The organism is Cupriavidus gilardii (assembly GCF_017598945.1).
In the GTDB taxonomy this organism is placed as follows: Bacteria; Pseudomonadota; Gammaproteobacteria; order Burkholderiales; family Burkholderiaceae; genus Cupriavidus; species Cupriavidus gilardii_E.
The window spans coordinates 56,351-113,159 of the sequence record NZ_JAGFTW010000019.1; the positions used below are offsets into that span (position 1 = coordinate 56,351).

51 protein-coding genes (2 of these 51 cut by a window edge) are annotated in these 56,809 nt (G+C 67.3%); 12 read left to right on the plus strand and 39 right to left on the minus strand.

What is annotated here, in order from left to right; all coding sequences use genetic code 11:
- The 3 genes from J5T34_RS08140 to mltG all read right to left on the minus strand — a co-directional run.
- A protein-coding gene (locus tag J5T34_RS08140; RefSeq protein WP_208579362.1) for a DNA polymerase III subunit delta' crosses the window boundary here: on the minus strand, window positions 1-260 show its 5' end (the start). 772 nt of this gene lie to the left of the window's left edge; only the first 260 of its 1,032 coding nucleotides appear in the window; its start codon is at window positions 258-260; its stop codon lies off the left edge, out of view.
- Window positions 261-377: 117 nt separating this feature from the next.
- A complete protein-coding gene (gene tmk, locus J5T34_RS08145) occupies window positions 378-992 on the minus strand; it encodes a dTMP kinase (RefSeq protein ID WP_208579298.1) in 615 nt (204 codons plus the stop codon).
- 18 nt (window positions 993-1,010) lie between these two features.
- Entirely contained in the window at window positions 1,011-2,006 is a 996-nt protein-coding gene (gene mltG, locus J5T34_RS08150; RefSeq protein ID WP_208579299.1) for an endolytic transglycosylase MltG, read from the minus strand.
- Between the two features lie 292 nt (window positions 2,007-2,298).
- On the opposite strand from mltG, the gene J5T34_RS08155 reads away from it, so the two are divergent.
- The 3 genes from J5T34_RS08155 to J5T34_RS08165 are packed head-to-tail and all read left to right on the plus strand — an operon-like array spanning window position 2,299 to window position 4,525.
- Window positions 2,299-3,306, plus strand: coding sequence for a YgfZ/GcvT domain-containing protein (locus tag J5T34_RS08155; protein ID WP_208579300.1), 1,008 nt, complete (start codon window positions 2,299-2,301; stop codon window positions 3,304-3,306).
- Between the two features lie 37 nt (window positions 3,307-3,343).
- Window positions 3,344-3,634, plus strand: a complete 291-nt coding sequence (locus tag J5T34_RS08160; protein ID WP_208579301.1) for a DUF4936 family protein — start codon at window positions 3,344-3,346, stop codon at window positions 3,632-3,634.
- A 48-nt stretch (window positions 3,635-3,682) separates the two neighbouring features.
- Complete coding sequence (locus tag J5T34_RS08165; protein ID WP_208579302.1) at window positions 3,683-4,525, plus strand: NRDE family protein; 843 nt, start codon at window positions 3,683-3,685, stop codon at window positions 4,523-4,525.
- An 8-nt stretch (window positions 4,526-4,533) separates the two neighbouring features.
- On the opposite strand, the gene J5T34_RS08170 is transcribed toward J5T34_RS08165, so the two are convergent.
- From J5T34_RS08170 to J5T34_RS08190, 5 genes are all read right to left on the minus strand, one after another.
- Window positions 4,534-5,646, minus strand: coding sequence for an MFS transporter (locus tag J5T34_RS08170; RefSeq protein WP_244258771.1), 1,113 nt, complete (start codon window positions 5,644-5,646; stop codon window positions 4,534-4,536).
- A gap of 304 nt (window positions 5,647-5,950) precedes the next feature.
- A complete protein-coding gene (locus tag J5T34_RS08175; protein WP_208579304.1) occupies window positions 5,951-6,391 on the minus strand; it encodes a GNAT family N-acetyltransferase in 441 nt (146 codons plus the stop codon).
- Window positions 6,392-6,488: 97 nt separating this feature from the next.
- Entirely contained in the window at window positions 6,489-6,926 is a 438-nt protein-coding gene (locus tag J5T34_RS08180; protein WP_208579305.1) for a YbgC/FadM family acyl-CoA thioesterase, read from the minus strand.
- A gap of 83 nt (window positions 6,927-7,009) precedes the next feature.
- Window positions 7,010-7,996 (minus strand): tripartite tricarboxylate transporter substrate binding protein, encoded by a 987-nt coding sequence (locus J5T34_RS08185; protein WP_208579306.1) that lies wholly within the window; start codon window positions 7,994-7,996, stop codon window positions 7,010-7,012.
- Window positions 7,997-8,098: 102 nt separating this feature from the next.
- Entirely contained in the window at window positions 8,099-9,076 is a 978-nt protein-coding gene (locus J5T34_RS08190; protein ID WP_208579307.1) for an alpha/beta hydrolase, read from the minus strand.
- Between the two features lie 358 nt (window positions 9,077-9,434).
- Between J5T34_RS08190 and J5T34_RS08195 the strand changes: the two genes are divergently transcribed.
- Window positions 9,435-10,583 (plus strand): iron-containing alcohol dehydrogenase, encoded by a 1,149-nt coding sequence (locus J5T34_RS08195; protein ID WP_208579308.1) that lies wholly within the window; start codon window positions 9,435-9,437, stop codon window positions 10,581-10,583.
- Window positions 10,584-10,698: 115 nt separating this feature from the next.
- Window positions 10,699-11,235 carry an O-acetyl-ADP-ribose deacetylase gene (locus J5T34_RS08200; RefSeq protein ID WP_208579309.1) on the plus strand — a complete coding sequence of 179 codons (537 nt, stop codon included), beginning with the start codon at window positions 10,699-10,701 and terminating at the stop codon, window positions 11,233-11,235.
- A gap of 195 nt (window positions 11,236-11,430) precedes the next feature.
- Here J5T34_RS08200 and J5T34_RS08205 read toward each other — a convergent pair whose 3' ends face one another.
- The 18 genes from J5T34_RS08205 to J5T34_RS08290 all read right to left on the minus strand — a co-directional run bounded on the left by J5T34_RS08205 (window position 11,431) and on the right by J5T34_RS08290 (window position 32,344).
- Complete coding sequence (locus tag J5T34_RS08205) at window positions 11,431-12,348, minus strand: alpha/beta fold hydrolase (RefSeq protein WP_208579310.1); 918 nt, start codon at window positions 12,346-12,348, stop codon at window positions 11,431-11,433.
- Between the two features lie 94 nt (window positions 12,349-12,442).
- Complete coding sequence (locus J5T34_RS08210; protein ID WP_208579311.1) at window positions 12,443-13,345, minus strand: SDR family oxidoreductase; 903 nt, start codon at window positions 13,343-13,345, stop codon at window positions 12,443-12,445.
- Window positions 13,346-13,364: 19 nt separating this feature from the next.
- Window positions 13,365-14,219 carry a class II aldolase/adducin family protein gene (locus tag J5T34_RS08215; protein ID WP_208579312.1) on the minus strand — a complete coding sequence of 285 codons (855 nt, stop codon included), beginning with the start codon at window positions 14,217-14,219 and terminating at the stop codon, window positions 13,365-13,367.
- A gap of 29 nt (window positions 14,220-14,248) precedes the next feature.
- Window positions 14,249-15,259 (minus strand): NADP-dependent oxidoreductase, encoded by a 1,011-nt coding sequence (locus J5T34_RS08220; protein WP_208579313.1) that lies wholly within the window; start codon window positions 15,257-15,259, stop codon window positions 14,249-14,251.
- A 76-nt stretch (window positions 15,260-15,335) separates the two neighbouring features.
- Window positions 15,336-16,595 (minus strand): serine hydrolase domain-containing protein, encoded by a 1,260-nt coding sequence (locus tag J5T34_RS08225; protein ID WP_432207641.1) that lies wholly within the window; start codon window positions 16,593-16,595, stop codon window positions 15,336-15,338.
- Between the two features lie 164 nt (window positions 16,596-16,759).
- Window positions 16,760-17,206 (minus strand): PaaI family thioesterase, encoded by a 447-nt coding sequence (locus tag J5T34_RS08230; protein ID WP_208579314.1) that lies wholly within the window; start codon window positions 17,204-17,206, stop codon window positions 16,760-16,762.
- A 181-nt stretch (window positions 17,207-17,387) separates the two neighbouring features.
- Complete coding sequence (locus tag J5T34_RS08235) at window positions 17,388-18,170, minus strand: SDR family oxidoreductase (RefSeq protein ID WP_208579315.1); 783 nt, start codon at window positions 18,168-18,170, stop codon at window positions 17,388-17,390.
- A gap of 42 nt (window positions 18,171-18,212) precedes the next feature.
- Window positions 18,213-20,078, minus strand: a complete 1,866-nt coding sequence (locus J5T34_RS08240; RefSeq protein WP_208579316.1) for an acyl-CoA dehydrogenase — start codon at window positions 20,076-20,078, stop codon at window positions 18,213-18,215.
- Window positions 20,079-20,394: 316 nt separating this feature from the next.
- The gene (locus J5T34_RS08245) at window positions 20,395-20,802 is read right to left on the minus strand and encodes a PaaI family thioesterase (protein WP_208579364.1); all 408 of its coding nucleotides are present in this window, start codon (window positions 20,800-20,802) and stop codon (window positions 20,395-20,397) included.
- Between the two features lie 93 nt (window positions 20,803-20,895).
- The gene (locus J5T34_RS08250; RefSeq protein ID WP_208579317.1) at window positions 20,896-22,074 is read right to left on the minus strand and encodes an acetyl-CoA C-acyltransferase; all 1,179 of its coding nucleotides are present in this window, start codon (window positions 22,072-22,074) and stop codon (window positions 20,896-20,898) included.
- Window positions 22,075-22,152: 78 nt separating this feature from the next.
- The gene (gene pncA, locus J5T34_RS08255; RefSeq protein WP_208579318.1) at window positions 22,153-22,800 is read right to left on the minus strand and encodes a bifunctional nicotinamidase/pyrazinamidase; all 648 of its coding nucleotides are present in this window, start codon (window positions 22,798-22,800) and stop codon (window positions 22,153-22,155) included.
- A 46-nt stretch (window positions 22,801-22,846) separates the two neighbouring features.
- Window positions 22,847-24,928 carry a 3-hydroxyacyl-CoA dehydrogenase NAD-binding domain-containing protein gene (locus J5T34_RS08260; protein ID WP_208579319.1) on the minus strand — a complete coding sequence of 694 codons (2,082 nt, stop codon included), beginning with the start codon at window positions 24,926-24,928 and terminating at the stop codon, window positions 22,847-22,849.
- A 456-nt stretch (window positions 24,929-25,384) separates the two neighbouring features.
- On the minus strand, window positions 25,385-26,098 hold the full coding sequence (locus tag J5T34_RS08265) for an ABC transporter ATP-binding protein (RefSeq protein ID WP_174106967.1): 714 nt from the start codon (window positions 26,096-26,098) through the stop codon (window positions 25,385-25,387).
- A complete protein-coding gene (locus J5T34_RS08270; protein ID WP_208579320.1) occupies window positions 26,098-26,877 on the minus strand; it encodes an ABC transporter ATP-binding protein in 780 nt (259 codons plus the stop codon). The genes J5T34_RS08265 and J5T34_RS08270 overlap by 1 nt, the downstream gene beginning before the upstream one ends.
- Entirely contained in the window at window positions 26,874-28,187 is a 1,314-nt protein-coding gene (locus tag J5T34_RS08275) for a branched-chain amino acid ABC transporter permease (protein ID WP_208579321.1), read from the minus strand. Before J5T34_RS08275 ends, J5T34_RS08270 begins: the two co-directional genes overlap by 4 nt.
- A gap of 4 nt (window positions 28,188-28,191) precedes the next feature.
- Window positions 28,192-29,139 carry a branched-chain amino acid ABC transporter permease gene (locus J5T34_RS08280; protein ID WP_174107001.1) on the minus strand — a complete coding sequence of 316 codons (948 nt, stop codon included), beginning with the start codon at window positions 29,137-29,139 and terminating at the stop codon, window positions 28,192-28,194.
- 168 nt (window positions 29,140-29,307) lie between these two features.
- On the minus strand, window positions 29,308-30,546 hold the full coding sequence (locus J5T34_RS08285; RefSeq protein WP_208579322.1) for a branched-chain amino acid ABC transporter substrate-binding protein: 1,239 nt from the start codon (window positions 30,544-30,546) through the stop codon (window positions 29,308-29,310).
- A gap of 172 nt (window positions 30,547-30,718) precedes the next feature.
- Window positions 30,719-32,344: a 3-(methylthio)propionyl-CoA ligase gene (locus tag J5T34_RS08290; RefSeq protein ID WP_208579323.1), complete on the minus strand. Its 1,626-nt coding sequence runs from the start codon at window positions 32,342-32,344 to the stop codon at window positions 30,719-30,721.
- Between the two features lie 458 nt (window positions 32,345-32,802).
- On the opposite strand from J5T34_RS08290, the gene J5T34_RS08295 reads away from it, so the two are divergent.
- From J5T34_RS08295 to J5T34_RS08315, 5 genes are all read left to right on the plus strand, one after another.
- Window positions 32,803-34,404 carry a protein adenylyltransferase SelO gene (locus J5T34_RS08295; RefSeq protein WP_244258766.1) on the plus strand — a complete coding sequence of 534 codons (1,602 nt, stop codon included), beginning with the start codon at window positions 32,803-32,805 and terminating at the stop codon, window positions 34,402-34,404.
- Between the two features lie 94 nt (window positions 34,405-34,498).
- Window positions 34,499-34,939, plus strand: a complete 441-nt coding sequence (msrB, locus tag J5T34_RS08300; RefSeq protein WP_208579324.1) for a peptide-methionine (R)-S-oxide reductase MsrB — start codon at window positions 34,499-34,501, stop codon at window positions 34,937-34,939.
- A 101-nt stretch (window positions 34,940-35,040) separates the two neighbouring features.
- Window positions 35,041-35,604 (plus strand): septation protein A, encoded by a 564-nt coding sequence (locus J5T34_RS08305; RefSeq protein WP_208579325.1) that lies wholly within the window; start codon window positions 35,041-35,043, stop codon window positions 35,602-35,604.
- Window positions 35,605-35,620: 16 nt separating this feature from the next.
- Window positions 35,621-35,938 (plus strand): BolA family protein, encoded by a 318-nt coding sequence (locus tag J5T34_RS08310; protein ID WP_208579326.1) that lies wholly within the window; start codon window positions 35,621-35,623, stop codon window positions 35,936-35,938.
- 90 nt (window positions 35,939-36,028) lie between these two features.
- A complete protein-coding gene (locus J5T34_RS08315) occupies window positions 36,029-36,823 on the plus strand; it encodes a peptidylprolyl isomerase (protein WP_208579327.1) in 795 nt (264 codons plus the stop codon).
- A gap of 99 nt (window positions 36,824-36,922) precedes the next feature.
- On the opposite strand, the gene J5T34_RS08320 is transcribed toward J5T34_RS08315, so the two are convergent.
- Together J5T34_RS08320 and J5T34_RS08325 are read right to left on the minus strand one after the other, a co-directional pair.
- Entirely contained in the window at window positions 36,923-37,528 is a 606-nt protein-coding gene (locus J5T34_RS08320; RefSeq protein ID WP_208579328.1) for a DUF1439 domain-containing protein, read from the minus strand.
- Window positions 37,529-37,601: 73 nt separating this feature from the next.
- A complete protein-coding gene (locus J5T34_RS08325) occupies window positions 37,602-37,805 on the minus strand; it encodes a SlyX family protein (protein ID WP_208579329.1) in 204 nt (67 codons plus the stop codon).
- A 659-nt stretch (window positions 37,806-38,464) separates the two neighbouring features.
- On the opposite strand from J5T34_RS08325, the gene J5T34_RS08330 reads away from it, so the two are divergent.
- On the plus strand, window positions 38,465-39,418 hold the full coding sequence (locus tag J5T34_RS08330) for a DMT family transporter (RefSeq protein ID WP_244258767.1): 954 nt from the start codon (window positions 38,465-38,467) through the stop codon (window positions 39,416-39,418).
- Between the two features lie 27 nt (window positions 39,419-39,445).
- Here J5T34_RS08330 and J5T34_RS08335 read toward each other — a convergent pair whose 3' ends face one another.
- From J5T34_RS08335 to J5T34_RS08345, 3 genes are all read right to left on the minus strand, one after another.
- Window positions 39,446-39,820: a hypothetical protein gene (locus tag J5T34_RS08335; protein ID WP_208579330.1), complete on the minus strand. Its 375-nt coding sequence runs from the start codon at window positions 39,818-39,820 to the stop codon at window positions 39,446-39,448.
- A gap of 57 nt (window positions 39,821-39,877) precedes the next feature.
- Window positions 39,878-40,396 carry a nucleoside deaminase gene (locus tag J5T34_RS08340; protein WP_208579331.1) on the minus strand — a complete coding sequence of 173 codons (519 nt, stop codon included), beginning with the start codon at window positions 40,394-40,396 and terminating at the stop codon, window positions 39,878-39,880.
- Window positions 40,397-40,465: 69 nt separating this feature from the next.
- Entirely contained in the window at window positions 40,466-41,881 is a 1,416-nt protein-coding gene (locus J5T34_RS08345; protein ID WP_244258769.1) for a nucleobase:cation symporter-2 family protein, read from the minus strand.
- Window positions 41,882-42,039: 158 nt separating this feature from the next.
- Here J5T34_RS08345 and J5T34_RS08350 point away from each other — a divergent pair, with 158 nt between their 5' ends.
- Window positions 42,040-42,954 (plus strand): LysR family transcriptional regulator, encoded by a 915-nt coding sequence (locus J5T34_RS08350; RefSeq protein ID WP_208579332.1) that lies wholly within the window; start codon window positions 42,040-42,042, stop codon window positions 42,952-42,954.
- Window positions 42,955-42,977: 23 nt separating this feature from the next.
- On the opposite strand, the gene J5T34_RS08355 is transcribed toward J5T34_RS08350, so the two are convergent.
- The 8 genes in view from J5T34_RS08355 to tssF are tightly spaced (at most 46 nt apart) and all read right to left on the minus strand, a layout consistent with a single transcriptional unit that may run on beyond the window.
- Window positions 42,978-43,847, minus strand: coding sequence for an energy transducer TonB (locus J5T34_RS08355; RefSeq protein WP_208579333.1), 870 nt, complete (start codon window positions 43,845-43,847; stop codon window positions 42,978-42,980).
- Window positions 43,848-43,854: 7 nt separating this feature from the next.
- Entirely contained in the window at window positions 43,855-44,787 is a 933-nt protein-coding gene (locus tag J5T34_RS08360) for a DUF6708 domain-containing protein (protein ID WP_208579334.1), read from the minus strand.
- A gap of 1 nt (window position 44,788) precedes the next feature.
- Window positions 44,789-47,518, minus strand: a complete 2,730-nt coding sequence (locus J5T34_RS08365) for a T6SS effector BTH_I2691 family protein (RefSeq protein ID WP_208579335.1) — start codon at window positions 47,516-47,518, stop codon at window positions 44,789-44,791.
- Complete coding sequence (locus tag J5T34_RS08370; protein WP_208579336.1) at window positions 47,515-48,390, minus strand: DUF4123 domain-containing protein; 876 nt, start codon at window positions 48,388-48,390, stop codon at window positions 47,515-47,517. Before J5T34_RS08370 ends, J5T34_RS08365 begins: the two co-directional genes overlap by 4 nt.
- Window positions 48,390-51,182: a type VI secretion system Vgr family protein gene (locus J5T34_RS08375; RefSeq protein ID WP_208579337.1), complete on the minus strand. Its 2,793-nt coding sequence runs from the start codon at window positions 51,180-51,182 to the stop codon at window positions 48,390-48,392. Before J5T34_RS08375 ends, J5T34_RS08370 begins: the two co-directional genes overlap by 1 nt.
- A gap of 46 nt (window positions 51,183-51,228) precedes the next feature.
- Window positions 51,229-53,964 (minus strand): type VI secretion system ATPase TssH, encoded by a 2,736-nt coding sequence (gene tssH, locus J5T34_RS08380; RefSeq protein WP_208579338.1) that lies wholly within the window; start codon window positions 53,962-53,964, stop codon window positions 51,229-51,231.
- A gap of 20 nt (window positions 53,965-53,984) precedes the next feature.
- A complete protein-coding gene (gene tssG, locus J5T34_RS08385) occupies window positions 53,985-55,190 on the minus strand; it encodes a type VI secretion system baseplate subunit TssG (RefSeq protein WP_208579339.1) in 1,206 nt (401 codons plus the stop codon).
- Window positions 55,154-56,809: the 3' portion of a type VI secretion system baseplate subunit TssF gene (gene tssF, locus J5T34_RS08390; protein ID WP_208579340.1), read on the minus strand. The gene runs 198 nt beyond the window's last position; 1,656 of the gene's 1,854 nt are visible here — the last part of the coding sequence; its start codon lies off the right edge, out of view; its stop codon occupies window positions 55,154-55,156. The genes tssG and tssF overlap by 37 nt, the downstream gene beginning before the upstream one ends.

The following is a 56,809-nucleotide window of genomic DNA, read 5'->3' on the forward strand; positions in this document are numbered from 1 at the left end:
GATTCGGCGCCTTCCATCGCTTCGGGCCGCACCACGGTGAAGTCCGGGTGATTGCCCTGGCTGAACCAGTGGCAGGCAGCGCAGGTGCCGCACGGCTGCCCGTCGGCGAGCGGCGTGTCGCACAGCAACGCCTGCGCAAAGTGCATGGCCAGGTCGCGCTTGCCGATGCCTTGCTGCCCATGCAGCAGCAACGCGTGCGGCAGCCGGTCGCGCAGCGCCATCAGTTGCCGCCAGTCTTCGGTTTGCCAGGGATAGAGCATGGAAATCAACGAGTTATCGGCAGAAGTTGATGTAGCTTGAGAGAAATGGGGGTCGTTGCGGATTTCGCAACGCGCGTAGCCTGCCTCATATCACTGCATCTTGATAGAGCTTGAAATTCAAAGACTTGTGATGATCTGCTCAAGCGTTTTCTGAATCTCCGCAATCGGACGCGTGCTGTCGATCAGGCGGAAGCGCGCCGGCGCTTCTTCGGCCCGCCGCAGGTATTCGGCCCGGGTGCGGGCAAAGAACGCGGCCGATTCGGCCTCGAACTTGTCAGGCTCGCGCGCGCCGGCCAGCCGCGCGCTGGCCACCTCAAGGGGCACATCGAACAGCAGCGTCAGGTCCGGCTGCAGATCGCCCTGCACCCAGCGCTCCAGCGTTTCCAGCCGCTCCCGGGCCAGGCCGCGGCCGCCGCCCTGGTAGGCGAAGGTCGCATCGGTAAAGCGGTCGGAAATGACCCAATCGCCGCGTGCCAGCGCCGGTTCGATGACCTCGGCCAGATGCTCTCGACGGGAGGCAAACATCAGCAGCGCCTCGGTCTCCAGATGCATCTTGCGATGCAGCAGCAGCTGGCGCAGGTCCTCGCCCAGCGCGGTGCCGCCCGGCTCGCGCGTGGTGACGACGCGCCTGCCCAGCCCCAGCCGCGCCTGCAGCTGCTCGGCGAACCAGGCCAGGTGGGTGCTCTTGCCGGCGCCGTCGATGCCTTCGAAGGTAATGAATGTTCCGCGCATGGGCGATCGTGCTCGTGATTATTTGCCGCGCTGGTATTGATCGACCGCGCGATTGTGTTCGGGAAGCGTGTTGGAGAACTGGCTGGTGCCGTCGCCGCGCGCCACGAAGTACAGCGCGTCGGTGGGGGCCGGCGTGGTCGCCGCCGCCAGCGAGGCCACGCCCGGCAAGGCGATCGGCGTCGGCGGCAGGCCGGTGCGGGTGTACGTATTGTACGGAGTGTCCGCCTGCAGATCGCGCTTGCGCAGGTTGCCGTCGAACAGCTCGCCGATGCCGTAGATCACGGTCGGATCGGTCTGCAGCATCATGTTCTTGCGCAGCCGGTTGATGAAGACGGCGGCGATCATCGGCCGCTCGGCCGGCTGGCCGGTCTCCTTTTCGACGATCGACGCCATGATCAGCGCCTCGTAGGGCGTCTTGTAAGGCAGGTCCGGCGAGCGCGCATTCCACGCCTCGTTCAGGCGCCGCTGCATCGCCCGGTAGGCGTGCTTGTACAGCTCGACATCGCTGCTGCCGCGGGCGAACAGATAGGTATCCGGGAAGAACAGGCCCTCGGCCGAGGTCTCGGTGGCGCCGATCGCCTTCAGCAGCTCCGGCTCGCTCATGCCCCTGGTGTCGTGGCGCAGCGCCGGATGGGCGTCCACCGCGGCGCGCATCCGGCGAAATTCCCAGCCCTCGATCACGGTCAGCACATGGTGGTTGACCTCGCCCCGCGCGATGCGGCCGATCACCTGCAGCGGCGTGACGCCGCTCTCGAACTGGTAGCCGCCGGCCTTCAGGCTGGCGTGGTTGCCGGTCAGCCGGGCCAGCAGTACGAACAGCCGGGCATCGATCGGCACGCCGCCGTGGGCGACCTGACGGGCGACACTCGGCACGCTGGAATTGGGTTTGATGATGACTTCGAGCGGCGAGGTGCGCAGCGTCAACGGCCGGTTGGCCCACCAGGCGAAGGCGCCGGCGGCGGCCAGCGCAAAGGCCACGGCGGCCAGAACCAGCCGGGAAAGAAAACGTTTCATCGACAAGCTTGGAAAGGTACGGGTCTGCGTGAATCAAGGCCGCCGGGCGGCTGGAAAACAGGCAATGCGGCCAATGTGGCGGGCAACAGGACGGCGCGGCCGTCGCAGCGGTTGATCGGAAGGCGGCCGCTTCGGCTTTGCCGGGCGCCGGCCGCGATGACGGCAGACCCATATAATACCGGGAGCCTTGTCAGGAGCCCCGGTATCCCGCGTCACAAGTTGTGACAGGCTCCGCACAAGCCATCCGCCAACCGTGCCGGCTCCCCCGCCGGCCTCGAATCGAAGTCACTCCATGCACGCCCCCAATCCCGCCCGCGCCGCCCAGTTCGCCGCCCTGCGCCAGGACGGCGTCGTTTGCCGCCCCGCCAATCTGGGGCTGATTCGCGTGGCCGGCGATGACGCCGCCACCTTCCTGCACAGCCAGCTGACCAATGCCGTCGAGGACCTCGCTCCCGGGCAGGCCCGGCTGGCCGGCTATTGCTCCGCCAAGGGCCGTCTGCTGGCGACGCTGCTGATCTGGCGCGATGCCCAGGGCATCGCGATGCAGCTGTCGGCCGATCTGCAGCCGGCGATCCAGAAACGGCTGTCGATGTTCGTGCTGCGCGCAAAGGCCAAGCTGTCCGACCTGGGCGTGGAGTCCGGCATCGTCGGCGTGGCCGGCGCCAAGGGCGGCAGCGCGCTGTCCGCCGCTGGCCTGCCGGCTCCGTCCGCGCCGTGGACCACGGCCGGCGCCGGCGAGGCGACCGTGATCCGCCTGCCCGACGCCGACGGCGTGCCGCGCTGGCAGGTGGTGGCGCCCGCCGCGCAGGCCGAGGCGCTGCGCGAGACTCTCGCGACCACGCTGCTGCCGGCCGATGCCGAGCTGTGGGACTGGCTGGAGATCCGCGCCGGCATCCCGCGCATCGTGGTCGCCACGCAGGAACAGTTCGTGCCGCAGATGATCAATTTCGAGCTGATCGGCGGCGTCAATTTCCGCAAGGGCTGCTACCCCGGCCAGGAAGTCGTCGCGCGCAGCCAGTATCGCGGCACGCTCAAGCGCCGCATGTGGCTGCTCGGCGGCGAAGGCGAGACGCCGGACGAAGGCGCCGAAATCTATCGCGCCGACGATCCGGGCCAACCCAGCGGCATGATTGTCAACGCCGCGCCCAAGCCCGATGGCGGCGGCTGGGATGCGCTGGCCGAGCTGAAGATCGATGCGGCCGGCGCCAGCCTGCATCTGGGTCATGCCGAGGGGCCGGCGGTGACGGTCGGCGAGCTGCCCTACCCGGTGCCGCTGCTGGCCACCGATCCGGCCGCCTGAGGCGGGGAACACCAAGGGTCTGCAAGGAGACGCCGCGATGAGCGAGCACCTGTTCGTCTACTTCCGCGTACGCGAGCCCGAGGCCGCCGAGGCGCTGCCGCACTGGCACCGCTGGATGGCCACGGTGGCCGAGGCCACCGGGATCGGTGGTACGCTGATGCGCAGACCCGAAACCCGCGCCGGCCTGCAGACCTGGATGGAGGCCTATGCCGACGTGCCGCCGGCCTTCGATGCGACGCTCGACGGTCTGTGGCGGCAAAGCGGTTTGCAGCACTGGCTCGAAGGCGAGCGCCAGGTCGAACGTTTCGTCGACCTGGACCTGTTGTAGCGCGGCGCCGTCTGCATCGATGCAGCGGCCCGCAACAAGGAAAGGCTTATGTGTTTGATCCTCGTCGCCTGGCAGGCCCATCCCGACTATGCGCTGGTGGTCGCCGCCAATCGCGATGAATTCTATGTCCGCCCGGCAGCGCCGGCGCACTGGTGGGACGATGCGCCGGAGGTGCTGGCCGGCCGCGACCAGGCGGACGTGATCGGCGAAGCCGGCACCTGGATGGGCGTGACCGCGGGCGGGCGCTTTGCCGCCCTGACCAATTACCGGGCGCCGTCCGAGAAGCGCACCGATGCGCGCTCGCGCGGCGAACTGGTGGCCGGCTTCCTGCGCGGCGAGGCGTCTCCCGAGCAATACGTCGGCGACCTGGCGCGCGGCGCCGGCATCCGCAGCCCCGGCGCCTACAACGGCTTCAACCTGCTCGCCGGCGATCTGGATGCGCTGTGGTGGTACAGCAACCGGTCGCCGGACGGCGCCCCGCAGCGGCTCAGGCCGGGCCTCTACGGCCTGTCCAACGCGCTGCTCGACACGCCCTGGCCCAAGGTCCGCAGCCGGGTCGGCGCGCTGGCCGAGACGCTGGCCGCCGATACCGGCGCGCCCAATGCCAGCGTCGAGCCCTATCTGACGCTGCTGGCCGATAACCGGCAGGCCTGCGATTTCGAGCTGCCGCAGACCGGCGTCGCGCCCGAATGGGAAAAGCTGCTGTCGTCGGCCTTCATCCGCTCGCCGTCGTACGGCACGCGCGCCAGCACGGTGCTGCGCGTCCGCCACGACGGGCGCTTCGATCTGAGCGAGCGCAGCTTCGATGCGGCGGGCCCGATCGGCGAGGTCTCGTACCGCGGCCAGATGAACGTTGCCAGCCGCGCAGGCACGATTCCCGCGCCACGCTGAGCACGCCGTCAGTTCGACAGATACCGCCGCACCGTGCGCGCCCCCGCCAGCGCGATCCAGCCCATCGTCAGCGCCACCAGGCCGAGCCCATAGCGCAGATCGCTGGCGTGTGCGACGCCGCCGATCATCACCGGCCCGAGCATCAGCCCGATATAGCCGAAGCGCGCCACGCGCGAGATGCCCTCGGCTGCCGGCACCCCGGGCAGCCGCGACGCGGCCACGAAGAAGATCGGCACCATATTGGCCGCGCCCAGCCCCATCATCGCGAAGCCCAGCAGGCTCGCCCACGGCGCGGGCCACAGCAGCGCCAGGCTGATGCCGACGAAGGCCAGCCAGGCGCTGGCCGTCAGCGTGCCGGCATCGCTCCAGCGCGCCCGCGCGACGTCGCCGGTGAAGCGGCCGAACGCCATGCCGCCCGAGAAGGCCGCATAGCCGAAGCTGATCCAGCCGGTCGGCGCCTGCGCGATCTCGCGCATATAGACGCTGGTCCAGTCGTACATCGCGCCCTCGCCCACCAACCCCAGAAACGCCATCAGTCCGAGCAGCCACAGCGCGCGGCCGGCATGATCGTGGCCCTTGTCGGCGTGCGGCGCGGTCGGATGGTCAGGCAGCAGCCAGCGTTTCGAGGCCAGCCCGACGCCGGCGGTCAGCAGCGCCATGCCGATCGCATGCGCCAGCGGCGGCACCTGCAGCGACAGCAGCAATCCGCCCACGGCCGCGCCGACCATGCCGCCGAGGCTGAACATGCCGTGCAGGGCCGACATGATGGGCTTGTGGCGATGCGATTCGACCGTGGCGGCCTGCGCGTTCATCGCGACGTCGAACACGGCGCTGGCCATGCCGAAGGCGATCAGCGCCGGCACCAGCGCGTAGAAATGGGGCATCGCCAGGATCGCGATGGTGGCCAGGCCATAGGCGACACCGCCCGACATACAGGCGCGCGTGCTGCCGACCCGCGAGATCCAGCGTCCCACCGGGCCCATCGCGATGATGGCGCCAAAGGCCACCGCCAGCATGGCCATCGACAGCACCGCGTCGGACAGGCCGAAGCGCGCCTTGATGGTCGGGATATGGACGCCCCAGGTGGCGAAGGTCGCGCCATTGACGAAGAACAGCGCCATCGTGGCCCAGGTGGCGGGGCCGGTGCGCAGCGGCGGCGGGGACGGGTTCGGAGGGGCGAGCCGAAGCGACGACGGGGATGTCGCGGGTTGGGGCAGTTCGGTGGAGAGGTCGTTCATGCAATACGGCTCGATGCGGCTCGATACAGCGCAAGCAAAGGCGCTGGCGAGACCTTGCATGGTCTCATACCGTCGGCCAGCCGGCCGTCGGCCGATGGCTGACGCGATGCCGGATGCGATGTCGTACGTGTCCCCGACGGGATCTCGAGGCGCCGGTCGCTGCAGGCTGTCAGATGCCTGCCGGCGCTCAGCCCTGCGCCCCGCCCCCCAGCCGCTTGCGCATCTCGATATGGGGAATGCCCGCTTCCTCGAACGGCTCGCCGACCTGCTGGAAGCCGACGCGCGCGTAGAACGGCGCCGCATGCGATTGCGCGTTGAGCACCAGCTCGGAATAGCCAAGTTCCTCCGCCTTGGCCATCAGCGCATCGAGCACGCGTGCGCCGACGCCGGTGCCGCGCGCGCTGGCCAGTACCGCCATGCGGCCGATATGGCCATCGGGCAACAGCCGGCCGGTGGCCACCGCGACGCCGTGCGCGTCATAGGCGATCGCGTGCCAGCTGGGCTCGTCCCATTCGTCCCATTCGAGCGCCACCGGCACGCCCTGCTCTTCGACGAACACGGCATAGCGGATCGCGCGCGCGGTCTCGCGCGCTTCGGACCAGGGCAGCAGACGAACGGTGACGGTCATGATCGGAGGGATGAGGCAACGGTTGGCGAGGATCGGCATGATACTCGCGTCCGGCCGATCCGGCCGGGCCGCGCCAACGTATTGCTGTTGCCCGGACTTACTGATCCGGTGCCACCTGTTCGTACGCGACGATCGCCTCGCGCACCGCGGCCGGCACGGGCGCCGAGCGCTGCGTCGCCGGATCGGCGCAGACGTAGACGATCTCGCCGGTAATCAGGTGCTCGTCGCCGCGATACATCTCGACGCGGAACAGCATGCTCGAGCGGCCGATGCGCGCGATGCGGCCGCGAATGTCGAGCATGTCGTCGAAGCGCGCCGAGCCGTGGTATTCCAGCGTGGATTTGACGACGTACATGTCGACGCCGTGCGCGTGCAGCACGTCCTCGGGATAGCGAATGCCGACCGCGCGCCAGTACTCGGTCACGCAGATGTCGCAATAGGTCAGGTAGTGCGCGTTGAAGACGATCGACTGCGGATCGACCTCGGCCCAGCGCACGCGCAGCGGCATGCTGTGGCGAAACTCTTCCTTGGCCATGCGGGGTCCTCGGGAGGGAAGTCGGGAAGGAAGTTTGTCGCCCCCGCTTTCGCAGGGGCGACAGCCCGGCAAGCGACAGCGCCTTACTGCGGCCGCGCCAGCCCCAGCTTCTCGATGATGGCCTTTTCCTTCTTGACCGTATCGGCGGCGAATTTCGCGTACTGCTCGCTGTTCATGTAGAACGGCTCCATGTCGAACTTGGCCAGCGACTCGCGGTAGTTCGGCATTTCCATCGCCTGCTTGAAGGCGTCATGCAGCTTCTTGACGATCTTCGGGTCGGTGCCCTTGGGCAAGGCCAGGCCGAACGGCGAGGTTTGCACGATGCCCAGGCCCAGTTCCTTCAGCGTCGGCACGTTGGGGAAGCGCGGCGAACGCTTGTCGCCCCATACCGACAGCAGGCGCAGACGGCCCTGCTCGACGTACGGCGCCCAGGCCGGCGTGTCGGCCACCGACATCACGTGGCCGCCCAGCAGCGCCTGCATCGATTCGGAATTGCCCTTGAACGGGATGTGCGAGAACTGGACGTTCTGCTTCATCGCCAGCTCTTCCATCGTCAGATGCAGCGTCGTCATCGAGCCGGGCGTGCCGTAGGTCAGCTTGCCGGGGTTGGCCTTGGCGTAGGCGATGTACTCCTGCATGGTCTTGATCGGCGAATCGGCCGGCACGACCAGGCCGAAGGCATAGCCGGCCAGGTTGATCACATAGGTCAGGTCCTTGACCGGGTCCCAGTTGATCTTGGTGGTGTACGGCAGGCGGAACACCGGCAGCGGGATCTGCGCCAGCGTGTAGCCGTCGGGCGGCGTGGCCTGCATCATCTGCGCCGGCAGCACGCCGCCGGCACCGGGCTTGTTCTCGACGATCACCGGCTGGCCCAGGATCTTCGAGGCATTCTCCGCGAGCACGCGGAACGGGATATCGGTGGAACCGCCCGCCGTATAGCCGATGATGAGGCGGATCGGCTTCTGCGGGAAATTGTCCGCCTGCGCATGGGCCGCGGGCGTGGCTGCCAGGCCGGTTACCGCTGCGGCGGCGATGGCGCCCGCACGGGCGAGGAAGTGGCGGCGTTGCATCTGTAGTCGTCTCCTATTGCTACAAGGTACTGCTCGGGTACTCGTTACTGCCTGAAAAACCGGGGTTTCTGCGACCGCCTTGGCTTGGCTTCGAGTGCCGCCCTAGCCGGGCGGCGCGGTGCCGAAGGCCGTTCGCAACGCGCGCACGGCATCGTCGTGCGCGCGCGCCACCGCCGGGACGAAGCGTCCCAGCTTGAAGAAATCATGGATCATGCCGGGGTAGTCCGCCACTTCTGCCGGCACGCCGGCCGCGCGCAGCTTGTCGGCATACGCGACGCCCTCGTCGTGCAGCGGGTCGTAGCCCGCCACCGCGATCCAGGCCGGACAGCAGCCCTTGACGTCGGCCCCGGTGCCGCCGCCGTCCAGCGGGGCGAAGCGCCAGTCGTCGCGGCTCTGCTCGCGGTCCAGATACTGCGCGAAGAACCACTGGATCATCGACGCGGTCAGCAGATAGCCGTCGGCCAGCGCCCGCTGCGACGGCGTGTCCTGGCGCGCACTGGTACCCGGATACAGCAGCATCTGCAGCACCGGCGCGAGGCCACGGTTGCGCGCTTCCACCGCGCAGGCCGCGGCGAGCGTGCCGCCGGCGCTGTCGCCGCCGAGCGCGATGCGGCCCGGATCGGCACCCAGCCGCGCCCCCTGTTCGAAGACCCACTGCAGCACGTCGAACGCATCGTCGACTGCCGTGGGGAATTTCCATTGCGGCCCGAGGCGGTAGTCGACCGACAGCACCATCGCATCCGCCCGCGCGCACAGCAGCCGGCACAGCGGCTCGTGCGTGGCGATGCTGCCCACGGTGAAGCCGCCGCCATGGAAGTACACCAGCAGCGGCAAGGGCTCGGCCCAGCTCGCCTCGCGCGGCGCATAGAGCCGTACCGGAATCGGGTAACCGTCGCGGGCCGGCACCGTCATGTCTTCGACGCTGTGCACCGGTTCCGGCGCCACGTCCAGGATCAGCGCGCTTTTCTCGTAGGCGGTCTTGGCGTCGGCCGGGTCCAGATGATGCAGCGGCGGCCGCTTCGCGCGCGCCACCATGTCCAGCAGCTGCGCGATCTGCGGATCGAGCGGCTGCGCCGGCATGCCTGGCATGCTGGGCGGGAGCGAGGACGCGGGGAGCGCGGACGGGACGGCGGACATGAATGGCGTGGCGATGGCGCGGCCGGGATTCCGGTGAAGTTCGCGGTGAAGTTGGCGGTGAAGTCCGCGGTGAAGTTCGAATTGTGAACGAGCGTTCGATTTTAGTATGATGCTAGCGCTTTGTGGGAATCCCTGTGCGGAAAATGTCGCAACGCGACACCGCGTTTGCCCCCTCCCCGCCAGACGGAAAACGCTGCGACAATCGTCCGATCCTCGGTTTGCAAGGGGCGCCGGCCTGGCGCCGCGTCATGACGCCGGCGCCGCCGACGCTGCCGATATAACAATCACGGAGACAAGCACGATGGCCTTTATCTATTACCTGACCCATATCCATCTGGATTTCGGCGCGGTCAAGCTGCTGAAGTCCGAATGCGAGCGCATCGGCATCCGGCGGCCGCTGCTGGTGACCGACAAGGGCGTGGTCGCCGCCGGCATCGCGCAGCGCGCCATCGATGCGCTGCAGGGGCTGCCGGTGGCCGTGTTCGACGACACCCCATCCAATCCGACCGAGGCGATGGTGCGCCAGGCCGCGGCGCAATACCGCAGCGAGGGCTGCGACGGCCTGATCGCGGTGGGCGGCGGGTCTTCGATCGATCTTGCCAAGGGGATCGCGATCCTGGCCACGCACGAGGGCGAGCTGACGACCTACGCCACCATCGAGGGCGGCAGCGGCAAGATCACCGAGCGCGCCGCGCCGCTGATTGCCGTGCCGACCACCTCCGGTACCGGCAGCGAGGTCGCGCGCGGCGCGATCATCATCCTCGACGACGGGCGCAAGCTCGGTTTCCACTCCTGGCATCTGCTGCCCAAGTCGGCGATCTGCGATCCCGAGCTGACGCTGGGCCTGCCGCCCGGACTGACCGCGGCGACTGGCATGGACGCGATCGCGCATTGCATCGAGACCTTCCTCGCCCCCGCCTTCAATCCGCCGGCCGACGGCATCGCGCTGGACGGGCTCGAGCGTGCCTGGGCCCATATCGAACGCGCCACGCGCGACGGCAGCGACCGTGAGGCGCGCCTGAACATGATGAGCGCATCGATGCAGGGCGCGATGGCGTTCCAGAAGGGTCTGGGCTGCGTGCACTCGCTGTCGCACCCGCTCGGCGGCCTGAAGATCGACGGCCGCACCGGCCTGCACCACGGCACGTTGAACGCGGTGGTGATGCCCGCGGTGCTGCGCTTCAACGCCGACGCGCCGAGCATCGTGCGCGAGGACCGCTATGGACGGCTGCGTCGTGCCATGCATCTGCCGGCCGATGCCGATGTCGCGCAGGCGGTGTACGACATGACCGCGCGCCTTGGCTTGCCGACCGGGCTGGCGGCGATGGGCGTCACCGAGGCGATGTTCGACAAGGTCGTGGCCGGCGCGCTGGCCGACCATTGTCACAAGACCAATCCGAAGGAAGCGAGCGCCGAGGACTATCGGCGTATGCTGGCGGAATCGATGTAAGGCGCATTCGAAGCAACGCTCATTCGGCTCAATCGATGTAAGGCTCAATCGATGTAAGGCTCGATCGATGTAAGGCTCGATCGGTGCCAGGCGCATCGGACGCAAGGAGGCAGGCATGGCTGGCGAACACTTGCAGGTGGTGCACGGCGATATCACGCGGATGGAGGTCGATGCGATCGTCAACGCGGCCAACAGCGGCCTGCTCGGCGGTGGCGGCGTCGATGGCGCGATCCACGGCGCGGGCGGTCCGGCCATCATGGCCGCCTGCCGCGAGATCCGCGAGCGCCAGGGCGGCTGCCCGACCGGCCAGGCGGTGATCACCACCGGCGGCCTGCTGCCGGCCCCCTACGTGATCCACGCGGTCGGCCCGGTCTGGCGCGGCGGCAACGAGAACGAGGACGAGTTGCTGGCCAGTGCTTATCGCAACAGCATCAAGCTTGCCGCCGAGCATCGGCTGCGCACGCTGGCCTTCCCGAACATCAGCACCGGGGTCTACGGCTTCCCGCGCGAGCACGCGGCCGATATCGCGATCGCCGCGGTGCGCGAGGCGCTGGCCGAAGCCGACACGATCGAACAGGTGACCTTCGTCTGCTTCGACGACGAGAACTACCGGCTGTATCGGGACAGGCTGGGGGCGTTTGGGGGGCTTTGACGTTCGGGGGATGGCGGACGCTGGTTGCCCTCTCCCCCACCCCTCTCCCGCGAGCGGGAGAGGGGAGCAAATCAACAGCTATGCGATAACTCTCGCGAACTGCGCTTGTGCTCGCACACCGGACTCCCCTCTCCCGCCTGCGGGAGAGGGGCTGGGGGAGAGGGCAACAGCGCTCGCGACCTCTCCCCTTGACCCCTACCCCAACGCACTCCGAATCAACAGATTGATCCGCTCCGGCTGCTCGTGCACGACCCAGTGCGTGCCTTCGGGAATCCGCTCCAGCCGCAGCTGCGGCACGAAGCGATCAAGCCCGTCGACCAGCGACTTCGGCAGCGCGCGATCGTTCTCGCCCCAGATCACCAGCGTCGGCACGCGCACGACGAAGGATTCCGGGTCGAGCCGCGACAGGTCGGGCGGCGGCTCCCCCGGCGCCGGCGGATGCAGCGGCGAGGCGCGATAGTAGTTGACGCTGCCGGTCAGCGGATGCGAGCCCGCCTCGCCCGGCTGCGACCAGGCGGCGAGGTACTTGTCGCGGGTCTCGCCGGTAAACCAGTCAGGCGGCGCGTCGCCGCCAGAGAGCAACCCGGCCAGCTTTGCATGATTGTCGGCCGCCAGCACTTGCTCGCAGCCCGGCTTGCGCAGCCAGTTCATATAGGCCGACGCCGCCTGCTGCCGCGGATCCTCCGCCAGCGCGCGGGCGAACAGATACGGGTGCGGCGCGTTGATGATGATCAGCTGCTGCACCAGCGCCGGATACTGGATCGCCAGGTTCCAGCAGACCGCCCCGCCCCAGTCGTGCGCCACCACCACGCAGCGGTCGTAGCCTAGCGCCGCGACGAACTGCACCAGGTCCTCGACCAGATGGCGCGGCTTGTAGGCCTCGACCGCGGCCGGCTTGCTCGACAGATTGAAGCCCCGCAGGTCCGGCGCGACCGCGAAATGGGTCTGGCCGAATTCCGCCAGCTGCGCCTCCCACGCGTACCAGAACTCCGGAAACCCATGGACGAACAGCATCAGCGGCTTGCCGCGCTGCCCAGCGCTGGCGTAGTGCAGCCGCGTACCGTTCGGCAGGGAGGCGTACTGCAGATGATGGATCACGGCCGGTGTGCTCATGGTCTCCTCTCTGTGGTGTCTGTCCGGTCGTCCCCTTGATGGGGAGACGACGGATGCGATGCATGCTCCGTGCCTGCGCCATCCCTGGTTGGGCTCAGCCCCGCAGCGCGGCCACCAACTCCGCCCGTACCTGCGGCTTGCCCGCGAACGGATCGCCGGGGTTGCGCTGGCCCACGATGTCCTCGAAGCGCTGCTGCACCGGCGCCAACGCGTGCGGATGCGAATAGATGTAGAAGCGCTGCTCGCGGATCGCATCGAAGGTCATGCGCGCCACGTCCTCGGCACTGACCTTGCCCGAGGTGACGGCCTTGTCCGACAGCGCCTGCGCCACCAGCTGCGAGCGCGTCGGCGGCGCCTCGTTGCTCAGGTCGGCCGGACGATTGCGGTGCGACTGGTGGATGCCGGTCGGCACGAAATACGGGCACAGCAGCGAGCAATGCACCTGTTCGGTCACCAGCGCCAGGTCCTGGTACAGCGACTCGGACAGCGACACCACCGCATGCTTGGACACGTTGTAGATGCCCATCGCCGGCGGGTTCAGCAAGCCCGCCATCGACGCGGTATTGACGATATGGCCTTCGTACGAGGCATCGCGCGCGGCGGCCTCGAGCATCAGCGGCGTGAAGATGCGCACGCCGTGAATCACGCCATGCAGGTTGACGCCGAGCACCCAGTCCCAGTCCTTCTGCGAGTTCTCCCAGACCAGGCCGCCGGCGCCGACGCCGGCATTGTTGAACAGCAGATTGACCTCGCCGAACGCCTCGATCGCGGCATCGGCCAGCGCCTGCACCTGCTCGGCCTTCGATACATCGACGCGCAACCCGATCACGCGCGCGCCCTGTGCGCGCAGCTCGGCCACCGTGGTGTCGAGCGCGTCCTGCTGGACATCGGCCAGCACCAGCCGCATGCCGAGCGCCGCGCCGAGGCGCGCGAATTCCTTGCCGAATCCCGACGCGCCGCCGGTGATCACGGCCACCCTTTCCTGGAACTGCTTCATGGCGGTCTCCTTCCCTGCGTCAGTCGAGCAGGTCCGGCTGCTCCTTGACGATGCGCGCGTACAGCGGCTGGAACTGGAACCAGCCTGCCTGCGCGGTGCCGACGATCGAGTAAGCCTGGCGCGCGGCGGCGTCCGAGATCGTCTTCGGCGCGCCGCCGGTGCGGGCCGCGGCCGCCTCGGCGAGCAGCTGCACCTGGCAGGAGCGCTCCATCGTGATGAACCACCAGGCCGCCTCGTCGACGGTGCGGCCCACCGTCAGCAGGCCGTGGTTCTGCAGGATCACCGCCTTGTTCGGTCCCAGCGCATTGGCGATGCGCTGGCCCTCGTCGAGTTCGACCACCACGCCGCCGAAGTCGTCGTAGACCGCGTGGTCCTGGTAGAAGGCGCAGACGTCCTGCGTCAGCGGATCGAGCGGCCGGCCCAGCGTCGACCAGGCGCGCCCATAGGTGCTGTGCGAATGCGCGGCCGCTACCGCGTCCTCGCGGGTCTGGTGCACGCGCGAGTGGATCGCGAAGGCGGCCGCATTGACCGGATGATCGCCCTCGACCACGTTGCCGTGGTGATCGCAGCGGATCAGGTTCGACACCTTGACCTGGCTGAAATGCACGCCGAACGGATTGACCCAGAACGTGTCGGGGAACTCGGGGTCGCGCGCGGTGATATGGCCGGCCACGCCCTCGTCGAAGCCGAACTTCGAGAACAGCCGGAAGGCCGCCGCCAGGCGCTGCTTGCGGTGCAGGCGCTCCTCGGCATGGGTCTCGAAGCGCGGCGGGCGCGGCAGCACGCGGTACTTGGCCTTGATTTCCTCGGGCAGATCGGCGCCGATCTCGTCGGCGCGGCTGGCACGCGGCGGTGCCTGGATGGGAGCGTTCATCGCGGTCTCCTGCGGATAACGAAAGCCGATCAGACCAGCTTGACCAGCTGCTTGCCGAAGTTCTTGCCCTTGAGCAAGCCCATGAAGGCCTCCGGCGCGCTTTCCAGCCCCTGCGCGACGCTCTCGCGGAACTTGAGCTTGCCCTGCGCCACCGCGCCGCCGAGCTCGGACAGCGCCTGCGGCCACACGTCCATGTGCTCGGAGACGATGAAGCCCTCGATCTTCAGGCGCGACACCAGGATCAGCTGCGGGTTCTTCATCGGCAGCGGCTCGCCGTCGTAGCCGGCGATCATGCCGCAGACCGCGATGCGGCCGAAGGCATTCATCCGCGACAGCACCGCGTCGAGGATCTCGCCGCCGACGTTTTCGAAGTAGCCGTCGACGCCCTGCGGCGTCGCTTCCTTCAGCATCGCGTACAGCGCCTTCGGGTCGGACGCGGCCTTGTAGTCGACGCAGGCGTCGAAGCCCAGCCCGTTGACCACGTAGTCGCACTTTTCCTTGCCGCCGGCGATGCCGACCGCGCGGCAGCCGGCCATCTTGGCCAGCTGTCCGACCACGCTGCCCACGGCGCCCGAGGCCGCGCTGACGACGACGGTCTCACCGGCCTTCGGCGCGATGATGCGGTTCAGCCCGTACCAGGCGGTGACACCGGGCATGCCGACCGCGCCCAGATAAGCCGACAAAGGGATCTTGCTGGTGTCGACCTTTTGCATGCCGCTGCCGTCGCTGACGCCCATCTCCTGCCAGCCGAACATGCCCAGCACCTTGTCGCCGACCGCGTACTTCGGATTGCGCGAGGCGACCACCTCGCCGACGGTGCCGCCGATCATCACCTCGTTCAGCGGCTGCGGCGTCGCGTAGGACTTGCCTTCGTTCATGCGGCCGCGCATATACGGGTCGAGCGACAGATAGTGGTTGCGGACCAGCACCTGCCCGTCGGCGAGCTCGGGTACCGGCACCTGCTCGAGCCGGAAGTTGTCCGGCGAGACGGCGCCGCTGGGACGGGAGGCGAGGACGATGCGCTTGTAGGTATCGGGCATGGGACGTTCCTTTGTCGAGTGGTCGTAAGACGTTGGACGTAAATGTTGGCGTTGGCGTCAGCGTGGGCCTTGCGGCTTAGCGCTGCATCAGCGCGAGCGCCAGCGCGCGGTAGGCGCGCAGCGTGATCGGGTCGTTGGCGGCATTGCCGGCGATCGGGTGCGAGGCGTAGCGCACGATGGTCATCTCGGCCTTCGGATCGATATGGATGCGCTGGCCGAAGATGCCGCGCGCCTCGAACACGCCGTGATCGTCGTGCGAGACCCACCACATATCGCGATAGCTCCAGCCAGGCAGATGAGCATAGACCGATTTGGCAAACTTCGCGCGGTCGCCGCCGCCGCGCACCTCGGCGACCACCGCGGCGGGAATCACCTGACGGCCGTTGAAGCGGCCGTCGTTGCGCATCGCCTCGCCAAAGCGCGCCAGATCGCGCAGCGTGGTGCTGATCGCGCCGCCGCCACCGGGCGTGCCGATGCTGTCGACGGTGAAGTAGGCGTCCTCCTCGGCGCCCAGCGGCTGCCACAGCTTCTCGGACATCAGCTTGGGCAGCGGCACGCCAGAGGCGCGCTGGACGATCCAGGCCAGCACCTCGGCGTTGACGGTCTTGTAGGCGAAGGCGCGGTCGTGCTCCCCCTCCTTGCGTAGCGTGGCGAGGAACTCGTAGAAGGTGCGCGGGCCCGCATAGTCGGGCGCGCGCGGAATCATGCCGCCGGCGCGCGCATAGTCGTTGACCTCGGCCTTGGGATCGGCGTAGTCCTCGGAGAATTTGACGCCGATGGTCATGTCCATCACCTGGCGCACGGTGGCGTCGCCATAGGCCGTGTCCCCCAGCTCCGGCACATAGCGCGTGACGGGCGCATTCGGATCGAGCTTGCCCTCGGTGGCCAGCATCGCCGCCAGCGTGCCGACGAAACTCTTGGTGATCGAGAACGCCGCGTGCGGCAGTTGCGGCTGCAGCGCGCCGAAGTATTTTTCGTAGACGACCTTGCCCTTGTGCATCACCAGGATGCCGTCGGTATAGGTCAGCGCCAGCATGTCGGCGAAGGTGCGACGGGTGCCGTCGGCGTCGACGAAGGGCACGCCGCCGATATCGTGCTCGGCGCGCGGCAGCGCGGAGACGGGGCCCGGGCCGCGCCACACCGAGACGGTCGGCACCAGTTCGCGCACGTGCGAGAAGGTCCAGCGGTGCCGCGGGAAGCCGTTGCTCTTGCCGCTGAAGCTGATGACCTTGTCCGGCGCGGGCGGAAAGCCCTGCATCCATCCGAGCGCGATCGGATCGGTGGCCGCGGCATCGGCATAGGTGCGCGCCGGCGGCGTTTGCGCTTGCGTGGGCATCGTCATGGCGGTCAGCAGCGCGGCCGCGACGGACAGCGGCGAAGGGACGATTCGACGAACGATCTGGCGAAGGCGCGAACGCCCACGTCGAGTGGCCTGCATGGTGTCTCCATTTGTTTTTTCTCTTTGGATGCGGTTGAGCGGCCGTGCCGGCGTGGCGCTTGTCAGCCGTCGGCGCCGGTGTCCGGTGCGGTTTCCGCGCGCTGCGGCGGCGAGCGGCGGACGTACTTGAAGGTGCCCGAGCTGCGCGCGACCAGCTTGCCGTCCGCGTCGACGATCTCGGCCTCGCAGAACGCCATCGAGGTGGTGCGATGCACGCAATCGCCACGCGCGATCAGCGTGCCGCGGCCCGGCGCCATGAAGCTGGTCTTCATCTCGATGGTCACCACGCCACGGCCGTCCTCGGTATCGGCCGAGCGGCAGGCCACCGCCATCGCGACATCGAGCAGCGTCATCAGCACGCCGCCGTGCGCCATCTCCCAGCCGTTGTGATGGCGTTGCTCGATGTCGAGCTCCAATTCGCTGACGCCGCCGCCCATATGCGTGCAGCGCAGGCCGAGGTTGTCGACAAAAGGAATCGGGATCGGAAAGCCTTTGCGGGGCTCGGTCATGATGTGATGGTCCTTGGCGCGGTGGCGATGGCTGGGGTTGTCGGTCGGGATGCGCTGCTTGCCCTCTCCCTCGGTCCCTCTCCCGCGAGCGGGAGAGGGAAGAAAACCAGTGGCGCATTCAGGCGAGCCAACTGTGTTCTCCCTCTCCCCTCATGGGGAGAGGGCTGGGGAGAGGGGTGGTTCAAACCGCGCTGACGCCCCCATCCACCGCCAGTATCTGCCCCGTGATGTGCTTGCCTGCCTCGGTCGCGAACAGCAGTGCCGCGCCCTTCAGGTCCTCGTCGTCGCCCAGGCGGTGCAGCGGCACGCCCTCGCACATCTTGTCGACACCCAGGCGCGCCAGCGAGCCCTGCGTCATCTTCGACGGGAAGAAGCCCGGCGCCAGCGCGTTGACGGTGATATTGTGCTCGCCCCATTCGGCCGCCAGCGTGCGCGTGAAATTGACCACCGCGCCCTTGGAGGTGTTGTAGGCGATCGTCTCCATCGTGCCCGGCGGATTGCCGGCCAGCCCGGCGATCGAGGCGACATTGATGATGCGGCCGTAGCGGCGCGGAATCATCGACTGCTTGCCGATGCGCTGGGTCAGCAGGAACAACCCGCGCACGTTCAGGTTCATCACCTTGTCCCAGGCCTCGACCGGATGGTCCTCTGCCGGGGCGCCCCAGGTTGCGCCGGCGTTGTTGACGAGGATGTCGACGTGCCCAAGCCGTGCCAGCGCCTCGTCGGCCAGCCGCGCGATCTCGTCGTCGCGCGAGCCGTCGGCGGCGATCCAGTCGGCCTCGATGCCGCGCGCCTTCAGATGTTCCTGCGCGGCCTTCAGCTCGTCGGCCTTGCGTGCCGACAGCACCAGGCGCGCGCCCTGCTCGCCCAGCGCCTCGGCAATCTGCAGGCCGAGCCCGCGCGAGCCGCCGGTGATCAACGCGGTGCGTCCTTTCAAGTCGAACAATTCAGCGATGGTCTTCATGGTGTCTCCTCGTTATACGGTGCTGCCGTGCCGGTGCGCCGGTCAGAACCAGGCGTCCTGCATGTCGAGCGTGGTGCGGTCCAGCGTTGCCAGCAGATCCAGCTGCGGACCGACCTTCGGCAATTCCCAGCGGAAGAAGTAGTCCGCCGCCGCCAGCTTGCCGCGATAGAAGTCCGCGTCCGCATGGCCCGACGGCAGCGCCGCCAGCGCGGTATGCGCCAGCATCGCCTGCTCCAGCCAGATCCACGCGACCGCCACGTGGCCGAACGCCTCCAGATAGACCGAGGCATTGGCCAGCGTCACCGCCGGATCGCCGGCCGCCCACAGTTGGGCCGTGACGTCGGCCAGCCGCGCAACGCGCGCGGCCAGCGCATTGGCATGCGTGCCGAGGGATGCGTCGCCGCTGGCCATCGCGCGTTCGATGCTGGCCTGCACCACCTGCCCCAGCGCCTTGAAGGCGGCGCCGTCCTTCATCACGACCTTGCGCCCCAGCAGGTCCAGCCCCTGGATGCCGTGCGTGCCTTCGTGGATCGGATTGAGGCGGTTGTCGCGGTAGAACTGCTCGACGTTGTATTCGCGGGTATAGCCATAGCCGCCGTGCACCTGGATCGCCAGGCTGTTGGCTTCCAGGCACCATTGCGACGGCCAGCTCTTGGCGATCGGCGTCAGGATATCGAGCAGCAAGGCCAGCCGCTGATGTTCGGCCGTATCGCCGGCCGTGGCGGCGGCACGCTCCTCGTCGACGAGTCGCGCGCAATACAGGTTCAGCGCCAGCCCGCCCTCGACATAGCTCTTCTGCGCCAGCAGCATGCGGCGCACGTCGGCATGCTCGATCAGCTTGACCTGCGGGCTCGACGGGTCCTTGCCGCCGGGGCCGACCGGCCTCCCCTGCGGCCGGTTGCGCGCATAGTCCAGCGCGTGCAGATAGCCGGTGTAGCCGAGCATCACCGCGCCGAGGCCGACGCCGATGCGGGCCTCGTTCATCATGTGGAACATGCAGGCCAGGCCCTGGTGCGGCTGCCCGACCAGATAGCCGATCGCGCCCGGCTTGCCGCCCGGCCGGTAGCGCGTGCCCTCGCCGAAATTCAGCAGGCAGTTGGTGGTGCCGCGATAGCCCATCTTGTGGTTCAGGCCGGCCAGCACGACATCGTTGCGCTCGCCGAGCGAGCCGTCCGGGTTGACCAGGTACTTCGGCACGATGAACAGCGAGATGCCCTTGACGCCGGGAATCAGCTTGCCGTCCGGGCCTGGGATCTTGGCCAGCACCAGATGCACGATGTTGTCCGACAGTTCGTGCTCGCCCGCCGAGATCCACATCTTGTTGCCGCGCAGCCGGTATTGCGCGCCGAGCGGCGACTCGCCCTCGTACTCCGCGCGCGTGGTGATGTCCGACAGCGACGAGCCGGCCTGCGGCTCGGACAGGCACATGGTGCCGAAGAAGCGCCCTTCCAGCTCCGGCTTGACGAAGGTCTCGATCTGCGCCGGCGTGCCGTGCGTCAGCAGCAGATTGGCGTTGCCGATGGTCAGGAAGGGATAGGAGCTGGTGCCGACGTTGGCGCCCTTGAAATACGCGAAGCCGGCCTTCTCGACCACCACCGGCAGCTGCATGCCGCCCAGTTCGTAGTCCTGCCCGGCCGCCATCAGGCCGGCGTCGCAGAACGCCTTCAGCGCGCTCTTGACTTCGGGAATGATGGTGACGGTCTCGCCGTCGAAATGCGGTTCCTGCTGGTCGTTCTTCTTGTTGTGCGGCGCGAACAGATCGGTGGCGATCTTCTCGCAGGTATCGAGCGCGGCATCGAAGGTCTCGCGCGAGTGGTCGGCATAGCGCGGGATGCGCGTCAGCGTTTCGACATCGAGCCACTCGTAGAGCAGAAAATCGAGATCGCGGCGGGAAAGGATCAACGACATGGCGATTGCCGCTCCTTGGGATGGGAATGGATGCGGGATGCGAGCGTGGGTTGCCCTCTCCCCGGCCCTCTCCCGCAAGCGGGAGAGGGAGAACACCGGCGACTCTTGCAAATGCGTCGGTTTGCTCCCTCTCTCCCGCTCGCGGGAGGGAGAACACCGGCGACTCTTGCAAATGCGTCGGTTTGCTCCCTCTCCCGCTCGCGGGAGGGAGAGCACCGGCGACTCTTGCGAATGCGTCGGTTTGCTCCCCTCTCCCGCTTGCGGGAGAGGGGCCGGGGGAGAGGGCAACCCGCCCCCATCCCAAAAAAAGGACCGCTCAGCCCGCCTCGCCCATCCGCGCGATGGTGCCCTGCGCGACCGCGCACAGCTTTTCCTCGCCGTCCTGGACGGCAAAGACATCGCAGCGGACCACGGCCTGCTGGCGCCCGCGGCTGACGCACTCGGCACGCGCGATCAAGCGCTCGCCCAGCGCGGGGCGAACGTAATTGATCTTGTATTCCGACGTCACCACCGGCGCCGCCATCGCGGCGCCGCCGGCATAGGTCAGCGCGTTGTCGGCCAGATAGCTGACCACGCCGCCGTGGGCGAAGCCATGCTGCTGCTTCAACGGCTGGCGCAGCGGCAGCTGCAGCTCGGCGCGCTGCGGCGTCAGCACGGTCAGCTCCGCGCCGAGCAGCACCGAGAACGGCTGCTCGGCGAGAACCGCCCTGCCGTGGGTCAACAGGTCGCCCGACGGACCCAGGTCGCGCGGCTTGCCGCGCTCGCCGGGCTCGCTGGCGGAGCCAGTGGACGGTGCGGTGGACACCGCGGCCTCGGCTTACAGCACCTCGAACAGGCCGGCCGCGCCCTGGCCGCCACCGATACACATGGTGACGACCACGTACTTGACGCCGCGGCGCTTGCCCTCGATCAACGCATGGCCGACCAGACGCGCGCCCGACACGCCGTAGGGGTGGCCCACCGCGATCGCGCCGCCGTTGACGTTCAGGCGGTCCATCGGGATGCCCAGCTTGTCGGCGCAGTACAGCACCTGCACGGCGAAGGCCTCGTTCAGCTCCCACAGGCCGATGTCCTCGACCTTCAGGCCAGTCTTTTTCAGCAGCTTGGGCACCGCGAACACCGGGCCGATCCCCATTTCATCGGGCTCGCAACCGGCGACCGCGAAGCCGCGGAACGCGCCCAGCGGCTTCAGGCCGCGCTGCTCGGCCAGCTTGGCGTTCATCACCACCGCGGCCGAGGCGCCGTCCGAGAACTGCGACGCGTTGCCCGCCGCGATCACGCCGCCCGGCATCGCCGTGCGGATCTTCGACACGCCTTCGTAGGTGGTATCCGGGCGGATGCCTTCGTCGGCCGAGACCGTAACCTCGCGCGTCACCAGCTGCCCGGTGGCCTTGTCGGCCACGCCGGCCAGCACGGTCAGCGGCACGATCTCGTCGTTGAACTTGCCGGCCTCCTGCGCCGCCGCGGCACGCAGCTGGCTCTGCACGCCGTACTCGTCCTGGCGCTCGCGCGGGATGTTGTAGCGCTTGGCGACGTTCTCGGCGGTCTGCAGCATGCTCCAGTAGATCTCGGGCTTGTTCTTGACCAGCCAGCCTTCCTGGATCATGTGGCGGTTCATTTCCTGCTGCACGCAGGAGATGCTCTCCACCCCGCCGGCGACGAAGATGTCGCCCTCGTCCGCGATCACGCGCTGCGCGGCCATCGCGATGGTCTGCAGGCCCGACGAGCAGAAGCGGTTCACCGTGGCACCCGGCACCGTCACCGGGCAGCCGGCGCGCAGCGCGATCTGGCGCGCGATATTGGCGCCGGTCGCGCCTTCGGGGTTGGCGCAGCCCATCAGCACGTCCTCGACCTCGCCCGGTTCGATGTTGGCGCGCGCGATCGCGTGCTGGACCACATGGCCGCCGAGGGTGGCGCCGTGCGTCATGTTGAAGCCGCCCTTCCAGCTCTTGGCCAGACCGGTCCGTGCGGTCGATACGATCACTGCCTCGTTCATTTGTTGCTCCTCAGTATTCTCGGTGTCTGGTGTATCTCGATGTCTCGGTGCCCGCGCGCCTCATCGCGCCGGGCAATGTCAGCTCAGCAGCTCGGCGGCGCGCACCCTGCCGACGCCGGCCTCGGCGAGGCTCGCCCAGGCGGCATCCAGCGATCCGTTCAGGTCGATCGCGCGGCAGGCGTCCTCGACCACCACCGCGTCGAAGCCCGCGGCGCGCGCGTCCAGCGCGCTCCAGGCCACGCAGTAGTCGGTCGCCAGTCCGACGCAGACCACCCGACGCACGCCATGCTCGCGCAGATAGCCGGCCAGCCCGGTCGGGGTCGTGCGATCCGCCTCGACAAAGGCGGAATAGCTGTCGACCTCGCGCTGATGGCCCTTGCGGATCACCAGCCGCGCGTGCGGCACCGCCAATTGCGGATGCAGCTCGGCGCCGGGTTGCCCCTGCACGCAGTGCGCGGGCCAGAGCACCTGCTCGCCATACGGCAGCGTGGTGGTCTGGAACGGCGCCGCGCCGGCATGGTTGGCCGCGAACGACACGTGGTCGGCCGGATGCCAGTCCTGCGTCAGCACGACATGGGAGAACGCGTTGGCCAGCCGGTTGATCACCGGCACGACCTGGTCGCCTTCGGGCACGGCGAGCGCGCCGCCGGGCATGAAGTCGTTCTGCACATCGATCACCAGCAGGCAATCGCTGTTGCCGAAGCGTCTGCGCAGGGTCGTGTCCATCGCGTCGGTTTCCCGTGCCGTTCGCTGCGTTCGCTGTCTATATCGTTCAGCCGTTGAAGCCCTTGCCCTCGGCCGCCAGCTTCTTGAGCAGCGGCGCCGGCTCCCACGCTTCACCGTGGTAGCCCTTGGCATAGCGCTGCATCGACAGCAGCACGTTGTACAGGCCGACCTGGTCCGCATACAGCATCGGGCCGCCGCGGTGCAGCGGGAAGCCGTAGCCGGTCAGGTAGACCATGTCGATGTCCGAGGCCTTCGAGGCAATGCCTTCCTCGAGAATCTTCGCGCCTTCATTGACCAGCGCGTACACCAGACGCTCGACGATCTCCTCGTCCGAGATCTTGCGGCGCGTGATGCCCAGATCCTTGGAATGCTGGACGATCATCTCGTTGACCTGCTGGTTCGGATACGGCTTGCGGTCGCCCGGCTTGTAGTCGTACCAGCCCGCGCCGGTCTTCTGGCCGAAGCGGCCCATCTCGCACAGCAGATCGGCGGTCTTCGAATACTGGATGTCCGGCTTTTCGACCGCGCGGCGCTTGCGGATCGCCCAGCCGATGTCGTTGCCGGCCAGGTCGCCCATGCGGAACGGGCCCATCGCGAAACCGAACTTCTCGATGGCCTTGTCGACCTGCTCGGGCAGCGCGCCCTCGTCCAGCAGATAGCCGGCCTGGCGGCTGTACTGCTCGATCATCCGGTTGCCGATGAAGCCGTCGCAGACGCCCGATACCACCGCGGTCTTCTTGATCTTCTTGGCGACCTGCATGACCGTGGCCAGCACGTCCTTGCCGGTCTTCTCGCCACGCACCACTTCCAGCAGCTTCATCACGTTGGCCGGGCTGAAGAAGTGCATGCCGACCACGTCCTGCGGCCGACTGGTGAACGAGGCGATCTTGTTGACGTCCAGCGTCGAGGTGTTCGAGGCCAGGATCGCGCCGGGCTTGGCGACCTCGTCCAGCTTCTTGAACACGGTTTCCTTGACGCCCATTTCCTCGAATACCGCCTCGATGATCAGGTCGGCGTCCTTGATGTCGTCATAGGACAGCGTGGTCGACAGCAGGCCCATGCGCTGCTCGACCTTCTCCTGGGTCAGCTTGCCCTTCTTGGCGCTGTTCTCGTAGTTGCGGCGGATCGTCGCCACGCCGCGGTCCAGCGCTTCCTGCTTCGTTTCGAGCACCGTGACCGGGATGCCCGCGTTCAGGAAGTTCATCGAGATGCCGCCGCCCATGGTGCCGGCGCCGATCACCGCGACCTTCTCGATCTTCCGGGTCGGCGTGTCCGACGGCACGTCGGGGATCTTGCTGGCAGCGCGCTCGCCGAAGAAGGCATGGCGCAGCGCGCGCGACTCCGGCGTGTTGACCAGGAACATGAAGCCTTCGCGCTCGATGCGCAGGCCCTCGTCGAACGGCTTGAGCGAAGCGGCCACGGCCTCGACGCACTTGCCCGGCGCCGGGAAATTCTTGGCCACGGCCGCGACGGTGTTCTTGGCGAAGGCGATGAAGCCCTCGGCGTTCTCATGGCGCACCTTCAGGTCGCGCACCTTCGGATGCGCGCCGGAGGCTGACGCGACGTTGCGGGCGAACGCGATCGCGGCCGGCAGCACGTCGCCATCGACGATCTCGTCGAACAGCTTGGTGCCGGCAAACTTCTCCGACAGCACCGGGTTGCCGGTGACGATCATGTTGAGCGCGGCTTCCAGGCCGATCACGCGCGGCAGACGCTGCGTGCCGCCGGCGCCCGGCAGGATGCCCAGCTTGACTTCGGGCAGCGCGATCTGCGCCCCCTTCGAAGCGACGCGGTAGTTGCAACCCAGCGCCAGCTCCAGACCGCCGCCCATCGCCACCGAATGCACCGCGGCGACGACCGGCTTGGTCGAATTCTCGATCACCTTGATCACCGAATGCAGCGTCGGCTCCTGCGTCGCCTTCGGCGTATTGAACTCGCGGATATCGGCGCCGCCCGAGAACGCCTTGCCGGCGCCGGTGATGACGACCGCCTTGACCGCGGCATCGTCCAGCGCACGGGTCATGCCTTCGACGACGCCAAGCCGGGTGCTGTGACCCAGGCCGTTGACAGGGGGATTGTCGAGCGTGATGACGGCGATGCCGTCCTGAACCTGATACTGCGCTGTCATGCTGGTTCCTTTGGTGTCTTGGTTGTCTCGGGATTCGAATTCTCGAATATTGTTTTGACTTCGACTGCGCCATCGGTATCCCGGTGCGCCTTGGGAATAGTAGGCGCGAGCCGGCTGGCCGGGGAGGCGAGCGAAACAAGCATACACAAAATAGAACGGTCGTTCAATTTCTATTTTGGAGGAGAAATTCGCCGCTGCAGGCACAAAAAAGGCGCGCCATGCGGGGGCTGCATGTCGCGCCTTCATGGGGTGCATGACGGGGTCGAAGTGATCGTCGTGAAGAGAACCAGAGGTGCCCGGCGAGCGCCTGCTGCCCTCTCCCCCAGCCCCTCTCCCGCAAGCGGGAGAGGGGTGCAAACCGATGGCCTTGATCTGCACCGCGTGTGACCTCCCTCTCCCGCTCGCGGGAGAGGGCCGGGGAGAGGGAAACGGCGCCGAATCGACCGATACGGCCGATCAAACCTCCAACCACTCCTTGCGCACCTGCGCATTGCCCTTGAGCTCCGCCGGCGTCCCTTCAAACACGATATGGCCGTGCCCCATCACATAGACGCGCTGCGAAATGTCGAGGGCGATGGCCAGCTTCTGCTCGATCAGCAGCACCGAAACACCGCGCTCCTTCAGCACCTTCAGATAGTCGGCGACCTGGGCGACGATCATCGGCGCCAGCCCTTCGGTCGGCTCGTCGATCAGCACCAGGTCGGGGTCGCCCATCAGCGTGCGGCACAGCGTCAGCATCTGCTGCTCGCCGCCGGACAGCACGCCGGCCGGCGTGTTCTCGCGCTCCTTGAGCCGCGGGAACAGCGCGAACATGTCGTCGGTGCTCCAGCGCGGGCGGCTCTGCCGCGGGTTCGGCTTCTCGCCGAGCAGCATGTTCTGCCGCACCGTCAGCGTCGGGAAGATGTCGCGGTTCTCCGGCACATAGCCCACGCCCAGATGGGCGATCTCGAAGGTGCGCCGGCCGAGGATCTCGTCGCCGCGGAATCGCACCGAACCCTCGGCCTTGACCATGCCGAGGATGGCCTTCGCCATCGTCGATCGTCCGACCCCGTTGCGCCCCAGCAGCGCGACGATCTCGCCCTCGTCGATATGCAGATCGACGCCATGCAGGATATGGCTCTTGCCGTAGTAGGCGTGCAGCCCCTGCACTTCCAGCATGCGCTTGCCCATCAGTGCACTCCCTCGCCCTCGTCCAGCGTCGTGCCCAGATAGGCCTCCTTGACGCGGCGATCGTTGCGGATGGCCTCTGGCGTGCCGGTGGCGATCACCTCGCCGTAGACCAGCACCGAGATGCGGTCGGCCAGCCCGAATACCACGCTCATATCGTGCTCGACCATCACCAGCGTCTTCCCCACGGTGACCTTGCGGATCAGCTCGACCGCATGGTCCGACTCCGAGCGGCTCATGCCCGCGGTCGGCTCGTCGAGCAGAATCACGTCGGCGCCGCCGGCAATGGTGATGCCGATCTCCAGCGCGCGCTGCTCGGCGTAGGTCAGCAGGCCCGACTGCGTATGGCGCCGATGCTGCAGGCCGATCAGTTCCAGCACCTCCTCGGCCCGCTCGCGCGCATCGCGCAGCTCCGACAGCCGGTGCCAGAACGAGTACTTGTAACCGAGCGACCACAGCACCGCGCAGCGCAGGTTCTCGAACACCGTCAGCCGATGAAAGATGTTGGTGATCTGGAAGCTGCGCGACAAGCCCTTGCGATTGATCACGAAGGGCTGCAGGCCGCCGATCTCTTCGCCATTGAGCCGCACCGAGCCCGAGGTCGGCGCGAACCGGCCCGAGATCAGATTGAAGGTGGTCGACTTGCCCGCGCCGTTGGGGCCGATCAGCGCATGGCGCTCGCCGCGCGTGATGTTCAGCGTCACGCCGCGGATGATTTCGGTCTGGCCAAAGCGCTTGCGCACATCGGTCAGCTCCAGCGCCGCCGTGGTATCCCGCCTCATGCCGCTCCTCCCGCGATTTCCGCCTGCACCTTGTCCCAGCGCGCGCGCGCCAGGCCCACCGTGAACCGCCATGCCGCCAGGCCGGCCAGCCACAGCGCGGCGGCAACACCCCACGGCGCCAGCGTGCCGGCATCGAAGCCGATGCCGAACAGCGTCATCGCGGTGCCGTTGGCGCTGTCGACCTGCACCTTGTAGACGAGCTCGACCGTCAGGATGATCGCCGCCAGCAGCACCACCCCGGCCAGCGCGCACAGGCCGTAGGACGGCAGCATCTGGCGCAGCTTGCCGCGCGCCACCAGCGGCAGCTGCATCATCAGCAGGCTGGCCAGCCCGCCCGGCACGAACATCACCATCAGCACGAAGAACAGGCCCAGGTAGAGCAGCCAGGCCTTGGTCAGATCCGACAGCGCGACCGCGAACAGCACGAACACCACCGCGCCGATCACCGGTCCAAAGAAGAAGCCCGCGCCGCCGATGAAGGCGGCCAGCAGCACGCCGCCCGAGCGCACCGCGCTGACGTTCTCGGCCGACACGATCTCGAAGTTGATCGCCGCCAGCGCGCCCGAGATGCCGGCAAAGAACGCCGACAGGATCAGCACCAGGTAGCGCACGCGCTGCGTGTTGTAGCCGATGAATTCGGCGCGCTCCGGATTGTCGCGCACCGCGTTGGCGATGCGGCCCAGCGGCGTCTGCGTCCACGCATACATCGCCGCCATCGACAGCAGGCACCAGATCGCGATCAGGTAGTAGACCTGGCGGCCCGGGCCGAAGGTGATGCCCAGGAACGGCTCGCCCACCACGCGATTGGTCGAGATGCCGCCCTCGCCGCCGAAGAACTCCGGGAACATCAGCGAGCTGGCGAACACCATCTCGCCGATGCCCAGCGTGATCATCGCGAAGGTCGTGCCGGACTTCCTGGTGGTCACGTAGCCGAAGATGACACCGAAAAACGCGCCGGCCAGGCCTCCGACCAGCGGCAGCAGCGACACCGGCAGCCACACCGTGCCGGCGCCCACCATGTTCAGTACATGCACTGCGATAAAGGCGCCCAGCCCCGAGTAGACCGCGTGGCCGAACGACAGCATGCCGGTCTGCCCGAGCAGCATGTTGTACGACAGCGCGAACACGATCATGATGCCCATCTGCGACATCAGCGTGATGGCAAACCCGCCGGTGAAGATCAGCGGCAGCACCAGCATCAGCAGCGCCGTGGCGCCCCAGATCAGCCAGCGGCCCAGGTTCAACGGCCGATAGCGCATCGTGCGGCCGTTCATCGCAGTATCTTGCGTGCGTTGCATCGTCGATTCCATCGCCTCAGCTCTCCCGGGTTCCCATCAGGCCGCGCGGGCGGAAGATCAGCATCACGACCAGCAGCAGATACGGCAGCACCGGTGCGACCTGCGCCACCGTCAGCCGCCACAGCGAATAGAACGGCGTCTCGCTGGTCACGTTCAGCCCCAGCGAGTTGAACATGCCGGCCAGCGACGCGTCGATGGTCACCGCGAAGGTCTGCAGCAGCCCGATCAGGATCGACGCGATGAACGCCCCGACCAGCGAGCCCATGCCGCCGACCACCGCTACCACGAACACGATCGAGCCGACCGCGGCCGCCATCGATGGCTCGGTGACGAAGGCATTGCCGCCGATCACGCCAGCCAGGCCCGCCAGCGCGGCACCGCCGCCGAACACCAGCATGAAGACCCGCGGCACGTTGTGGCCCAGCGCCTCGACCATCTCGGGATGGGTCAGCGCGGCCTGGATCACCAGCCCGATGCGCGTGCGCGTCAGCACCAGGTAGATCGCCACCAGCATCGCCAGCGACACCAGCATCATGAAGGCGCGGTACTTGGGGAACGCCGAGGTGAACACGGTGAACAGCGGACCGTCGAGTTCGGCCGGAATCCGGTACGGCACCGCGGCCAGCCCCCAGACCAGCTTGACGCCCTCCTCGATCAGGTATGCCAGGCCGAAGGTGAACAGCAGCTCGGCGACGTGGCCGTACTTGTGCACCGCGCGCAGGCCGAAGCGCTCGACCACCGCGCCGGCCACCGCGACCAATAATGGTGCGACGATCAGCGCCGGCCAGAAGCCGATCTTGGTCGAGATCGAATACGCGAAATAGGCGCCGAGCATGTAGAAGCTCGCATGCGCGAAGTTCAGCACGCCCATCATGCTGAAGATCAACGTCAGGCCCGACGACAGCATGAACAGCAGCAGCCCGTAGCTCAGGCCGTTCAACAGCGAGATGATGAAGAATTCCACAGCCAGTCCTTCCATCTGGCGCCGGTCGGGCGGCGTGCGCCGCCGACCGGCGAAGGCGAAGCGAGGGCGGGCGCGGCGGCCGGTGGTGTGCCCCCAGGGGCCGGCAGCATACCACCGGCTCTGGCGGGCATGGGCCGCGCGAGCGCGCCGCGTGTGGCGCGTCCCGAATCAGCCTGGACGCTTCATCTGGCAGGAGGTGGGCTGGGCGGCGACATGCGCGTCCAGCACCGCGTTGGTTTTCCAGCCGTAGCCGGTGTTTTCCTGGTCGTACTTGACTTCCTTGCCGTCGACCTTGGTCCAGGTGGCCACGGTCAGCGGCTGCTGGGCCTGGTGGTCGGTCGCGCGCATCTCGACGGTGCCGTTCATGCTCTCGACCTTCATGCCCTCGAGCGCCTTGGCCACCTTGACCGGATCGGTCGACTTGGTGTCCTTGAACGCCTTGCTCAGCATCGCGATGCCGGTGTACGAAGCCATCACGTAGAAGTCGTCGTTGTACTTCTTCTCGTAGCCCTCGATGACCTCCGAGCCGCGGAAGCCCTTGTTGTTCGGGTTGTAGTACCCGACATAGCGCACGCGCTCGGCACCGGCCGCGCCCATCGCGGTCGGCACCCCGGTGGTGGCCGCGTAGTAGGTGTAGAAGTTGGCGTTCAGCCCGGCGTCCTTGGCCGCCTTGATCAGCAGCGCCAGGTCGCTGCCCCAGTTGCCGGTGATCACCGTATCGGCGCCGGCGGCCTTGATCTTGGCGATATAGGGCGAGAAGTCCTTGACCTGCGCCAGCGGGTGCAGGTCCTCGCCGACCACCTGGATGTCGGGGCGCTTGCGCTTGAGGTATTCCTTGGCGGCGCGCGCGACCTGGTGGCCGAACGAGTAGTTCTGGTTGATCAGGTAGACCTTCTTGACGTTCTGGTCCTGCGCCAGATAGGTGGTCAGCGCCTCCATCTTCATGTCGGAGTTCGCGTCCAGACGGAAATGCCAGTAGTTGCATTTCGAGTTGGTCATGTCCGGATCGACCGCGGCATAGTTCAGATAGATGATCTCCTTGCCGGGGTTGCGCTCGTTATGCTTGGCCACCGCGTCCTGCAGCGCCAGGCCCACCGACGAGCCGTTGCCCTGCACCACGTAGCGGATGCCCTGGTCCACGGCCTGCTTCAGGATCGTCAGGCTCTCCTGCGGCGAGAGCTTGTTGTCGAAGCCCACGACCTCGAACCTGTGCCCGCCGGCCCAGTTCTTCTGATTGGCCAGTTCGGCGACGTATTGCCAGCTCTTGAGCTGGTTCTGGCCAACCGGCGCCATCAGCCCCGACAGCGGATCGATGAACGCGATCTTCACCGTATCCGCCGCGGCGGCCCCCGGACCCAGCGCGGCGAGCAATGCCACGCCGGCGACGAGCGGACGCAATCTGATCATGGTTTGTCTCCTTCTCTCTTTCTCTCGTTGGCTATCGTGTTGAGCGGGCGACCGGGGCTGCCGCTGTGTTGCACGTTGCCATGCGCGCGGCTTGCCCGATCGGCCCGTTTTGCTTCCCCGGCGGCACCGGGCAGGCGCCGCCGTTGCTGCACGTGTTCTGCGACGGCCCTGCTCAGGCCGTCGGCAGCCGATAGTCCTTGAACTGCTCGCGCAGCTTCAGCTTCTGCATCTTGCCGGTGGCCGTCAGCGGGATCTCGTCGACGAAGGCGACATCGTCAGGGATCCACCATTTGGCGACCTTGCCCTCGAAGAAGGCCAGCAATTCCTCGCGCGTCAGCTCCGTGCCGGGCTTCTTCATCACCACCAGCAGCGGCCGCTCGTCCCACTTCGGATGGTGGACCGAGATGCAGGCGGCCATATGTACCGCCGGATGCGCCGCGGCGACGTTCTCGACGTCGATCGACGAAATCCATTCGCCGCCGGACTTGATCACGTCCTTGCTGCGGTCGGTGATCTGCATGTAGCCGTCGGCGTCGATGGTCGCCACATCGCCGGTCGGAAACCAGCCGTCGACCAGCGGCGAGCTGTCGCTGCGGTAATAGCGATCGATGATCCAGGGGCCGCGCACCATCAGGTCGCCGAAGGCCTTGCCGTCCCACGGCAGCTCGCGCCCCTCGCCGTCGACGATCTTCATGTCGACGCCGTAGATCACCCGGCCTTGCTTCTCGAGGATGGCCTGCTGCTGCTCGGGCGGCAGCGACAGATGCTTGTTCAGCAGCTTGCAGGTGGTGCCCAGCGGCGACATCTCGGTCATGCCCCAGGCATGGATCACCTCAACGTCCAGCGCGTTCAGCGCCTTGATCATCGCCGGCGGCGCGGCCGAGCCGCCGATCACCGTGCGCTTGAAGCTGGAGAAGCGCAGCTTGTTGGCCTGCACATGCTGCAGCAGGCCGAGCCAGACCGTCGGCACGCCGGCCGAGAAGGTAACCTGCTCCTGCTCGAACAGCTCGTACAGCGAGGCGCCGTCGAGCTTGGCGCCCGGAAACACCAGCTTGGCGCCGACCAGCGGCACCGAGTACGGCAGGCCCCAGGCGTTGACGTGGAACATCGGCACGACCGGCAGGATCACGTCCTTGGCCGAGCAGCCCAGGGCATCCGGCAACGCCGACGCATACGAGTGCAGTACCGTCGAGCGATGCGAATAGAGCGCGCCCTTGGGGTTGCCGGTGGTGCCCGAGGTGTAGCACAGGCTCGACGCGGTGTTCTCGTCGAAGCTCGGCCAGCTGTAGTTGCCATCCTGCGTCTCGAGCAGATCCTCGTAGCACAGCAGCGGCAGCTTCGATTCGGCCGGCAGATGCGCGCGGTCGCTCATCAGCACCCAGCCCTTGACCTGCGGGCAATGCGGCGCGAGGCCCTCGACCAGCGGCAGGAAGGTCAGGTCGAAGAACACATAGCGGTCTTCGGCGTGATTGACGATGTAGGCCAGTTGCTCGGGAAACAGCCGCGGGTTGATGGTGTGGCAGACCGAGCCCATCCCCGATACGGCGTAATAGATCTCGAGGTGGCGATAGCCGTTCCACGCCAGCGTGCCGACCCGCTCGCCGGGCTGCACGCCCAGCTTGATCAGCGCCTGCGCCAGCTTGCGGGCGCGCAGCTCGCAATCGCGGTAGGTATAGCGGTGGAGATCCCCTTCGGTGCGCCGCGAAACGATTTCGGTGCTGCCGTAATGGCGGGCGGCGTGGGTGATGATGGAGGAAATGAGCAACGGCGCGCCCATCATTTGTCCCATCAATGCCATGGGAATGGTCTCCTGTATCGGTTGCGATGTCCGCCGCGGCGAGGCCGAGAAGCGAACAATCGTTCTTTTTTTAGGCCGACAAAAACCTTCCAGCGGAAGGCGTCGGCAAGCACGCTCGCACTGCCCGCCCATGCACTACCCCGGTGCACTGGGCGTGCAAGCGGGTGTCATGAGGGGAGACTGCCGGTGATGGCCGCGCCGCGACGGGAAGCAAGCGGCGACAGGCGGCAACGAGCGGGAACACCGGCAGCGGCGCCGCGGTCAGACCAGGGAAAATGCGGCGTGCAAGTACAATACTGCCAGCCATGTTGCACCTCAACATGTCGTTTTCCCTAGCCTGCAAGCGCACTTCCAGGCAGGCCACCGATTGCAGGCTGTTGCACCGCGCCGGTCCCCAGCCCACGCTCGCCGATCCGCGAGCCTCCACGCCCGGCGCGTGATGCCAAGGCCCTGACCTCATGTCCTCTTTGCCCTCTTCCGCTTCGCCCGCCTCGTCGGCCCCCTCGAGCGCTACCCCTGGCGATCCGCCGTTCTCCGTGGCGCCCGGTTTCGCCGAACTCGGCGAGCGCTTCTTCACGCGGCTGCCGCCCACGCCGCTGCCCGCGCCCTATCTGGTCGCCGTGGCACCGGCCGCTGCCGAACTGCTCGGCTGGCAATCGGCCGGCGCCGACCAAGCGCCGCCGCTGCGCGACTTTGCCGAGATCTTCATCGGCAACCGCGTGCCCGACTGGGCCGATCCGCTGGCGACCGTCTACTCCGGCCATCAGTTCGGCGTCTGGGCCGGCCAGCTCGGCGACGGGCGCGCAATCCGGCTGGCCGAGGCACAGACCGCCAATGGCCCCTGGGAGATCCAGCTGAAGGGCTCCGGCAAGACGCCGTATTCGCGCATGGGCGATGGCCGCGCGGTGCTGCGCTCGTCGATCCGCGAATACCTGTGCTCCGAGGCCATGGCCGCGCTGGGCATTCCGACCACCCGCGCGCTGTGCATCGTGGGCTCGGATGCGCCGGTGCGTCGCGAGACCATCGAGACCGCCGCGGTGGTGACGCGGCTTTCGCCCACCTTCATCCGCTTCGGCCATTTCGAGCATTTCGCCGCGCACGACGACGTGGCTGCACTGCGCCAGCTGGCCGACTTCGTGATCGACCGCTTCATGCCGGAATGCCGCGACAGCGTCGGCGGCGAGACCGTCAGCCCCTACCAGGCGCTGCTGCGCGAGGTGTCGCTGCGCACCGCCGACCTGATGGCCCAGTGGCAGGCCGTGGGGTTCTGCCACGGCGTGATGAACACCGACAACATGTCGATCCTCGGGCTGACCATCGACTACGGCCCATTCGGCTTTCTCGACGCCTTCGACGCCAATCACATCTGCAACCACTCGGACAACCAGGGTCGATATGCCTACAGCCAGCAGCCGCAGGTCGGCTTCTGGAATCTGCATTGCCTGGCGCAGGCGCTGCTGCCGCTGTGGCTCGAGCGCGAGGATGGGCAGGCGCCGACCGAGGCCGCCAAGGAGGCCGCGATCGAGGCGGCCCATGCCGCGCTCGATCCCTTCCGCGACCGCTATGCGCTGCGCTTCTTCCAGCTGTACCGTGCCAAGCTGGGCCTGGCCAGCGCCGACATCGACCACGCCGCCGACGAGGCGCTGCTGACTGACCTGTTCCGCCTGCTGCATACGCAGCGGGTCGACTACACCTTGTTCTGGCGCCATCTCGCCCGCATCTCCTCGGCGGACGGCAGCCGCGATGCGCCGGTGCGCGACCTGTTCATGGACCGCGCCGGCTGGGACGCGTGGGCCGAGCGCTACCGCGCCCGGCTGCGGGCCGAGAATTCGGACGACGGGGCCCGCGCGGCGTCGATGCTGGCCGTCAATCCGAAGTACGTGCTGCGCAACCATCTGGCCGAGGTAGCCATCCAGCGCGCCAAGGAAAAGGACTTCAGCGAGGTGCAGCGGCTGTTGGCGGTGCTGTCGCGGCCCTTCGACGAGCAGCCCGAGGCCGAGTCGTATGCCACGCTGCCGCCCGACTGGGCGTCCGGTATCGAGGTAAGCTGTTCGTCCTGATTTCGCCCTGCTTTGACCCGATTTGACCTGATTTGACCTGATTTGACCTGACGATCGTCCCTGCAAGACGATCGCACCCGAGAGGATCCGCATCATGCCCGTCAACAAGACCGAAGCCGAATGGCGCGCACAACTGTCCGACATCGAATACCGGGTCACGCGCGAGGCCGCCACCGAACGCGCCTTCACCGGCCGCTACTGGGACCACTGGGAGCCCGGCATCTACCGCTGCGTGGGCTGCGGCACGCCGCTGTTCGAGTCGACCACCAAGTTCGACGCCGGCTGCGGCTGGCCCAGCTACTTCCGGCCCATCAACGGTGAGGTGATCGACGAACAGGTCGACCGCAGCCATGGCATGGTCCGCATCGAGGTGCGCTGCAAGGAATGCGGCAGCCATCTGGGCCATGTCTTCGAGGATGGACCCGCGCCGACCGGGCTGCGCTATTGCATCAACTCGGCTGCGCTAAAATTCGACGATCGCGAGCCCGAGCCGGGCGCCGCCGACGACGCCGGCCCATCCGGCAACCCTGGCTGACCCGCAGCGCTGACCGCAAGTGCTGAACGGCCGCGGCCAGACCCTACGATAACGATTCCGCGATGCCGCCTGCCGGCATCGCCCTCCCCCGACGGACCCGCATGAAATTTCTGTTCGACCTGTTCCCGGTCATCCTGTTTTTCGTCACCTTCAAGCTGTCGGGCATCTTCGCCGCCACCGCGGTCGCGATCGCGGCCACCATCGTGCAGATCGGCTGGGTCTGGCTGCGTCACCGCAAGGTCGAACCGATGCAGTGGATCAGCCTGCTGATCATCGTCGTGTTCGGCGGCGCCACGCTGCTGCTGCACAATGAGACCTTCATCAAGTGGAAGCCCACCGTGCTGTACTGGCTGTTCGCGGTCGCGCTGCTGGCCTCCGCCGCGATCTGGCGCAAGAACCTGATCCGCGCCATGATGGAAAAGTCCGTCAAGCTGCCCGAGCCGATCTGGGGCCGCCTCAATACTGCCTGGGCCGGCTTCTTCGCCGTGATGGGCGTGCTGAATCTGTGGGTGGCCTACCAGTTCTCGACCGACATCTGGGTCAATTTCAAGCTGTTCGGCAGCATGGGCCTGATGCTGGTCTTTATCGTCGCGCAGAGCCTCTGGCTGTCGCGGCATATGCACGACAACGCGCCGGAAAAAGCGCAGGAAAGCGCCCGCGATTGAGCGCGGGCCTCGCACCATGAACGACGTCTCTTCTTCGTTGCCTCCCGAAAGCACCCCCGGCGACACCGCCGCGCAGATCGATGCCCTGCTGCGCGCCCAACTCGCCCCGTCGCAACTGACGGTGCGCGACGACAGCGCGCTGCACGCCGGGCATCCGGGCGCCGCTTCGGGCGGCGGGCACTATCATGTCACCATCGTCAGCGAACGCTTCGCCGGCGCGAGCCGGGTTGCCCGACATCGCATGGTGTATGATGCGCTGCGCAGTCTCTTCCCCATGCGGATCCATGCCCTGGCAGTGTCCGCATTCACCGAGCAAGAGTATTCCGCGCAATGACCATCCTCATCGGCGCGGTGTCTGCACAAGCCTCTGCACAAGTATCTGCATAATCGTCCAGCCTTCCCCAGACTTCCCAACACTGATTCCATGAAGACCACTGTCCTCTCGTTCAGCCTGGCGGCTGTGCTTGCCGCTGGCAGCTTGCCGGCAATCGCCCAGAATGCCGCCGTCGTCAATGGCAAGGGCATTCCGTCGGCCAAGCTCGACAAGCTGATCGCCGGCACCGGCCAGCCGGATTCCCCGGAGCTGCGGGACCGCGCGCGCAATATGCTGATCGACCGCGAGCTGCTGGTGCAGGAGGCCAACAAGCGTGGCCTCACGCAGAACCCGGACGTGCAGGAGCAGCTGGAACAGGCCCGCCTGAACGTGCTGGCCGGCGCAGTGTTCGAAGACTATGTGCGCAACCACGGCACCAGCGATGCCGAACTGCGCAAGCAATACGACAAGATCAAGGCCCAGTTCGGCAACGGCAAGGAATACCGCGCGCGCCATATCCTGGTCGAGAAGGAATCGGAAGCGGTGGCGATCATCGCCAAGATCAAGGGCGGCGCCAAGTTCGCCGACGTGGCCAAGGCCTCGTCGAAGGATCCGGGCTCGGCCGCCAACGGTGGCGACCTCGACTGGGCCAGCAGCAACAGCTATGTGCCCGAGTTCTCGGCCGCGATGGCCAGCCTGAAGAAGGGCCAGATGACCGAGACCCCGGTCAAGACGCAGTTCGGCTGGCACGTGATCCTGCTCGAGGACGAGCGCGAGACCAAGATCCCGACCTTCGAGGAAGCCAAGCCGCAGCTGCAGCAGATGATGATGAGCGACCAGAACTGGCAGCGCGAGCAGTTCCAGTCGATGATGAAGTCGCTGCGCGACAAGGCCAGGATCCAGTAAGGCGGCTGCCCTGGCGCCCCGGTCGTGACCGGGCGCCAACGTAAAAACCGGCGCTTGATGCGCCGGTTTTTCTTTTGGGGTCGCCCTTGCCGGGCCGCCCTACTTCGTGTCGATCTTCACCGCGATCCCATCCTCGGTCACGGTGATCGCGCCCGGTTGAACCTGCTTGCCGTTGACCTGCAGCTCCTCGGGCTTGAAGGTATGCAGCGGATAGTCCTTCAGCAGTTCCTGCGCCACCAGATTGCCCACCGCGTTGAGCTGCGCGCTGTATTGACCCGGCACGCCGTCGACCTGGACCTGCTCGACGGTCGGGTTGTCGAGCAGCACCGCGCGCTTGACCGGGTCGTAGCGCAGCCCGCTGTTGAGCGCCAGCGTGCCGTTGACCGGTGGCGCCGGCAGCAGGCTGTTGGTCAGCTGCGCATCGACCTGCGTGGTGACGCGGTTGCCCGCCACATCGAGCGTCAGCCGCGGCCGGGTCAGCCGTACGTCCAGCACCTGGGCATAGCGCAGCGTCGCCGGGAAGCGGCTTTCGACGGCGCGCTGCAGTTCCTGTTTGGTGAAGGTGTATTCGCCGGTCCAGATGTTGTAGCCGGCGATGGCGGCGCCGGAAAGAAGGCCGAGGCCGGCGACAGCGACGCCAAGCGCTGTGGCCGCCAGGGGCCGCCGGATGCCCCGGGCGCGGCCATGCGAAGAGATCGAAGTCATGCGCGATGCTGGAGTGGTCACCTCGGTCAGACCGGGGCGGCGTCCCGTCGTTCCACCATCGCCGGACCGGCGCTCAGTAATGCGGCGGTATCTCCTGCACCGACCCGCCGTCGGCGCCGGTGCCGGTCGCGGCCGGCAGCTGCTGATAGAGCGCCTGCATCTGCTCCTGCAGCAATTCGATCTGCCGCTGCTGCTTCGCGACGGTCAGGTTCAGCGTCTCCAGCAGGTCTTCCTGGAAGGCCAGCTTGACCTCCAGCTCGGTGATTCGCGATTCCATGAGGTCCTCCATTGCCAGATGTCAGACATGCGGGCAGGCAAGCTCCCGCGGGGCGCGCATTGTAACCGGACCGGCGCCCGATCGCGGGCGGGGTTGTCAGCACATCATAGTGCGTGTACGCTTGCCCAAGTCGTGCTGCGGATGATTCGATGGACGGCATTCGACTCCATCGATCCCCGCCGCCGGCGCACCGGCCGTCCCATGACGGTCGTGTGACGGTTTTCCACCCCCTTCGGTTCCGCCTGGGTTCCATGACGCCTGTACGCTGCGCTTCCTCGATTGCCAATCCGGTCCTGCTGGCCGGTGGCACGCGCGCGTCGGCGCCTCCCCCCGTTTCTCCTGTCTGGTCGCCGCCGGCCGCCGTGGTTCACGTCGCCGACGTGGCCCCGCCGCGCGCTGTCGTGGCCGGTGTCGCCCCGCCTGACGCCGTCGTGGCCGTCGTGGCGGGCGTCGCCCCGCCGCCCGCGGCCGTCCTCGGCTGATCCCAGCCGACTCCAAGTCTTCCGTCTGACCGTGCGCGCCTGACGCGCGCGAATGCCGTTGCCCTCGCCGTGTGCCGCTCGCCGCTCGCATGCTGCCGATGCCGCCGGCTCGCGTTCGCTGCCGGCATTCGCCCACGGTCGACCGAAGCCCGTCACACCCAATGACAGGTGAAAACGATGAACTTGCAAAGATTCGCGCATGCGGCGCGATCGACCTTGTCCCTGCTGTCCTTGTTGACGTTGTTGTCCCCTTCCTCGGGGCGCGCTCGACCGAGACTCCCAAGCGCCTGGGTGGCGCAGGGCTCCACCGCGCTGTTCGTGCTGCTGTGGAGCAGCGGCGCCATCGTCGCCAAATGGGGCCTGGCCTATGCCTCGGCCTTTGCCTTCCTGACGCTGCGCTTCGTGCTGGCGTTCGGCGTGCTGCTGGCGATCGCCGCGTGGCGCCGCCGCTGGCTGCCCGAGCGCGGACAGCGGGCGCGGGTGGCGATGGTCGGCCTGCTGCTGACCGGCTGCTATTCGATCTGCTATCTGCTGGCGCTGGACCGGGGCGTCACGCCCGGCATGCTGGCGACGCTGCTCGGCGCCCAGCCGATCCTGACGCTGCTGCTGACCGAGCGCCGCTTCTCGGCGCTGCGGCTGGTCGGGCTGGTGCTGGCGCTGGCCGGGCTCGTGATGGTGGTCTACCAGGGCATCGGCATCGCCGGCACCCCGGTGGCCGGCATGCTCTATGCACTGACCGCGCTGGCCACGATGACGGCCGGCACCATCGTGCAGAAAGGCATTCGGCAGGCGCCGATCGACGTGATGCCGCTGCAATACGGCATCGCGCTGCTGATGTGCCTGGCGCTGCTGCCGTTCGAGCCGATCCATGTCTCGTTGACGCCCGCGCTGCTGCTGCCGCTCGGCTGGATGGCGCTGGTGATCTCGATCGGCGCAACGCTGCTGCTGTACCGGATGATCCAGGGCGGCAATCTGGTCAATGTGACCAGCCTGTTCTACCTGGTGCCGGCCGGCACCGCGGTGCTGGACTATCTGATTCTGGGCAACCGGCTGGCGCCGCTGGCCTTGGCCGGCATGGTGACGATCCTGCTCGGGCTGGCGCTGGTGTTCCGCAACAAGCCCGGGGCGTGATCGTGGCGGGCGCCGGCCCATCGCCGTTCATGGCGGCGGCCGGCGCCGGCGCGCCAGCACCGCACCCAGCACCAGCCCGATCACGAGCGCGATCACGATCCAGAGCCATGGCGTGGCCATCGGCGGCGCGGTAGCCGGCGCCGATGGCGACCCTGGCGCGGCGGTCGGGGTCACCCCGGCCATCGTGGCCGTCAGCGCCTGCCAGTCGGCCTTCGTGATCTGCGTCATGCGGCCCGCATCGGGCAGCCCGAAGACGCAGATCTCGCCGCCGGGCAACTGGCAAAAGCGCTCGGCCGGACAGGTTTTCAGGATCTGCGGGGTTTCTCCGGTGCCGCAGCGTGCGCCGGCGCTTTTGAGCACCTGCAAGGTGACGTCGGGATGCTTGGTCAGTTGTTCCGGCATGGTGCCTCCCGCTGGAAAGGGCGAACACGTGACAAGCGCGAGGCACCCTGCCCCGCCTTACTTCCAGAAGCCAGTATGGGACCGCGCGGCCTCGTCTTCCAGCATCGGACCGTGCACCTCGATATGGCGCTGCCCCCGCACGAAGACCTCGCGGCATGGCAGCGAGAAGGTCGGATTCTCCGGATGGTCGCCGGTCAGACCCAGCAAGGTGTGCTCCGACAGCGCATAGACCACCCGCCCGATATTGCACCAGTAGATCGCACCGGCACACATGCAGCAGGGCTCTGCGCTGGTGTACAGCGTGCAGCGCGCCAACTGTTCGGGGCTCAGGCGCTTCGCCGCCAGCGCCGCCGCAGCAAGCTCCGCATGCTGGGTCGGATCGCCCTGCGGCGGCATCGAGTTGTTGCCGGCCGACGCGACGATATTGCCGTGCTCGTCCGCCACGATGGCGGCGAAGGGATGGCGGCCCTTCTGCTTCGACTCCTCGGCCAGCGCGATCGACTGGCGCAGCAGTTGCAGATCGAGTTCGGACAGATTCGACGTGGTGGTTTGGGTCTGGGTGTCGATGGCGGGCATCGGACAATTCTCCTGGCAAAGATGCGCGTGATGCGCGATTCGATTGCGGCCGGCATGGCCGCTTAGGGGTCAAGGCTGGCTGGTGGCGACAGCTTCGGCATGCTCGCTGTCGAGCGCGGCACCCTGCGACGCGCCGCGGTTGAGCAGCAGGTTCAGCAGCACGGCCGTGATCGCCCCGAGAAAGATGCCGCTGTCGAGCACCAGCTTCAGCGGCCCTTCGACGCGCTCGAACAACGCCGGCAGCGACATCGGCAACACGCCCACGCTGACCGACACCGCGACGATGATCGCGTTGCGCGTGCCGTCGAACTTCACGCGCGACAGCTCCTGGATGCCGGCCACCGTCGTCATGCCGAACATCACGATCGCGCATCCGCCCAGCACCGGCCGCGGTACCGAAGCAATCAGCGCGCCAAGCTTCGGGAACAGGCCCATCAGCACCATGATGGCGCCCGCCGATGCCACCACATAGCGGCTCTTGACGTTCGAAAGTGCGATCAACCCGGTGTTCTGCGTGAAGGCGTTGTAGGGAAAGCTGTTGAAGACGCCGCCCAGCATGGTCGACAGCCCGTCGGCGCGGAAGGCATCGCCTAACGTGCGCTGCGTCGACGGCCGGCCGACGATGGTGCCGATCGCCAGCACATTGCCGGTCGTCTCCGCCATGATCACCAGCATCGCGAGCAGCATCACGAGCGTCGGCATCGGCGCGAACGACGGCGCGCCGAACGCGAACGGCGGGCTGATCTCGAACCAGGCGGCGCGGCCCACTGCATCGAAGCTCGTCATGCCGCAGGCCATCGCAATCGCGGTGCCCGCCAGCAGGCCGATCAGCACCGACAGATTGCCGATCAAGCCCGAGAAACGTGCGTAGACGAACAGCGTAATAGCGATCGTTGCCAGGCCCAGCAGCAGGTTTGGCGTCGCGCCGAAGTCCGGCGCCGCGGGATTGCCGCCGCCCAGCCAGATCGCCGCCGCCGGCATCAGCGTGACGCCGATGATCACGATCAGGCTGCCGATCACCACCGGCGGGAACCAGCGCAGCAGCCGGCTGAACAGCGGCGCAATCGCGATGGTCAGCGCGCCGGCGGCGATCACCGCGCCGAAGACATGGCTGAGCCCGTATTGCTGGCCGATCAGGATCATCGGCGCGATCGCGATAAACGAACATCCCTGGATCAGCGGCAGGCGCGCGCCAAAGCGCCAGAAGCCCAGCGTCTGGATCAGCGTCGCAATGCCCGAGGTCAGCAGGTTCGCATTGATCAGCGTGACCATCTGCTGCTGGGTCAGGCCCAGCGCGCTGCCCAGGATCAGCGGGACCGCGACCGCGCCGGCATACATCACCAGCACGTGCTGCAGGCCAAAGCCGGCCAGCTGCCGCAAGGGCAATCGTTGATCGACCGGGTGGACGGCCGGTTGAACTGCCGGATGGGCGGCCGGGTCCTGCCGCATCGGGTCGGGGCGCGCCTGTTGCTGCGAATTCGTCATGGTCTCCTCCGTCTGGTCTGTGGTCCCGCGCTTTTGCGCCGGCCGGATCGGTGCGCCATAATCCGGCGGGTTTGCGCGGCGGGCCAAATCGGCAGCCATCGATTTTTTTGATAGGCAGTTCTTGTACGCCGTTCTTACAGGCAGGAGACCAGGCAGCGATGCGCTATTCGCTCGATCAGCTGGAAATGTTCACCCTGGTGGCCAGCACCGGCTCGTTCTCGGCCGCAGCCCGGCAGCTGCGCAAGACGCAGTCCGCGGTCAGCACCGCGATCGCCAATCTCGAGGCCGATCTGGGCCTGGTGCTGTTCGAACGCGGCGGCAAGGCGTCGACGCTGACGCCCGCCGGAGTAAAGCTGCGCAACGAAGCCGAACTGGTGCTGGAGCGCTGCCTGCAACTGGAGGCCCACGCCAACGAGCTCGGCGAACGGGTCGAGCCCACGCTGACGCTGGCGATCGAAGTCCCCTATTCCACCTTGATGCCGCCGCTACGGGACTTCGCGGAACGGTTTCCGCATGTCGACCTGCAGATCCGGCATCCGCTGCATGGCGATGTCGCCGAATTGCTGGCACGCGGCGAAGCCGATCTCGGCATCGCCTTCTCCCAACCGGCCTACCCGCGCGACCTCGGCTTCGCGCAGATGGGCAAGCTGATCCTGTCGCACGTCGCGCACCGCAACCATCCGCTGGCGAAGTTGAAGCGCGTCGATTTCGCCGACCTGCGCGCGCACCGGCGCCTCGTCTTCAGCGGCCACAACCACAAGCTGCCGAGCAGCGAGTACCTGGACGCGACGCGATGCTGGCAGGCGGAGAGCTATGCCGCGCTGCTCGAACTGGCTCGCACTGGCCTGGGATGGACCACGCTGCCGCGGCAACTGATCCTGTCCGAGCTGGCCTCAGGCGAATTAGTGGAGCTGCCGCTGACCGCTTATCCGTACACCGACTGGCTGGTCGGTGTGGATTTGATCTGGGCGAAGGCGCATGTGCTGGGCAAGGCGGGGCTGTGGTTGAAGCGCCGGCTTGGCGAGCACAAGGTGTATGAGGTGGATCGGGAGGGGAAGAGGACGACTTTGTAGGGCCGGCGCCCTCGCTGGCGGCCCTACCCTCCTGCCTGTACGACAAACGATTGCGTCGTCGTGAACGGTACCAGCGGACCGCTACCGCGCGCCGAGCAACGCATGCCGTTCATCGCCCTGCGCGCTGCGTTGTCCACTGGCTGGAATCCGGACGGCTTTTCCAGCGCGGTGCGGGCCACCGAACCATCCTCACCGATCCACACGCGCACCGTGACCGAGACCGGCTTGTCCGGCAGTTCGCTGACCAGGCTCAGGCGCGGCTTCGAGCAGCCGACGTTGGGCGGCAGTCCTTCCCGATAGTTGACCGGCGCAGATGCAGCCGACCGCGGTGAAGTTTCCTCGTTGCGGCAGATCGCCTGCTGTTCTTCGAACACCTTGCGCATGGCCTGCAGCGTGTGGGGCTGTGTCGCCGCGCCGGCTGACCACTTTGCCGCCAGCGGCGCCGGCAGGGCCTTGCCGACGACCGCAGATTCCTCGGGCGTCAGCCGGAAAACGAGATTGCCCGACGCCAGCCGTTCGGCTCGCGCTTGCTGGATGCGCTTGCCTTCCGGGGTGTCGAGGAAGCGCGTCAGCGCGAGGAATTCCTCCTTCGAAAAATCCTCTGCAAGCGGATAGCCGATCTTGTTCGCTACCGTGCGCGGCTCCATGGCCGACAGGCAGGCTGCGCGCTTGGGCGAAACCTTGTCGCCTTGCTGCTTCAGCGTGCCCTTGGCGGCGGGGATGACTTCGCCGGTGGCCACGACTTCGGAAACGCGCTTGGCGGCCTGCTCCAGCGCCGCCGCATTGGCGCCGTCAGCAGCGGTCGCCACGCGCGCGAAGACCATGAGCGCCACCGCAGCCATCACGGAGGCCTTCCACCCCGCGTGCCGCGACAATGCGGCATGGCTCGCCATTCGGCGCTCAGCGCAGATTGCGCGGATTGATGCTTGCATCCTTGACATAGGGATCGTCCTTCGAGACCGGTGCGGCCTCTTCGATGTCCTTGGGCCAGACCGGCACGCGGCAACTTGCCATCACCAGCGCGCGGCTGCACGCCAGCAGAAGATTGAACGGCCACATCAGCCAATAGATCGGCGTCGAGCCGGCGTCATTGGCAAAGACGCGTTCCAGGCCGACGCGGAAGCGCTCGCGCCGGCCGTCGATCGGCACGCAATACCGGATCCGCTCGATCAGGTCCTTGGGCCCCTCTTCCATATAGCGCCGCAGGAATTCCCAATGCGCCTTCAATCGCAGGGGATCGACTTCCCATAGCGAAAACGCGAACTGCTCGCGCACCGTGACACCATCGCGGTCCAGCACCAGTCCACGGATATCGCGCACCGGCTGAACCGAGCCGGAACAGCGTCCCAGCGTGAAGAACACATCGTCCCAGCGCACGCTCAGAATGCTGCCGTCGAGCCGGAACACATGGACCATCCGGTTGCGCCGATCGAGTCGGATCGGATAGTGCGTGTATCGCCCCAGTTCCCGCCGCGCCATCCACACGGACAGCGCCACGATCGGCGCCATCACGAACGCCACGAATCCGAGGAAGGCCGCAACAACGCCCGGCGTGTAGAGACCCAATTCCAGCGGTCGCCGCGCGGCCAGGCCCATCGCGACGAAACCGCCGACACAGACGACGATCACGGCCAGCGCCATCAGCGTCAGCGCACCGCGGGAGTCGTAATGACGGTCGACCGAATCCAGATAGCTGGAATTGATCTTGATCACGCAGAGCTGATCGTGTGGCGCGACCTGCAGACGTTGCCCCGGCCGCAGGCGGTGAGCACGCTCGTCGTCGTCGATTGGCCGGTTGACGCGATACTTGCGCACCAGTCCCGTGAAATCCATATCAGTCCTTCGTGGCCAGCTTCAGCTGTTCCATCTCCTGTTCGACGTCTCCGTAGCGCTCGTCGCTCAGGCTGCCCCAGTAGCAGCGTTCAAGCCAGTCCTGGATCTTGTCGTCGGCCAGCCAGGCGATCAGCCCCGCGATCACGAACATCACGATGGCAATCACGATGCCCCAGCCGGTCATGCCGACATAAACGGCCCAGACCATCAGCAGGCCGACCGCCGCCGACAGGACATAGAGTCCTCCGACGATGACATTGCCCTCCGAGAATTCGAGCCGTGCCTGGTTCAGATCGAGCACCGCAATGATGACACCGCCGACCGCGGTCGCGCGGCGTCCCACGCTCTCCAGCATCTTGGCCAGCGACGCGTCCAATGCGCGCCCGAACTGCAGGCCGAAAGTTACGCGGGCCTTGGCGACCTTCGACACCAATTCGATGATGCCGCCCGCCACGCCGACGACGCCGCCCAGAATGCGTCCCCACGTATCGCCGACCTTGTGATTCATCGAGTCGTCGCTGTCGCTCCACAGCTTGATCAGCAGCACGATATCAAGGACGGACGAGGCCGCGCCGACACGCACATCGGTATTGATGACCCCTTTCCACGCACCGGGCAGTCGCATCAATGCATAGTTGTTCGGCAGGCGCAGCGAGCGCGCCAACCATGCCGTACGCTGTGCCTTGGTCAGGCCGGCGGGCATGCTGTTCAGATGCGCGGGATCGACCAGCACCAGGAAGGACTTGCTGGTCGTTCCCTCCATCGGCAGCCCATGTACCTCGAGGCGCCGCAGCTCCAGCTCGACCGGGTCGTACAGGGCACGGCGCGACGGCACATCGTGCCCCGCCTCGGCGCTCAGGTTGCGGATCTTGCGGATCAGCTCGCGGCGGAACGTCCGGTAGTCGCCCTCGACCTGCAGCGGCACCATCGCCTTCCTGGACAGCATGCCGAACAGAACGCCGATGCCCTTGATGGGACCGTCCGCGGTCGCCTTGCTCAGCGCCCAGGCCAACGGGCCGTTGATGCCCAGGATGAAATTGGCGATCAGGCACGACGCCGTGGCCGGGTTTGACACGCGCTGGAAGGCGAAGTCGTAGACCTTGATCAGCGAAGGCCAGGACAGGTTCCACGGATCCACGCCGCTCGACGACGCCTTCGCGGCCGCCGCGAGCACGTCCTGCTGATTGAAGCCCAGCGCGCGCAGCAACAGGTTCTTCTGGTCATCGGGACTTCCGTCGAGCCACTTCTTGTACAGCTCGAAGCAAATCGGCTTGTCTTGCGTATTGCCGATACAAAGCATCACGGCGCCGGTATAGGCCTCGCCGCTGCGCATATTGGTCTCGTCGTAGTTGCAGGCGAACACATTGGCCATCGCCTCGCTCTCCAGCCACGCACGGTGCGCCTTGGCAAGCGGATCGATCGTCTTCTTGTTGAACCCGTCCAGCGCGCGGTCGAATGCCTTCTGGAAGTCTTCGCGCGCCTTCTCGTCATAGCGCTTCGCGCCGGTCACCATGCGCGTCTCGTACTTGGTCCACGAGTTGCTGCGCGCCTGGTGAAGGCGGGCCTTGGGCACATTGCGATAGGCCTCGGCAATACTGCGATTGCGCGCCTTCTCGGGTTCGCCGAGCAGCCATTCGGCCAACATCTTGCCGGCCGCCATGGTCTCCGGGCCCGCGCCGCCCGGCATGGGCATCGCGTGGGGATCCGCGGTGCCGTAGATCTCGACGTTCTGCGCGCTCTCCTCGGCCGTACGCATGACGTCGAGTTCGGCATGGTTGCCGATCGACTCGCGGATCGACATGATGGCCTGCGACACGGCCAGCTTGCGGGCGCGCTCGGGATCTTCGTACAGGAAGTCCTCGTAGCACTCGTGCATCAGCGGATCGAGTTCCGAAGCGATACCGACCGGGTCCCACAATGCCGCCAGGGCCGGCCGATACGGGGCGGCGGCTGACTCGGCCCACTTCAGAAGATCGGCCTGCTGCTCCTTGCAGGCGTTGAAGTCGTGCGGCGAGAAGTCGAAGGCGGGGTACGCCTTGATCACTATGGTCGGCAGCGTGTGGACGTCCGGATCGCTTGCCGGCATGGGTTCCGGCGGCGCGTCCTTGACCGTCTGGCCCTCCGCCTGGAACTCGGCCACCAGCTTGCCGGCGTCCGTCAACGGGGCCACGTGAGGCAAGGCCGCAGCGCCGCCATTGCGCCATTTGTTGATATCGATCCGGCGCATATGCTTCTCGCGCCAGGCCTGGCGCTTGTGCCGCTTCTTGACCTCCTCGGTCCACATCACGTCGGAGAAGCCGATCCAGACCGGACCGGCCACATGGGCGTCCTTGACGGTGATGCAGCGCGCGATCACCGCATCCTGCTTGTTGCTGCAGGTGAACTCGATGTCTTCAGGCAGCGGCGGTGCTGGGTCGTTGAAGTCGAACTCATACAGGTAGCCACCTTCGGTCACGACGTAAGCGGACCACAGGCCGCGCTTCTCGTTGAAGACGTAGAGGTAGCCGCCGCGCAGCAGGCGCAGGGTGTAACGGGCCACGTCCTCGGGCAACGCGATGGCCGTCACCTTGTCGCCGAACTGCGAATCCAGCGCCGGCGGCACCGGCGCCAACGGCCGGCCGCTCTTGCTCTTTCCGGTGCGGCCGATCGCGTACCGAACGGGCAGGATGGGCAGCCCTTCCTTGTCGCAGAACGGGCATTTGGACGCTTCCTCGATGGCGGCTGCGTTCATGTCGCTTGTTCCCATAGTCGATCGTTGTGGTGCGTCCCGGTTGCAGGCGGAACGCCCAGCGGGTCGTCGGTCAGTTCGGCACAGGCGCCGACGTAACTGAGTTCGCCGGCCTCCGCCTTCAGCAGCGCCGCCTTCAGGGCGGGATGGGCGTCCGGGTGGCCTTGCATCGCCACGTATTGAACGGCGTAAAGCCGGCGGTCCGCCTCATCGCGCAAGCCATGCCGTTGGGTGGCTTCGACCAGCGCGTCATCCAGTTGCCGGCCGAGCGAAACGGCGTCGGCGCACGGCCAACCGCTTCTCGCTAGCGTTTGCAGGCAGCCGTTGACGAGGCCCACGCGCCGCAGCGGCCCGATCTGGCCGGGCCGCACCCGCAGCGGTAGATGGGGATCGCGGCTGGACAGGCGCTGGCGCCGTTCTCCGAGCGGATCGACCCAGTGCCACTGTGCTACCGGTCCCATCAGCGCATCCAGTTGCGTGTCATCCAGGATGCCGAGCAATTGCGTCATCACGCGCGGATCGGTGAAGCGCAGCAGAAATCGGCCGCTGTCTGGCGCGCTCAGCAACTGCGCCGTACCGAGATGGTGGGCAAGCCGTTCGGTCGAGTGCTGGCTGACCAGGCAGGCGCTGAAATACGGGCGCAGATAGTCCTGTTGCCACCGCAACCCGGCATCGATCAGCGCAATCTTTCCCTGTCGATCGAGATCCGCCAGCGCCAGCAACGCCGGCATCAGGTGCGGCTGGACGTCGACACCACGCGGAACGAGCGGCGTGACCGGCAACGCCGCCACGGCCTGCCGGCCAAGCTGCAGCGGGCTGAGCACGACGTGCGTGAAGTCGTCCAGAAAGCGATGATGCAGTTCGAACATCGCCATCAGCCCAACGGCACCAGCGCATCGCCGGCGGCTTCCGCACCGCGCGTCTTGAACTCGCACAGCCCCAGGTCGCCCTTGGCCAGCGAATTGCTCGCCTCCGCGCCTGCGGGCCCGACAAACCGATGCCCCGCCCCCTTGAACTCCACCTTCCCCGGCGCATGCAGTTCAATCTTCCCGCCCAGCACGCGAATCTGCGCCCCGGCGGCGTTCAGCAGCACATGCTGCTTGCCCTCGACCGTGACGTTGGCCTGGGTCGAGGCAATGGTCACCGTGCGTTCCGCGGCGTAGCGGCTGGCGCCGGTCAAGCTGGCGACTTCGACCTTGCCGGTGGCCGCATGCAAGGCCATGCCTTTCGCGTCGGCGCCCTTCTGCGCGGTCTGCGTACCCTGGCCGCCTGAACCGGAGCCCGAGCCGGAGGCGCCCTGCCCATCGGCAAACAGGCTCAACCCATCGGCCACCGCGACCGCGAGATTGCCGCCGGCCGCCAGATTGAAATGTTCCCCGGCCACCAGCGTCGCATTGGTGCCCGCGACCAGCACGGCATCGGCCGGCGTCGACAGCGCCACGCCCTTCGGGCCCGACACCACCAGATGCGGTTCGCTGTAGGCAATCGCCGAGCCGCCGTCCTCGGCCTTGGCTTCGGTGCGCAACACTTCCGCGCTGTGCTTCAGCGATTCGAGCGCCGGCAGCGCGTCCGCGGCCGGCTCATCGGGCAGGCCAGCCTTTTGTTTTGCGGCCTGCTCCGCCAGCGTGCGGGCGAGCTCCAGGCTTTCCTCGACCTGCGTCACGGCCTGCTCGCTGTGCAGCAGCGGTTGCGTGACGCTGCCATCTTCGGCGGCGATCAGCAGGCCCGAGCCGGCGCGGACGCTGCCGGAGGCGTCGGTGGCCAGTGCTGCGCCATGGCCGAGGTCGGTTTCGCGGGCGTTGTCGCGCTGGAACAGATGGTGGCCAAGGGTCAGCGAGGTCGCGGCCTGCGTGGTCGAGAGCAGCGTGCGGCTCTGGCCTTCGGTGTCGTCGAACACCAGCTGGTTGTAGCCGCCGTTGCCGGTCTGGCTCGCGGACAGCGCCTGCGTCTTGATGCCGGACAGCACGGCGTTGTGCGCGTAGGCCTTGTCCTTCTGCCCTTCACCGGCGAACCAGGCGGGCGCGTTGCCGGTCGCGTTGGCGGCGCCGGCCTGTTGCTTGTTGATCTGCGCGTCCGTTTCGCCGGACCCGTTGTAGGCCGCGCCGACGACCACGGGGCGGTCGATATCGCCGTTGACGAACTCGACCACCACCTCCTGGCCGACGCGGGGCAGCGCAACGCCGCCCCAGTTGTCGCCGGCCACGGGGGTGGCGACGCGCAGCCAGCAGCCGAGCGAGGCATCGGCGCGGGCGTTGTCGTCGCCGGCCGGGTGGGACTGTCGGCTCACCGAACGCCCGCCACGTTGCCAATGGAACTGGACCTTGATGCGGTGATCGCGGTCGGTATGGACCGGCCCGCCATCGCCGATCACCAGTGCGGTCTGGCTGCCCCGCACGGTAGGCCGGGGATGCAGCAGGCGGCCGTCGTCGCCGCGCAGCGCGGGCCGGTATGGGACGCTGGCGCGCACGGCGGTGAATCGGTTGCGGTACAGCGGCAAGGTCTCGTTGTCGCCAGCCGCAGCCAGGCCCGCCATCGCCAGCAGGGCCCGGCCGAAGCCCTCGTTGAAGTTGTTGCGGGCCTCGTGCGTAACCGACAGCACCACGAAGCGCCGGCCGTCTTCCTCGTCGGCATCGTGCTCGTAGTGGTCCAGCAGCGAGAACGTGGTCGCCGGCGCCAGCGTGCGGACCGTGCCGCCGCCGTGGAAGGCCTTGTTGCGGACCTCGAGCGATTCCATCGCCATGCGCGCGATGCGCTGTGCCTGCTCTCCGTCCTCGAACGCGTACTGGCCGACAAAGTCGGTATCGGTCAGCGCGGTGGCCTGCTCGCCGTTGTCGTGGTGCGTGTTCACGGTCGCGCTGCGCAGCGACGTGGTGCGATAGTCCCAGGTCGCCAGCTCGACCGCATTGGTCTGCCACTGGCGCTCACCCTGCCATTCGGTGATCACGTCTTCCGACGCGGTGGCATCGGCGCGGCCGAAGCGGATGCTGGCCTGCGCGTTGTCCTTGAAGACGTCGTTGCGATCGGCGATCACCATCCGATGCAGGCCGAGCGCATCGCCATCGGCGCGCTCGTGCTCGAAGTAGTAGAACAGCCCTTCCTCGGCCAGCAGCCGCGTCACGAAATCGAAATCCGACTCGTCGTACTGCGTCACCACGCTGCGCTTTGGATAGACCGCGGCGTCGGCCAGCGCCCAGCGCCATTCCGGCACCAGCTTGCCCTGCCCGCGATAGTCGCCGAGCACGCTGTCGACGATCTCGATCACCGACATGTCCTGGAACAGGAAGCTGTCGCGGCGATGGCGCAGGAAGGCCAGCCACGGCTCGATCACCAGCCGGTAGCGCGCCAGGCCGCCATTGGCGCCGACGCGCTCGAACACCGTCACATGGCCGTGCAATGGCCGGGGCTTGTCGCGGTCGAGCTGCGTCAGCAGGTCGATGCGCACCGGCTGGCCGAGCAAGGCGGCTGGGTCGAGCCTGGCGTCGTCCGACAGCGCCGACAACTCTATACGGAAGCCACCGCCATCGAGCTGTTCCCGCGCGAGCAGCCGCTCGGCGAGCAGCACATCGTTCCCGAGCGGCGTGGAGAGCCGCAGCAGACGGTCGTGCTGGCGGAAGGCCGCGCGCCATTGCGCCGCCAGTTCATGCGCCATATCGGTCAGTACGCCCATCGCTGCCTCGACTTTGAGTTACGGAGTCAATTGACCTCAATTGAACTCAATTGACCTTGTAGCGGAAGCCGCCGTTCTTGTTGACGCCGACCTTGATCTTCTGGATGGCCTCGCCCTGCGCCATCTTCGCCAGCACCGACTGCGCAATCTCGGGCAGCAGCGTGCCGTTCAGGATATGGTCGACGGCGCGCGCGCCGGTATCGACTTCGGTGCAGCGCTGCAGCACGGCCTCGGTCACGGCCGGATCCCATTCGAATGCCGCGCGGTGGTTCTGCTGCACGCGATCGCCGATGCGGCGCAGCTTCAGCTCGATGATCTCGACCAACGTGTCGTCGCTGATCGGGTAGTACGGCACCACCTTGGTCCGGCCGATAAAGGCGGGCTTGAAGGTCTTGTACAGCGTCGGACGCAGCGCTTCGGTCAGCGCGTCGGCGTCCGGCAGTTCCTCGGCGGACTTGTTGAGGCACGCCTGCATGATCGAGGCCGAGCCCGCGTTCGAGGTCAGGATGATGATGGTGTTGCGGAAGTCGATGGTCCGGCCCTCGGCGTCCTCCATCCAGCCTTTGTCGAAGACCTGGAAGAACATCTCGAGCACGTCGGGATGCGCCTTCTCGATTTCGTCGAGCAGCACCACGCTGTACGGGTTCCGCCGCACGGCTTCGGTCAGCACCCCGCCCTCGCCGTAGCCGACATAACCCGGCGGCGAGCCCTTGAGGCCCGACACGCTGTGGGCCTCCTGGTACTCGCTCATATTGATCGTGATCAGCTTGCGCTCGCCGCCGTACAGGATGTCGGCCAGCGCCAGCGCGGTCTCGGTCTTGCCGACGCCGGACGGACCGACGAACAGAAACACGCCGCGCGGCTTGTGCGGGTCTTCCAGATTGGCCGCGGCGGTACGCACGCGCTGGGCTACCGCTTCGAGCGCGTGCGGCTGGCCGACCACGCGTTCTTCGAGCAGCGGCTTCAGGTTCATCACCGTATGCAGCTCGTCCTTGACCATGCGGCCCAGCGGAATGCCGGTCCAGGCGGAGACGATCTCGGAGACGACCTGGCCGTCGACCTGGATCGGGACCAGCGGTTTTTCGCCCTGCAGCTGGCGCAGTTCGTCCTTCAGGCGCGACAGTTCGTCGGTGGGCGGGGTCGGTGTGGCGGCCTTGCGGCGGCGTCCTGCGGGCGCGATGTCGCTGTTGGCAGCCACCGGCGCGGCTTCCTCGGCGATGGCATCGGTCGCTGCGGCCGCATCGCCGACACGCGCATCGCGGGACCGCAGCAGCGCAACGATCCGCTCGACCAGTTCGCGTTCGCGTGCCAGCCGCTCATTGCCGGCCGCTATCTGCTCGCGCAGCGCCTGCTCCTGCTTCTGCAGCTCGGCCAGGCGCGCCTGATGCTGGCCGCCGGTCGACAGCTCGCGTTGCAGCGCGCCGATCTCGACCGTCAGGCGCTCCAGCGCCTTCTGGTCCTGTTCGATTTCAGCAGGCGTCGCGCTCTGCGCCAGCGCGACCTTGGCGCAGGCGGTATCGAGCACGCTGACGGCCTTGTCCGGCAACTGCCGGCCGCTGATATAGCGGTGCGACAGCCGCACCGCCTCGGTGATCGCTTCGTCGAGCACGCGCACGTCGAAGTGCCGCTCCATCAGGCCGACCATGCCGCGCAGCATCGCCGAGGCCAGCGCCTCGTCCGGTTCCTCGACCTTGACGACCTGGAAGCGCCGCGCCAGCGCGGCGTCCTTCTCGAAGTACTTCTTGTATTCGGCCCAGGTCGTCGCCGCGATCGTACGCAGCTCGCCGCGCGCCAGCGCCGGCTTCAGCAGGTTGGCCGCGTCGTTCTGGCCCGCCTGCCCGCCCGCGCCGATGATCGTGTGCGCCTCGTCGATGAACAGGATGATCGGCTGCGGGCTGCGCTTGACCTCGTCGATCACGTTGCGCAGCCGGTTCTCGAATTCGCCTTTGACGCTGGCGCCGGCCTGCAGCAGGCCCATGTCCAGCGTGCGCAGCGCGACGCCGCGCAGCGGCGGGGGCACGTCGTCGGCGGCAATCCGCAAGGCCAGCCCCTCGACCACCGCGGTCTTGCCGACCCCGGCCTCGCCGGTCAGGATCGGGTTGTTCTGACGGCGGCGCATCAGGATATCGATCATCTGCCGGATCTCGGCGTCGCGGCCGATCACCGGATCGATGCGGCCGTCGCGCGCCGCGGCGGTCAGGTCGACGGTGTACTGGTCGAGCGCCGGGGTCTTCGACAGCGCGCCCTGACCCGACGGCTCCTCGGTCGGTGCGGCCCCCGCGTCCGCGAAAGCCACCGCCTGCTCGGCCTCCTCGGAGCCCTTGGTCAACGCGCCAAGCTCGTGCTTCAGGCGCTCGACCGGGAATTGACCGAAGCGTTTGGAGCCGCGCTCGGCCAACGGCGCCAGGCTCGGCTCGGTCAGCAATGCCAGCAGCAGATGGCCGGAACGGATACGCGTGGTCTGCGAATCGAGCGAGGCGATCAGCCAGGCATGCTCGAACAGCTTGGGCAGCCACGGCGAAAACGCCGGCGTGCGGCCATTGCCGGTCTGGAAGCGGCCGAGCTCCCTGTCCAGGTCGCTTTGCAGCGCGGCCGGATCGATGCCGCTGGCCCGGGCAGCGACCGACACGTCGCTGCGGGGATTCTCGAGCAGCGCCAGGAACAGATGTTCCAGGTCGACCTCATAGTGGCCGCGCGCCATGCACAGCGAGGCGGCGCGTTCGGCGGCCTGCCGGCTGGTGGCGTTCAGCTTCGCGATCAGCGTCTTCAAGGGGGTGGCCATGATGGCTCGGCTCCGGTCTATCAATGAATGGGCGACAGCGTGTAATGCGCGTCGCTGCGATCCTGCGTGGCGGGTCGCGAAACGAGGAAGGTGTCCCAGCCGACGTGGCCGCTGCCGGCGGCGCCGAGCTGGCAACCGGTCACGTCCTGCCGGCGCAGGATCGGTTTGACTTCGTATTCGAGCGTGGCGCCGCCGAGCACGGTCAGCATCTTGCGCAGCGCCAACGCGCCCTCGGCGCCGGGCAGGAAGGCGCGGTACTGATCGCGCGCCAGCGGCCCGATCCACACGCGCACGCGCAGATCGCGCTGCCAGACGCGCTGGCCGGCCAGCGCGGTGGCGCCGAGCACGTTGTTGACGCCGCCCAGGCGCGACCATTGCGATGGCGGTACCCGGTACCAGCCGCCGACGAACTGTTCGACGCGGACCGGCACGCGGAAATAATCGGACAGCACCTGCTGCAGATACGAAGCCGACATCGGCCGATGCCGCACCGCGGTGGCATAGCCGGCGACTGCCTCGTCGTGGATCGTCCCCGGCGTCTCCCGCAGGCCGCGGCGAACGCCCGCATCGGCGACGCCGGCCAGCGACAGCAGCAGCGGCAGGTAGTGGCGCGTGCGGTCGACCTCGTGCTGGAACGGCAGCCGGTATTTCTTCCACGCCAGATAGAACAACGCGACGGCGCGGTTCGAGAAGATATCGAAAAAGGCGCGCGCGGCGCCGTCGCGGCGCATCGTCTCGCGCTCGGCCACGACTTCCGTGTAGTGCAGCGGCAACGCGCCCTGGCCGCCGAGCATGCCGAAGAAGGCCGGGGTCACCGCCACATCGTCGAGCGGACGCTCGGCGAGCGCCTCGGCAAAGGCCGCATCGTCGTCGAGCGCCTGCTGTGCGATACCACCGGCCTCTATCTGCACGATCTCGCTGGCGGGGAACGACAGCGACAGCGCGTTGGGAAAGCGCACGCGCGTGGCGAGCTGATGCTCGGGGGTGTCGGCGACACGCGCGATGGCGTTGCCGCCCACCGCGCTGTTCACCGCGCCATTTGTCGTGCCATTCGTCGTGCCATTCGTCGCGCCGTTCACGCCGCCATTGACACCGCCCTGTGCCCTGCCCTGACGCGCGAACTGAATCTGCAGCAGCCGCACCGCCTGGAAGAACTGGAAGCGATACGGCTGCCGCAGCAGCCGGCGTATCACACCAGGATCGATTCGCCGCTTCTGGGAGCGCATTGGATCAATTCCTTGCCGGTGCGGCGCGAGACGGCGACGAGCTGCACGAAGCTGTTCAGATGGACGTACAGACCGAAGAAGTGGTCCATCACGCGGATGAAGCGATGCAGGCCGGTGCCGACGAACGCTTCCTCGTCCAGCGTCAGGCGGATCTGCAGGCCGCGCACGAATGTCGCGAACGGCTTGCCCGCCAGCCATTGCGTGCTGGGCTGATAGTCCAGTCCGACGATGCCCTCGATCTGGCGCGCGGAGATGCCGCTGCGTGCCAGATCGTGCAGGCGCAGCATCTCCTTGAGCGCCGGCAGGCCGTCCTGCACCAGCGACAGGTGGTTCAGCGCCAGCAGCGAGATCAGGCGCCATTGCGCCGCGCGGCCGCCGGGCAGACGCTGCGACGGCGTCGGCTTGCGCAGGAACGTGATCTGCCGCGCGATCGACGTGCCCTCCATCGTCAGATCGCCGTCGGCATGGCCGAACGACAGGCTGGCCGGCAGATCGCGATTGGTGCAGGTGACATCGATGCTCAGCGTATCGGTCTGCGGCTGCGCCGGATCGAAATCCAGGTCGACGATCGAGATCTCGGTTTCGTAGCCGGGGCTGCGGCGCGCCACCAGCTCGTCGCGCCGCGCCAGCCAGAAATGGCCCGCCCGGTTCGGATCGTCGGCGTGATGCAGCGAATAGAACGGCCGGAACTCGATCACGTCGTTACCGTTGGCGGTCTCGCGCACCAGGTGCACGCGATCGATCGAATAGATGTCGTAGCCGTGCGCGCGGCGGCCGTCGGCCACCACCGGATAGGCGCTGGCCGTATGTTCGATGCGGATCGGATCGGCCTTCTGCGCGAACAGGTTGACCACCGGCGTGCAATGCAGCCGCAGATGATCCGCCTGCAGACTCTCCAGCAGCCGCGCGGTATGCGAGTCGCTGCGGATGTCGGTCATCACCAGATGCAGCTGCAGACGCCGGGTGTTGCCACCCGCCGCGCCCAGCGCGCGCCGCAGCGCCGCCAGGTCGAGGTCGACGAAATTGAATTTCTCGGCGAAGGCGAAGTGTTCGGAGAGCAACCGGTAGGCGGGATGCGAGCGCGCCGGCGTATCGATCAGCGCCTCGTTGGCGGCAAAACCGACCTCGCGCAGCGGCACTGCCGACAGCCGCTGCCAGACGCCGGGCCGCGGGCCCTCCAGATACGCCGCCGCGGTATGCAGGAACAGCGCGTCGCCCAGCGCGGCGACGAAGGACGGCTCGCCGTCCAGATAGACGCGCAGGATATCGAGCGCCAGCGTGTCGAAACCGCCCCGCTCGCCCTGGTATTCGAGCACGATCGTCAGCGCGCCTGTGGCGCCCTTGGGCAATACGGTCGCCGCCGGCGCGACGGCCGCGCCGCGATAGCTCGCCTGGGCGATGCGGACCGGGGCGAAGGTCACGTCGTAGGCCGTGCGGAAGCGGCATTCGACCCGATTGACCGGCCGCGTGCTCAGCATCGTGCCGCGCGGCACCGTCATCGGCGCGGACAGCTGCGCCGCCGCGCCCCGCGCATCGAAATGCGCGATTGAGCAGGACGGAAACGGCCGCAGGTAATGCGGATACATGACCTCCAGCAGCGCTTCGGTCAGTTCCGGGTA

Bases quoted from the DNA above. Each gene is read 5' to 3' on its own strand.
- J5T34_RS08345 (WP_244258769.1), bottom strand. From the start codon at position 41,881: ATGACGAATTCGCAGCAACAGGCGCGCCCCGACCCGATGCGGCAGGAC.
- J5T34_RS08275 (WP_208579321.1), bottom strand. From the start codon at position 28,187: ATGGAATCGACGATGCAACGCACGCAAGATACTGCGATGAACGGCCGC.
- J5T34_RS08350 (WP_208579332.1), top strand. From the start codon at position 42,040: ATGCGCTATTCGCTCGATCAGCTGGAAATGTTCACCCTGGTGGCCAGC.
- J5T34_RS08170 (WP_244258771.1), bottom strand. From the start codon at position 5,646: ATGGCGCTGTTCTTCGTCAATGGCGCGACCTTCGCCACCTGGGGCGTC.
- J5T34_RS08305 (WP_208579325.1), top strand. From the start codon at position 35,041: ATGAAATTTCTGTTCGACCTGTTCCCGGTCATCCTGTTTTTCGTCACC.
- J5T34_RS08200 (WP_208579309.1), top strand. From the start codon at position 10,699: ATGGCTGGCGAACACTTGCAGGTGGTGCACGGCGATATCACGCGGATG.
- J5T34_RS08240 (WP_208579316.1), bottom strand. From the start codon at position 20,078: ATGTCGTTGATCCTTTCCCGCCGCGATCTCGATTTTCTGCTCTACGAG.
- J5T34_RS08155 (WP_208579300.1), top strand. From the start codon at position 2,299: ATGCACGCCCCCAATCCCGCCCGCGCCGCCCAGTTCGCCGCCCTGCGC.
- tmk (WP_208579298.1), bottom strand. From the start codon at position 992: ATGCGCGGAACATTCATTACCTTCGAAGGCATCGACGGCGCCGGCAAG.
- J5T34_RS08265 (WP_174106967.1), bottom strand. From the start codon at position 26,098: ATGGGCAAGCGCATGCTGGAAGTGCAGGGGCTGCACGCCTACTACGGC.
- J5T34_RS08330 (WP_244258767.1), top strand. From the start codon at position 38,465: ATGAACTTGCAAAGATTCGCGCATGCGGCGCGATCGACCTTGTCCCTG.
- J5T34_RS08370 (WP_208579336.1), bottom strand. From the start codon at position 48,390: ATGGCGATGTTCGAACTGCATCATCGCTTTCTGGACGACTTCACGCAC.
- tssG (WP_208579339.1), bottom strand. From the start codon at position 55,190: ATGCGCTCCCAGAAGCGGCGAATCGATCCTGGTGTGATACGCCGGCTG.
- J5T34_RS08270 (WP_208579320.1), bottom strand. From the start codon at position 26,877: ATGAGGCGGGATACCACGGCGGCGCTGGAGCTGACCGATGTGCGCAAG.
- J5T34_RS08285 (WP_208579322.1), bottom strand. From the start codon at position 30,546: ATGATCAGATTGCGTCCGCTCGTCGCCGGCGTGGCATTGCTCGCCGCG.
- J5T34_RS08360 (WP_208579334.1), bottom strand. From the start codon at position 44,787: ATGGATTTCACGGGACTGGTGCGCAAGTATCGCGTCAACCGGCCAATC.
- tssH (WP_208579338.1), bottom strand. From the start codon at position 53,964: ATGGCCACCCCCTTGAAGACGCTGATCGCGAAGCTGAACGCCACCAGC.
- J5T34_RS08365 (WP_208579335.1), bottom strand. From the start codon at position 47,518: ATGAACGCAGCCGCCATCGAGGAAGCGTCCAAATGCCCGTTCTGCGAC.
- J5T34_RS08310 (WP_208579326.1), top strand. From the start codon at position 35,621: ATGAACGACGTCTCTTCTTCGTTGCCTCCCGAAAGCACCCCCGGCGAC.
- J5T34_RS08320 (WP_208579328.1), bottom strand. From the start codon at position 37,528: ATGACTTCGATCTCTTCGCATGGCCGCGCCCGGGGCATCCGGCGGCCC.
- J5T34_RS08340 (WP_208579331.1), bottom strand. From the start codon at position 40,396: ATGCCCGCCATCGACACCCAGACCCAAACCACCACGTCGAATCTGTCC.
- J5T34_RS08225 (WP_432207641.1), bottom strand. From the start codon at position 16,595: ATGCCCACGCAAGCGCAAACGCCGCCGGCGCGCACCTATGCCGATGCC.
- J5T34_RS08230 (WP_208579314.1), bottom strand. From the start codon at position 17,206: ATGACCGAGCCCCGCAAAGGCTTTCCGATCCCGATTCCTTTTGTCGAC.
- J5T34_RS08195 (WP_208579308.1), top strand. From the start codon at position 9,435: ATGGCCTTTATCTATTACCTGACCCATATCCATCTGGATTTCGGCGCG.
- J5T34_RS08185 (WP_208579306.1), bottom strand. From the start codon at position 7,996: ATGCAACGCCGCCACTTCCTCGCCCGTGCGGGCGCCATCGCCGCCGCA.
- J5T34_RS08210 (WP_208579311.1), bottom strand. From the start codon at position 13,345: ATGAAGCAGTTCCAGGAAAGGGTGGCCGTGATCACCGGCGGCGCGTCG.
- J5T34_RS08315 (WP_208579327.1), top strand. From the start codon at position 36,029: ATGAAGACCACTGTCCTCTCGTTCAGCCTGGCGGCTGTGCTTGCCGCT.
- J5T34_RS08160 (WP_208579301.1), top strand. From the start codon at position 3,344: ATGAGCGAGCACCTGTTCGTCTACTTCCGCGTACGCGAGCCCGAGGCC.
- J5T34_RS08250 (WP_208579317.1), bottom strand. From the start codon at position 22,074: ATGAACGAGGCAGTGATCGTATCGACCGCACGGACCGGTCTGGCCAAG.
- J5T34_RS08375 (WP_208579337.1), bottom strand. From the start codon at position 51,182: ATGGGCGTACTGACCGATATGGCGCATGAACTGGCGGCGCAATGGCGC.
- J5T34_RS08180 (WP_208579305.1), bottom strand. From the start codon at position 6,926: ATGGCCAAGGAAGAGTTTCGCCACAGCATGCCGCTGCGCGTGCGCTGG.
- J5T34_RS08355 (WP_208579333.1), bottom strand. From the start codon at position 43,847: ATGGCGAGCCATGCCGCATTGTCGCGGCACGCGGGGTGGAAGGCCTCC.
- J5T34_RS08235 (WP_208579315.1), bottom strand. From the start codon at position 18,170: ATGAAGACCATCGCTGAATTGTTCGACTTGAAAGGACGCACCGCGTTG.
- J5T34_RS08260 (WP_208579319.1), bottom strand. From the start codon at position 24,928: ATGACAGCGCAGTATCAGGTTCAGGACGGCATCGCCGTCATCACGCTC.
- mltG (WP_208579299.1), bottom strand. From the start codon at position 2,006: ATGAAACGTTTTCTTTCCCGGCTGGTTCTGGCCGCCGTGGCCTTTGCG.
- J5T34_RS08190 (WP_208579307.1), bottom strand. From the start codon at position 9,076: ATGCCGGCGCAGCCGCTCGATCCGCAGATCGCGCAGCTGCTGGACATG.
- J5T34_RS08335 (WP_208579330.1), bottom strand. From the start codon at position 39,820: ATGCCGGAACAACTGACCAAGCATCCCGACGTCACCTTGCAGGTGCTC.
- J5T34_RS08290 (WP_208579323.1), bottom strand. From the start codon at position 32,344: ATGGCATTGATGGGACAAATGATGGGCGCGCCGTTGCTCATTTCCTCC.
- J5T34_RS08165 (WP_208579302.1), top strand. From the start codon at position 3,683: ATGTGTTTGATCCTCGTCGCCTGGCAGGCCCATCCCGACTATGCGCTG.
- pncA (WP_208579318.1), bottom strand. From the start codon at position 22,800: ATGGACACGACCCTGCGCAGACGCTTCGGCAACAGCGATTGCCTGCTG.
- J5T34_RS08215 (WP_208579312.1), bottom strand. From the start codon at position 14,219: ATGAACGCTCCCATCCAGGCACCGCCGCGTGCCAGCCGCGCCGACGAG.
- J5T34_RS08325 (WP_208579329.1), bottom strand. From the start codon at position 37,805: ATGGAATCGCGAATCACCGAGCTGGAGGTCAAGCTGGCCTTCCAGGAA.
- J5T34_RS08295 (WP_244258766.1), top strand. From the start codon at position 32,803: ATGTCCTCTTTGCCCTCTTCCGCTTCGCCCGCCTCGTCGGCCCCCTCG.
- J5T34_RS08220 (WP_208579313.1), bottom strand. From the start codon at position 15,259: ATGCCCGATACCTACAAGCGCATCGTCCTCGCCTCCCGTCCCAGCGGC.
- msrB (WP_208579324.1), top strand. From the start codon at position 34,499: ATGCCCGTCAACAAGACCGAAGCCGAATGGCGCGCACAACTGTCCGAC.
- J5T34_RS08205 (WP_208579310.1), bottom strand. From the start codon at position 12,348: ATGAGCACACCGGCCGTGATCCATCATCTGCAGTACGCCTCCCTGCCG.
- J5T34_RS08175 (WP_208579304.1), bottom strand. From the start codon at position 6,391: ATGACCGTCACCGTTCGTCTGCTGCCCTGGTCCGAAGCGCGCGAGACC.